Annotated in this window: 44 protein-coding genes and 1 riboswitch (1 of these 45 only partly in view); of the genes, 20 read left to right on the top strand and 24 right to left on the bottom strand. The window is 73.8% G+C overall.

The genetic code is table 11. From position 1 onward, the window contains the following. The 3 genes from ACZ619_RS08170 to ACZ619_RS08160 all read right to left on the bottom strand — a co-directional run. Positions 1-638: the 5' portion of an SAM-dependent methyltransferase gene (locus ACZ619_RS08170; RefSeq protein WP_469595662.1), read on the bottom strand. The gene continues 178 nt to the left of window position 1, outside the view; the window shows 638 of its 816 coding nt (coding positions 1-638); it begins with the start codon at positions 636-638; its stop codon lies beyond the left edge, outside the window. Positions 639-762: 124 nt separating this feature from the next. Then, a complete protein-coding gene (locus ACZ619_RS08165) occupies positions 763-999 on the bottom strand; it encodes a DUF397 domain-containing protein (RefSeq protein WP_469595659.1) in 237 nt (78 codons plus the stop codon). A gap of 1 nt (position 1,000) precedes the next feature. Continuing rightward, on the bottom strand, positions 1,001-1,876 hold the full coding sequence (locus ACZ619_RS08160) for a helix-turn-helix domain-containing protein (RefSeq protein ID WP_469595657.1): 876 nt from the start codon (positions 1,874-1,876) through the stop codon (positions 1,001-1,003). A gap of 385 nt (positions 1,877-2,261) precedes the next feature. Here ACZ619_RS08160 and ACZ619_RS08155 point away from each other — a divergent pair, with 385 nt between their 5' ends. Then, positions 2,262-2,822 (top strand): ATP-binding protein, encoded by a 561-nt coding sequence (locus ACZ619_RS08155; RefSeq protein ID WP_469595654.1) that lies wholly within the window; start codon positions 2,262-2,264, stop codon positions 2,820-2,822. Positions 2,823-3,093: 271 nt separating this feature from the next. On the opposite strand, the gene ACZ619_RS08150 is transcribed toward ACZ619_RS08155, so the two are convergent. The 3 genes from ACZ619_RS08150 to ACZ619_RS08140 all read right to left on the bottom strand — a co-directional run bounded on the left by ACZ619_RS08150 (position 3,094) and on the right by ACZ619_RS08140 (position 6,260). Then, a complete protein-coding gene (locus tag ACZ619_RS08150) occupies positions 3,094-4,020 on the bottom strand; it encodes an acyl-CoA desaturase (RefSeq protein WP_469595652.1) in 927 nt (308 codons plus the stop codon). 34 nt (positions 4,021-4,054) lie between these two features. Further along, a complete protein-coding gene (locus tag ACZ619_RS08145; protein ID WP_469595650.1) occupies positions 4,055-5,317 on the bottom strand; it encodes a beta-ketoacyl-[acyl-carrier-protein] synthase family protein in 1,263 nt (420 codons plus the stop codon). A gap of 283 nt (positions 5,318-5,600) precedes the next feature. After that, positions 5,601-6,260: a lysophospholipid acyltransferase family protein gene (locus ACZ619_RS08140; RefSeq protein WP_469595648.1), complete on the bottom strand. Its 660-nt coding sequence runs from the start codon at positions 6,258-6,260 to the stop codon at positions 5,601-5,603. A 98-nt stretch (positions 6,261-6,358) separates the two neighbouring features. Here ACZ619_RS08140 and ACZ619_RS08135 point away from each other — a divergent pair, with 98 nt between their 5' ends. Both ACZ619_RS08135 and ACZ619_RS08130 read left to right on the top strand, forming a co-directional pair. Further along, on the top strand, positions 6,359-7,645 hold the full coding sequence (locus ACZ619_RS08135; protein WP_469595646.1) for a cytochrome P450: 1,287 nt from the start codon (positions 6,359-6,361) through the stop codon (positions 7,643-7,645). Then, the gene (locus ACZ619_RS08130) at positions 7,642-9,225 is read left to right on the top strand and encodes a peroxidase family protein (RefSeq protein WP_469595644.1); all 1,584 of its coding nucleotides are present in this window, start codon (positions 7,642-7,644) and stop codon (positions 9,223-9,225) included. Before ACZ619_RS08135 ends, ACZ619_RS08130 begins: the two co-directional genes overlap by 4 nt. 22 nt (positions 9,226-9,247) lie before the next feature. On the opposite strand, the gene ACZ619_RS08125 is transcribed toward ACZ619_RS08130, so the two are convergent. Together ACZ619_RS08125 and ACZ619_RS08120 are read right to left on the bottom strand one after the other, a co-directional pair. Beyond that, positions 9,248-9,499, bottom strand: a complete 252-nt coding sequence (locus ACZ619_RS08125) for a hypothetical protein (protein ID WP_469595642.1) — start codon at positions 9,497-9,499, stop codon at positions 9,248-9,250. Between the two features lie 37 nt (positions 9,500-9,536). Beyond that, on the bottom strand, positions 9,537-11,684 hold the full coding sequence (locus ACZ619_RS08120) for a hypothetical protein (RefSeq protein ID WP_469595640.1): 2,148 nt from the start codon (positions 11,682-11,684) through the stop codon (positions 9,537-9,539). Between the two features lie 194 nt (positions 11,685-11,878). Between ACZ619_RS08120 and ACZ619_RS08115 the strand changes: the two genes are divergently transcribed. Continuing rightward, positions 11,879-12,856, top strand: a complete 978-nt coding sequence (locus tag ACZ619_RS08115; protein WP_469595639.1) for an acyl-CoA desaturase — start codon at positions 11,879-11,881, stop codon at positions 12,854-12,856. On the opposite strand, the gene ACZ619_RS08110 is transcribed toward ACZ619_RS08115, so the two are convergent. From ACZ619_RS08110 to ACZ619_RS08095, 4 genes are all read right to left on the bottom strand, one after another. Further along, positions 12,831-13,583 carry a bestrophin-like domain gene (locus tag ACZ619_RS08110; RefSeq protein ID WP_469595637.1) on the bottom strand — a complete coding sequence of 251 codons (753 nt, stop codon included), beginning with the start codon at positions 13,581-13,583 and terminating at the stop codon, positions 12,831-12,833. The genes ACZ619_RS08115 and ACZ619_RS08110 overlap by 26 nt on opposite strands. Positions 13,584-13,601: 18 nt before the next feature. Further along, entirely contained in the window at positions 13,602-15,131 is a 1,530-nt protein-coding gene (locus ACZ619_RS08105) for a hypothetical protein (protein WP_469595634.1), read from the bottom strand. A gap of 453 nt (positions 15,132-15,584) precedes the next feature. Beyond that, on the bottom strand, positions 15,585-16,043 hold the full coding sequence (locus ACZ619_RS08100; RefSeq protein ID WP_469595631.1) for a flavodoxin family protein: 459 nt from the start codon (positions 16,041-16,043) through the stop codon (positions 15,585-15,587). A 278-nt stretch (positions 16,044-16,321) separates the two neighbouring features. After that, positions 16,322-18,301: a DUF1996 domain-containing protein gene (locus ACZ619_RS08095; protein WP_469596042.1), complete on the bottom strand. Its 1,980-nt coding sequence runs from the start codon at positions 18,299-18,301 to the stop codon at positions 16,322-16,324. A gap of 298 nt (positions 18,302-18,599) precedes the next feature. Here ACZ619_RS08095 and ACZ619_RS08090 point away from each other — a divergent pair, with 298 nt between their 5' ends. Next, a complete protein-coding gene (locus ACZ619_RS08090; RefSeq protein ID WP_469595630.1) occupies positions 18,600-19,829 on the top strand; it encodes a PP2C family protein-serine/threonine phosphatase in 1,230 nt (409 codons plus the stop codon). 167 nt (positions 19,830-19,996) lie between these two features. Further along, positions 19,997-20,171, top strand: a riboswitch (cyclic di-AMP (ydaO/yuaA leader). A gap of 8 nt (positions 20,172-20,179) precedes the next feature. Further along, positions 20,180-22,474, top strand: coding sequence for a C40 family peptidase (locus tag ACZ619_RS08085; protein ID WP_469595628.1), 2,295 nt, complete (start codon positions 20,180-20,182; stop codon positions 22,472-22,474). Between the two features lie 198 nt (positions 22,475-22,672). Here ACZ619_RS08085 and ACZ619_RS08080 read toward each other — a convergent pair whose 3' ends face one another. Continuing rightward, positions 22,673-23,734 carry an NAD-dependent epimerase/dehydratase family protein gene (locus ACZ619_RS08080; RefSeq protein WP_469596041.1) on the bottom strand — a complete coding sequence of 354 codons (1,062 nt, stop codon included), beginning with the start codon at positions 23,732-23,734 and terminating at the stop codon, positions 22,673-22,675. 321 nt (positions 23,735-24,055) lie between these two features. On the opposite strand from ACZ619_RS08080, the gene ACZ619_RS08075 reads away from it, so the two are divergent. The 4 genes from ACZ619_RS08075 to ACZ619_RS08060 all read left to right on the top strand — a co-directional run bounded on the left by ACZ619_RS08075 (position 24,056) and on the right by ACZ619_RS08060 (position 28,998). After that, positions 24,056-25,420 carry an FAD-dependent oxidoreductase gene (locus ACZ619_RS08075; RefSeq protein ID WP_469595626.1) on the top strand — a complete coding sequence of 455 codons (1,365 nt, stop codon included), beginning with the start codon at positions 24,056-24,058 and terminating at the stop codon, positions 25,418-25,420. A 291-nt stretch (positions 25,421-25,711) separates the two neighbouring features. Further along, positions 25,712-27,286 carry a serine hydrolase gene (locus tag ACZ619_RS08070; RefSeq protein WP_469595624.1) on the top strand — a complete coding sequence of 525 codons (1,575 nt, stop codon included), beginning with the start codon at positions 25,712-25,714 and terminating at the stop codon, positions 27,284-27,286. 226 nt (positions 27,287-27,512) lie between these two features. Continuing rightward, the gene (locus ACZ619_RS08065) at positions 27,513-28,670 is read left to right on the top strand and encodes a hypothetical protein (protein WP_469595622.1); all 1,158 of its coding nucleotides are present in this window, start codon (positions 27,513-27,515) and stop codon (positions 28,668-28,670) included. A 40-nt stretch (positions 28,671-28,710) separates the two neighbouring features. Then, positions 28,711-28,998 carry a DUF1232 domain-containing protein gene (locus ACZ619_RS08060; RefSeq protein ID WP_469595620.1) on the top strand — a complete coding sequence of 96 codons (288 nt, stop codon included), beginning with the start codon at positions 28,711-28,713 and terminating at the stop codon, positions 28,996-28,998. Positions 28,999-29,098: 100 nt separating this feature from the next. Here ACZ619_RS08060 and ACZ619_RS08055 read toward each other — a convergent pair whose 3' ends face one another. After that, positions 29,099-30,118, bottom strand: a complete 1,020-nt coding sequence (locus ACZ619_RS08055) for a hypothetical protein (protein ID WP_469595617.1) — start codon at positions 30,116-30,118, stop codon at positions 29,099-29,101. A gap of 232 nt (positions 30,119-30,350) precedes the next feature. On the opposite strand from ACZ619_RS08055, the gene ACZ619_RS08050 reads away from it, so the two are divergent. Further along, positions 30,351-32,864 carry a SpoIIE family protein phosphatase gene (locus ACZ619_RS08050; protein WP_469595615.1) on the top strand — a complete coding sequence of 838 codons (2,514 nt, stop codon included), beginning with the start codon at positions 30,351-30,353 and terminating at the stop codon, positions 32,862-32,864. An 81-nt stretch (positions 32,865-32,945) separates the two neighbouring features. Further along, complete coding sequence (locus ACZ619_RS08045) at positions 32,946-35,687, top strand: SpoIIE family protein phosphatase (RefSeq protein ID WP_469595612.1); 2,742 nt, start codon at positions 32,946-32,948, stop codon at positions 35,685-35,687. A 39-nt stretch (positions 35,688-35,726) separates the two neighbouring features. Here the strand turns inward: ACZ619_RS08045 and ACZ619_RS08040 are convergent, their stop codons facing one another. Then, positions 35,727-37,562, bottom strand: coding sequence for a glycoside hydrolase family 15 protein (locus ACZ619_RS08040; protein WP_469595610.1), 1,836 nt, complete (start codon positions 37,560-37,562; stop codon positions 35,727-35,729). Between the two features lie 122 nt (positions 37,563-37,684). Between ACZ619_RS08040 and ACZ619_RS08035 the strand changes: the two genes are divergently transcribed. The 4 genes from ACZ619_RS08035 (at position 37,685) to ACZ619_RS08020 (ending at position 42,077) form a co-directional block, all read left to right on the top strand. Then, a complete protein-coding gene (locus ACZ619_RS08035) occupies positions 37,685-37,891 on the top strand; it encodes a hypothetical protein (RefSeq protein WP_469595608.1) in 207 nt (68 codons plus the stop codon). 124 nt (positions 37,892-38,015) lie between these two features. Next, positions 38,016-39,419: a Si-specific NAD(P)(+) transhydrogenase gene (gene sthA / locus ACZ619_RS08030; RefSeq protein ID WP_469595605.1), complete on the top strand. Its 1,404-nt coding sequence runs from the start codon at positions 38,016-38,018 to the stop codon at positions 39,417-39,419. 213 nt (positions 39,420-39,632) lie between these two features. Continuing rightward, positions 39,633-41,105, top strand: coding sequence for an APC family permease (locus tag ACZ619_RS08025; RefSeq protein WP_469595602.1), 1,473 nt, complete (start codon positions 39,633-39,635; stop codon positions 41,103-41,105). 12 nt (positions 41,106-41,117) lie between these two features. Further along, entirely contained in the window at positions 41,118-42,077 is a 960-nt protein-coding gene (locus tag ACZ619_RS08020) for a hypothetical protein (protein WP_469595600.1), read from the top strand. A 48-nt stretch (positions 42,078-42,125) separates the two neighbouring features. Here ACZ619_RS08020 and nicT read toward each other — a convergent pair whose 3' ends face one another. From nicT to efeU, 3 genes are all read right to left on the bottom strand, one after another. Beyond that, the gene (gene nicT, locus ACZ619_RS08015; protein ID WP_469595598.1) at positions 42,126-43,289 is read right to left on the bottom strand and encodes a Nickel transporter NicT; all 1,164 of its coding nucleotides are present in this window, start codon (positions 43,287-43,289) and stop codon (positions 42,126-42,128) included. 147 nt (positions 43,290-43,436) lie between these two features. After that, positions 43,437-44,699, bottom strand: a complete 1,263-nt coding sequence (gene efeB / locus ACZ619_RS08010; protein ID WP_469595595.1) for an iron uptake transporter deferrochelatase/peroxidase subunit — start codon at positions 44,697-44,699, stop codon at positions 43,437-43,439. Between the two features lie 47 nt (positions 44,700-44,746). Beyond that, positions 44,747-47,005, bottom strand: a complete 2,259-nt coding sequence (gene efeU, locus ACZ619_RS08005; RefSeq protein WP_469595593.1) for an iron uptake transporter permease EfeU — start codon at positions 47,003-47,005, stop codon at positions 44,747-44,749. Positions 47,006-47,271: 266 nt separating this feature from the next. On the opposite strand from efeU, the gene ACZ619_RS08000 reads away from it, so the two are divergent. Further along, positions 47,272-47,955, top strand: a complete 684-nt coding sequence (locus ACZ619_RS08000) for a phosphatase PAP2 family protein (protein ID WP_469595591.1) — start codon at positions 47,272-47,274, stop codon at positions 47,953-47,955. A gap of 1 nt (position 47,956) precedes the next feature. Here the strand turns inward: ACZ619_RS08000 and prcB are convergent, their stop codons facing one another. Both prcB and ACZ619_RS07990 read right to left on the bottom strand, forming a co-directional pair. Further along, positions 47,957-48,817: a proteasome subunit beta gene (gene prcB / locus ACZ619_RS07995; protein WP_469595589.1), complete on the bottom strand. Its 861-nt coding sequence runs from the start codon at positions 48,815-48,817 to the stop codon at positions 47,957-47,959. A gap of 88 nt (positions 48,818-48,905) precedes the next feature. Next, positions 48,906-49,853, bottom strand: coding sequence for a lysylphosphatidylglycerol synthase domain-containing protein (locus ACZ619_RS07990; protein ID WP_469595587.1), 948 nt, complete (start codon positions 49,851-49,853; stop codon positions 48,906-48,908). Between the two features lie 240 nt (positions 49,854-50,093). Here ACZ619_RS07990 and ACZ619_RS07985 point away from each other — a divergent pair, with 240 nt between their 5' ends. Genes ACZ619_RS07985 through ACZ619_RS07975 form a run of 3 tightly spaced genes read left to right on the top strand, consistent with a single transcriptional unit; the run spans position 50,094 to position 52,061 of the window. Next, on the top strand, positions 50,094-50,477 hold the full coding sequence (locus ACZ619_RS07985; RefSeq protein ID WP_469595585.1) for a BlaI/MecI/CopY family transcriptional regulator: 384 nt from the start codon (positions 50,094-50,096) through the stop codon (positions 50,475-50,477). Next, complete coding sequence (locus ACZ619_RS07980) at positions 50,474-51,367, top strand: M56 family metallopeptidase (RefSeq protein ID WP_469595582.1); 894 nt, start codon at positions 50,474-50,476, stop codon at positions 51,365-51,367. Before ACZ619_RS07985 ends, ACZ619_RS07980 begins: the two co-directional genes overlap by 4 nt. Before the next feature lie 28 nt (positions 51,368-51,395). After that, entirely contained in the window at positions 51,396-52,061 is a 666-nt protein-coding gene (locus ACZ619_RS07975) for a nucleoside/nucleotide kinase family protein (protein ID WP_469595579.1), read from the top strand. A gap of 12 nt (positions 52,062-52,073) precedes the next feature. Here ACZ619_RS07975 and ACZ619_RS07970 read toward each other — a convergent pair whose 3' ends face one another. The 4 genes from ACZ619_RS07970 to ACZ619_RS07955 are packed head-to-tail and all read right to left on the bottom strand — an operon-like array spanning position 52,074 to position 57,473. Then, entirely contained in the window at positions 52,074-53,891 is a 1,818-nt protein-coding gene (locus ACZ619_RS07970; protein WP_469595577.1) for a hypothetical protein, read from the bottom strand. 53 nt (positions 53,892-53,944) lie between these two features. Next, positions 53,945-55,663 carry a hypothetical protein gene (locus ACZ619_RS07965; protein WP_469595575.1) on the bottom strand — a complete coding sequence of 573 codons (1,719 nt, stop codon included), beginning with the start codon at positions 55,661-55,663 and terminating at the stop codon, positions 53,945-53,947. Between the two features lie 2 nt (positions 55,664-55,665). Further along, the gene (locus tag ACZ619_RS07960; protein ID WP_469595574.1) at positions 55,666-56,565 is read right to left on the bottom strand and encodes a carbohydrate ABC transporter permease; all 900 of its coding nucleotides are present in this window, start codon (positions 56,563-56,565) and stop codon (positions 55,666-55,668) included. Beyond that, the gene (locus ACZ619_RS07955) at positions 56,562-57,473 is read right to left on the bottom strand and encodes a carbohydrate ABC transporter permease (protein WP_469595572.1); all 912 of its coding nucleotides are present in this window, start codon (positions 57,471-57,473) and stop codon (positions 56,562-56,564) included. The genes ACZ619_RS07960 and ACZ619_RS07955 overlap by 4 nt, the downstream gene beginning before the upstream one ends. Between the last annotated feature and the right edge of the window lie 198 nt (positions 57,474-57,671).

The raw sequence follows: 57,671 nt of genomic DNA, 5'->3' as shown, positions 1-57,671 counted from the left end.
GCCGCGTACTCGCGGGCGACCCGGCCCACCTCCTCGGGCGCGAACTCGGCGGTGCCGATGGACATCGCCAGGTAGCTGCCCGACGGCAGCGGCTCCAGCAGCCGCCGTACGACGCCCACCGCGTCGTCCGCGTCGAGCATGAAGTGGACGATGGCGATCACCGTGAGCGCGACCGGCTGGTCCAGGTCGATGGTCTCGCGCAGTTCGGGGGCCTCGAAGAGGTCCGTCAGATCGCGGAAGTCCGCCTCGATGTAGGCCGTGCGGCCCTCGGGCGTGCTGGAGAGCAGGCCCTGGGAGAGGGTGAGGACGATCGGGTCGTTGTCCACGTAGACGACCCGGGACTCCGGGGACACCGCCTGGGCTATCTCGTGGAGGTTCGGGGAGGTGGGGATGCCCGTCCCGACGTCCAGGAACTGGCGCATGCCCGCCTCCTCGGCGAGCCAGCGCACCGCGCGGTTCATCCAGTCGCGGTTGGCACGCATGTGGATCGGGAGCGCGGGCCACTCCCGGGACATGGCGTCACCCGCCTCCTGGTCGGCGGGGTAGTAGTCCTTGCCGCCCAGGATGTAGTCGTAGATCCGCGCGGAGTGCGCGTTCTCGGTGTCGATGCGGTCGGCCGGCCATCCGTTGTCGGGCAACGCCGTGTCTCCCATTCAGGTGAGGGGGGATGCGGGGGTGTTCGGAGGGACTGCGGGGTGCTGCGTCGGGTGTGGGGGGTTGGTTGAACGATCAGCTATAGCAAGGAAGTTCCAGAAACAGGGGTCACATCAGGAAGTCGGCGTCACCCGCCTTCACACCGGACAGGAAAGTCGTCATCTCCCGGGGCGTGAAGACCAGCGCCGGACCGTCGGGGTCGGTCGACTGGCGTACCGCGACCCGGCCGTCGGCCAGCTTCTTCACTTCCACGCAGGCGCCGCCGGCGTCGTCGCTCCACGGCTTGGACCAGCCGCGCGCGCCGAGTTGCCGGGACGGAATGCCGTTGTGTACGGGGTGGTGCACGTCAGAGCTCCTTGCGAATCGCACCGAGGAAGGCCTCGGTCTTTCTGGCGGGCGCCGCTTGTGCGCCCAACCGGTCCAGGGCCTCGCGGTAGACCACGACGTCGTCGCCCTTGTCCAGGTAGACAGCGCCCACCAGGCCGTTGAGATAGACGATGTCGGGCAGTTCGGGGGCCTTGAACCGGAAGAGGTGGTACGCACCCGCGCGCATCGCGGGGTGCGGGCCGTTGGCGAAGGGCATGATCTGCAAGGTGACGTTGGGGAGCCGGTTGATCTCGATCAGGTGGTCGACCTGGGCGCGCATGACCTCGGAACCGCCGACCGGCCAGCGCAGCACCGTCTCGTCCATCACCACCCACAGCCGCGGCGGCGACTCCTTGGTGATCAGTTCCTGGCGGCGCATGCGCAGCGCCACCATGCGCTCGGTGGACTCACCGGACGCGTGCGGGTTGCCGGCGCCGAGCAGGGCGGCGGCGTACGCGCGGGTCTGCAGCAGACCGTGCACGAACTCGTTCTCGTAGGCGCGGATCTGCAACGCGGCCTGTTCCAGGCTGAGATACGCGGCGAACCAGTCCGGCATCACGTCCCGGTAGGTGTGCCACCAGCCCCGCTTGTTGGCCTCGCGGACCGACTGCAGGAAGGTGTCGACCTCCTGGCGCTCGGTCACCCCGTACACCTGGAGGAGCTTCTCGGCGTCGGCCAGCCGGAGCCGGGCGACCTTGGCCGCCTCCATCCGGCGGATCGTGGAGTGGCTGACGCCGATCGCGGCGCCCGCCTGTTCGTACGTCAGGCCGGCCCGGGTCCGCATCTCCTCCAGCTGCCTGCCGAGGATCATGCGCAGGACGGAAGGGGCACCGCCCCAGTCGGTCTCCGAGGTCACGCCCTACCCCCTCGTACCAGGTTTCAGGGTCACCGTGATCACGCCATCATGATCGGTTCACGGACTCATTCGATCACTTCTTGTCGGGAGCAGCATGCACTTCGCTTCTTGCAATTTTCAACTTGCTGGTTGCGAGGCGATGTTGGTCGATGTCACAGTGGACTCACTGCTCCGGCCGACCAAGGAGCAGGCGAGGCAGTCCGGTTGGGGGAGACCTGGGCTGCGATCCGGCGCCGGCCAGGCACGGGTCGTCGTCTGCCCCCTCCAGCGGCCGAGGCGGACGCGACACCGCTCACCCCCCCCCGCTGCGAAGCCGGACGAAAGGCGCACGGCGATGGCCCCGCCCTCTCTCCCACAGCCGCTCGACCGACTACCCGACGACCGGATGCCCGGTCGGCCCGCACCGGCCCTGACGGCCGACGCCCAGGGCCCCTACCGCCCGTCGGAGCCGACAGGCACCCACAGACCACCCGGAGGCGAGCGCCTCGGTCGACTCCCTGGGCCGCAAGGCCTCGACCGGTTCGCCTCCGGGGCCCATCCGATCCCTCCGAAGAGCCACACGTTCGACCTGGCGGCGGCGCCGCACGCGGTCGGCAGCGCCCGCCGGGAGGTACGCGAGCTGCTCGCCTCCTGGGGCGTGTGCGAGGACGCCCGCGAGAACGCGGTACTGGTCACCTCCGAGCTGGTCACCAACGCGGTCGTGCACTCGGCCGGCCGGCGCATCATGTGCCGGGTGATCGCCCTCGACGACCGCGTCCGGATCGAGGTCGAGGACCAGAACGGCGGCTTCACACTCCCCAGACCCCGGCAGGCCGGACCCACCGAGCAGAACGGACGCGGACTCTTCCTGGTCGACGCGCTCAGCCAGGACTGGGGCGTCGCGCTCACACCCGAGGGGCCCGCCCCACGCGTCGTCTGGGCCGAGCTGTCGACGGCCCCGGACTAGCCCACCACCCCCACACCTCAGGAGGCCCACGCACCATGGACCGACCCCCCACTCCTGACCCCGCCGCCGACCCGTCCTGGACCCGCACCCGCCCCAGGCCCGGCCCGCAACAACCCCACACGGCCACCACGGCCTGACCCCCGAACCACCTGTCCCGCCCCGCTCCCGCGGCCCGGTCCCTCACGAGACCGGGCCGCGGGAGTGCTTTCGGGGCAGGCCGAGGAAATCCATCCCGGGATCGCCGGCGGCGGGCGGCAGCGGGAGCCGCCGGTCAGTCGGTGTCGGTCCGCCTGGAGTCCAGCCTGCGGCCGTCCGGCCAGCGGACCTCGTACGCCCAGCCGAGCCGCTCGAACCAGCGGATCAGCCGGGCGCTGGCGTCCAGTTGGCCGGTGAGCACACCGTGCCGGGCACTGGTGGGATCCGCGTGGTGGAGGTTGTGCCAGGACTCACCGAAGGACAGCGGGGCCAGCCACCACACGTTCCCCGACCTGTCCCGGCTGCGGAAGGGACGCGAACCGGCCGCGTGACAGATGGAGTTGATCGACCAGGTGACATGGTGCACCAGACAGATCCGCACCAGCCCCGCCCAGAACAACGCGGTCAGCCCGCCCTGCCAGGACCGGGTCAGCGCCGCGCCGAGCAGCGCGGGCAGAGCGAGCGAGACCAGGACCAGGAGCCCGAAACGGCGCGAGATCAGCATCAGCGTCCGGTCCTTGACGAGGTCCGGCGCATACCGCCGGGGCGAGGCGTGCTCCGTCTCGAAGAGCCAGCCGAGATGGGCGTGGAGCATGCCCCTGGCCAGCGCGGCCGGCGAACGGCCGTACCGCCAGGGCGAGTGCGGGTCACCGTCCTTGTCCGAGAACCGGTGGTGCTTGCGGTGGTCGGCGACCCAGGTGACCACCGGCCCCTGCACCGCGAGACTGCCCGCCAGCGCGAGCGCGATGCGCAACGGCCGCCGCGCCTTGAACGAACCATGCGTGAAGTGCCGGTGGAAGCCGACGGTGACACCGAGCCCGCTGACGAGGTAGAAGACGACGGCGAGGACCACGTCGACCGGGCTCAGCCCGTGCCGCCAGGCCAGCGGCGCCGCGGCGAGCAGCGCCAGGAACGGTACGGCGACGAAGACACCGATCATGAACTGTTCGGCGGTCGGCAGGACGGGCCTGCGGACCGGGGCGGTGCTGAGCTCCTGGGACATGGCAGATCCTTCGGCCGGGAACGGGGGCGGCGCGTCAGCCGGCTTGGCCGGCGGCGGTGAAGGCGAGCACGGCGTTCTGCCCGCCGAACCCGAAGGAGTTGCTGACCGCGGCACGCATCCGGTGCGGCCGCGGCACCTTCGTGACCACGTCCAGGTCCAGCGCCGGATCGAGGACGTCCAGGTTGGCGGTCGGCGGCACGAGCTGATGACGCAGGCTCAGCACCGTGCAGACGGCCTCGATGGCACCGGCACCCCCGATCGCGTGCCCGATCGTGCCCTTCACCGCGGTCACCGGCGGCGGCCTGCGGAAGACCTGGTGCAGCGCGTTGTGCTCGGCCGCGTCCCCCTGCGGCGTGGCCGTGCCGTGGGCGTTCACGTGGTCCACGTCCTCGGGGCCGAGCCCGGCGTCGGCGAGCGCCGCGCGCAGGGCACGGGCGGCGCCGTCGCCGTCGGGATGCGGAGCCGTGAAGTGGTGGGCGTCGCAGGAGGCACCGAAACCGGCGACGTACGCCTCGGGCCGCACGCCCCGGGCACGGGCGTCCTCGGCCCGCTCCAGGACGACCACGCCCGCACCCTCACCGAGGACGAAACCGTCCCGGTCCCGGTCGAACGGCCGGGAGGCGCTGTGCGGTTCGCCGCCCCGCCGGGACAGCGCCCGCATCTGCGCGAAACAGGCGGCGGTCATCGGCAGCCGCGCCGACTCGCTGCCGCCGGCCAGCACCAGATCGCAGCGCCCGGCCAGCAGCAGGTCACGGGCCAGACCGATCGCGCTGGTACCGGAGGCACAGGCGGTGCTGACCACCATGTTGGGGCCCGTGGCACCCAGATCCAGGGCGATCTCGGCGGCGGCCATGTTGGGCACACTGCGCGGCAGCGCCAGCGGGGAGACCCGGTCGGGGGTACCGTTCGCCAGCCGGTCGAACTCGGGCTGCCAGCGCTGCATCGACCCGGTGCCGACCCCCATCACCACCCCGACCCGCGCGCCGTCCCAGGCGTCCGGGGCGAGCCGGGCGCCGGCGACCGCCTCACGGGCGGCCAGCAGCGCGAACGCCGTGAACCGGTCCAGCCGACGACTGAGCCGGCGCCCCAGCAAAGCCTCCGTGTCCAGATCCGGCACCCGGCAGGAGAAGGCCACCGGCAGGCCCGCCAGTTCCGGGTCGGGTGCCGCCGTCGAGTTGCCCGCGCACAGTCCCTCCCAGGCCGCGTCCCTGCCGATACCGGCCGGTGTCACCAGTCCCAGGCCGGTCACGGCCACCGGGGCGCGCCGCGCGGCGGCGGCCGTGTTCACGAGCTGCATGGGCGGTGATTATCCGGGGACCGGACACCACCGCCCGGCCGCCACACCTCCACCACCCCAGGCAACCCACCGCTACCACCCGGACGCGCGAACGCGGGGAAGGGAATGAGGAGGGGGGAGGAGGGGGGAGGAGGAGGCGGAGCGGGGTGGGGCGGGGTGGGGCGGAGGGCGGGAGCGGCGTCGCGTCACGTGTCGTATGTCGTATGTCACACATCACGCGCCACGTGCCATGCGTCACGCGTCACATGTCACATGTCACATGTCACGCGCCGCATGTCACACATCACGCCGGCCTCGGGTCCAGTGCTCGGACCGCGTGTGCCCAGGTCTCGGAGAGTGCGGTCTCCAGGTCGGCCGGGGCCTGGGCGGAGTCGGCGAGGTGCAGGGTGGTGCCGATGTGGACGTGGACGCGGGGCCGGCGTACGGGGGCGGTGGCCCAGCCGGCGAGCTGTTTGGCGCCGCTGCCGGAGGAGACCCGGCGGGCGCCCGCGTGGGCGAGCGGGATCACGGGGGCGCCGGTGGCGAGGGCGAGCCGGACCACTCCGGACTTGAGCCGGGCGGGCGGCCGGTCCTGGGAGGTCCGGTAGCGGGGCAGTCCGCCCTCGGGGTAGATGAGCACGCTGCGTCCCTCGGCCAGCGCGTCGGCGGCGGGGCCGAGGGCGTCGGCCGCGTGGCCGGTGCCGCGGTGCACCGGGACGTAGCCCTCGCGGGTGAGGGCGCGGCCGAGCAGCGGGACCTTCCACAGTCCGGCGGTGGCCAGCACGGCCGGACTGCGGCCGAGGCGGTGCAGGACGCCGATGAGCAGCACCGGGTCGAAGAACGAGCTGTGGTTGGCGGCGAGGATGCGGCCGGTGCCGTCGGCGGGCGGGCCCAGCCGGTCGGCCCCGCTCACGGTCACGTCGCTGAAGACGGGCAGCAGGCCTCCGGCCATCGCGGACAGCATCGCGGTTCCTCTCCGATCCCCGGGGCGGCGCCGGCGTACCGGTGCCCCGAATGCCCGCTCGACGTGCGTCCTGTGCGCGCGGATGACTCAATGCCTTCATGGGCTTTCTCGCAGCGTACGACGCGATTCCCGAGAACGACGTGCCGCGGCGGGTGTCCCTGCTGCGGGAGACGATGGCGGCCGACCGGGCCGGGCTGTTCGCCCAGCTGCGGGCGGAGCGGCCGGTGTTCAGCACGCCCGTCGGGGTGTTCGTCACCCGGCACCCGGATGTTCTGGAGGTGCTGTCCGCGCCCGATTCGTTCACCGTGGGCGTGTTCGGGCCGGTGCTGGAGGAGGTGCTGGGCGCGCCGTTCATCCTGGCGCGGGACGGCGCCGACGTGCACTGGCGTGAGCGCGGGTACGGGCAGCTGATGCTGGCCGCGGAGGACGCGCCGCGGGTGCGGCGGCTGACCGCGACGATCGCGGACGCCGTCCTGGACGAGGCCCTGGAGGCGGCCGTTCGGCGGGGCGAGGGGACCTTCGACCTGGTGCAGCAGTACGCCCGGCTCGCCGCCGCCCGGGTGGCGATCGCCTATCTGGGTTTCACCGGCATCGACGAGGAGACCCTGCACGACTGCACCCGGCGGATGCAGTGGGCGTTCGCGGTCAACCCGGGCCGGGATCCGGAGATCCACGCGGCCGGGACGGCGGCGGGGCGTGAACTGCACGACCGGGTGGCGGAGTTGATCGCCCGGCGGCGGGCGGCGCCGGAGACGGCCCATGACGACGTGCTGCAGCGGATGCTGCGTTCGCGGCTGCCCGCGGAGTTCGGGCTCGACGACGAGCGGATCAACGCCAACCTGGTCGGTTATCTGACGGGCTACCAGCAGAACGCCACCCAGTGCGTGGCCACCGCTCTGAAGGAACTGGCCGTCCGTCCTGAGGTGTTGGCGGAGGCGGAGCGTGTCGCGGCGAACGGGGATCCGGACCGGTTCGACGCGCATGTGTGGGAGGCGTTGCGCTTCCATCCCTTCGTGCCGGTCACCCCGCGGCTGTGCGTGCGCGAGCATGTGCTGGCCGCGGGCACGCCCCGGCAGACCGTGATCCCGGCCAAGACCGTGGTGCTGGCCTGTTTCGCGTCGGCGATGTTCGACGAGGAGGTCGTGGAGGCACCGGGCGAGTTCCGGCCCGGCCGCCCGCCGGCCCACAACCTGGTCCTCGGGTACGGTGCGCACGACTGTGCCGGGAAGTACGCGGCGTCGGTGATCGTGCCCGAGCTGGTGCGGCGGGTGCTGCTGCGGCCCGGGGTGCGGCCGCTGCCCGGTGCCGAGCGCGCGCTGGACTACGCCGACACGCCCTTCCCGCAGCACTACCCGGTGAGCGCGGGGCCGGTGGCGGCCGGGTGAGCGCGCCCGGGGTGCGGGACCGCAGCCAGGACGGCTGGCGCAACCGGCTGGAGACCCATCTGCTCACCCACTACGGGACGGCGTGGGACATCGCCCAGGGCAACCGGTGGCTGCACCGCAGGCTGAACGCCGCGCTGACCGACAAGGCCGTCCTCAAGGCGCCGGTGCGGCCCAACCCGCTCAGCACCAAGAGTGCGTACACCTCCTGGGACTCCCTCACCGACCGCAGTTACGTCGGCCGTCATCTTCCGCCGGTGTCCGGGCGGCGCCCCGGGCTGCCGGAGCCGGCCGCGGTCGCCGAGCTGTTCCGGCGGGACGGGGGGACCCGGTTCTGCGCCCGTTCCACGGCGCTGCTGCCGGCCTTCGCCCAGTGGTTCACCGACGGCTTCCTGCGCGGCCATGCGGCCACCGGAGACCCGAGCCGCACCGACTCCCCGCACACGCTCGACATGTCCCAGCTGTACGGCGACGGCGAGGCGGTGACGGCGTGTCTGCGGACCTTCGAGGGGGGCCGGCTGAAGAGCCGGGTGATCGGCGGGGGCGAGTTCCCGCCGGCGCTGTGCGAGGGCGGGCGGATCACCGACGAGTTCCGGGCGCTGTACCCGGTGCGGTTCGAGCAGGTGCCCGAGGAGCTGCGGGACACGCTGTTCGCCTGCGGCGGGGACCGGGTGCACGCGCACATCGGGCCGATGGCGATGACGGTGCTGTTCCTGCGTGAGCACAACCGCGTCGCGGGGATCCTCGCGGCGGCGCATCCGGACTGGGACGACGAGCGGGTCTTCCAGACCACGCGGAGCACGCTGATCGTGATGATGATCCGGGTGATGCTGGAGGAGTACATCAACCACATCACGCCGTACCACTTCGGTTTCGTGCTGGATCCGGTGCGTACCGACCGGGGGGCGTGGCACCGGGAGAACTGGGCGACGATCGAGTTCAGTCTGGTGTACCGGTGGCACAGTCTGATCCCGTCGGTGTACCGGATCGCCGGACGCGAGGTGCCGCTGGCGGGCACGATCGCCAACGGCCGGATCCTCGTCGACCGCGGCCTGGGTCCGTTGTTCGAGGACCTCTCCCGGCAGCCCGCGGGCCTGTCGGGGCTGTTCAACACGGACGAGGTGCTGCTGCCGATCGAGGAGTCCAGTGTGGCCGTGGGCCGCGAGCTGGGGCTGGCCTCGTACAACGACTACCGGGTCCACTACGGTTTCCCGCGGGTCACCGACTGGCGGCAGATCTCCGGGGACCCGCGGGTCCGTGAGGCGCTGCGGGACGTGTACGGCGACGTGGACGCGATCGACCTGTACGTCGGGGTGTTCGCCGAGGAGCCGGAGCCCGGGGCGATCTTCGGTCGGCTGCTGGAGCGGGTCATCTCCGTGGACGCGTTCTCGGAGGCGCTCAACAACCCTTTGCTGGCACCGCACTTGTTCACGCCCTCGACGTTCTCGCAGGAGGGCATGCGGATCGTCCGGGAGACCCGTTCCTTCTCCGACGTCCTGCACCGCAACGTGCCGGAGGCGGAGGGGAGCTACACCGTCTCGCTGGGCCGGAGTGCGGCCCGGGGCAGGTCGGGCGTGAGCTGACCGCCGGGCCCGGGGCGGGCGCTCACTCCGCCGCGTGGGTCAGCAACGTGACTGCCGCCGAGCGCAGTTGTGCGGCCGCGGCCACGCAGGCCGCCGCCTGCTGCTCCAGGGTGGCCCCGCTCCAGTCCGGTGTCCCGGCGCGGCCGCACAGGGTCGCGGCGGCGCCGCGCAGCCGCTGCGCGTAGCCCTCCATCCGGTCGGCGTCGGCTCTCAGGTCCTCGACGTAGGCGAGGAGTTCGGGGGACGCGGTGGCGGGGCGGGACTCGGTCACCATGGGGGCTCACCTGTACTCGGAGGGCTGGTGCGGGGGTTCAGCGGGGCAGTACCGCGCCGGCGCTTCTGTGGGCCGTGAAGTGGCGGCTGGTGAGGACCAACCGGGTCCGGGCGGTGTCGAGTTCGAGGATCTGGAGGTGGCGGGCGAGCGGTCCGTGGCCGCCGTCGACCCGCAGCCGGACCCGGGGGCGGGCGTGGACCCGGAGTCTGCCGTGGGTGCGTACGAGGGTGCGTACGGTGTTCTCGTCCCGGCGGCCGTAGAGCACCCAGTCCGCCTCGGGGCAGCGCACTCCGGGGCCTGTGCGGCCCTCGACGGCGAGTCCCAGTTCCGGTGCGCGGACGCGGAGTACGGGCCCGTTCAGGTCGGCCTCGGCGGGTCCGCGGACGGCGGGCTGGGCCCATACGTCCGCGGCCACGGCCCGCGCCTCCTCGGTGCCGACGGCGAGCGAGACGACGTACCGTCCGGTGCGGCGCAGGTCGGCTCGGCGCAGGAGGTCCGCGGCGATGTCGTAGGGGCGGGGCCGCCACAGGTCGTCGACGAGGACGGACAGGCCGATCTCGGTGTAGGGGCCGATGGTGGTGCAGCGGTGCTCGTAGAGGGAGAGCACGGCGAGGGCGCGCCGGCCGAGCCGGGTGGGGACCATCCAGGTGACGTCGGGCAGCAGGCCGCGGGCCACGTCCGCGTCGACCGGGTAGCACAGGTGGGCGGCGGAGGAGTCGTAGTAGCGGACCGGCAGGTCGACCGGGCCCGCCGAGGTGGGCACGCTCGTGGTGGGGACGGTCAGGAAGGGGTAGCCCTCGGGCGGGTGGGCGCGGTCCTTGAGCTGGTAGACGCGGGTGCGTTCGACCGGGCCCCGGTAGGGCGCGAGGGCCCGGTCGACGTCCCGGACGGCCTGGGGGATCACCGTCTCCAGGTGGTCGATGTAGACGCGGAGCATGTGGCAGAGGGGGAACTCGTGGGTGGGGCCGGTGTAGTCGACCTCGTACCAGTTGGGGTGCGGGTCGAAGGCGGAGCCGGCGCCGCGGCCGTCGAGGACCGGGACGATGTCGTGCTGGTTGGTGATGCTGGCGACCCAGGTGCGCGGGTCGGCGGGCTTCTTGTTGTCGACCGGCGAGCCGACGGCGACCACGTGGGTGACCCGGTGGGCGCGGCAGAACTCGTCGTCCTGGGCGAGGTTCATCAGCGCGATCCCGCCCTCGCTGTGTCCGACGAGCGCGAGGTCGGCGCCGCGCGGGATGCCGTGGTCCTGGATCGCCAGCAGGATCGAGCGGGTGTACGGCGAGTCGGTCATGAACAGGTTGCGCCAGGCGCCGACGAAGTCCTGCGGGGAGTCGTTGCGGGGGCGGCCGGGGGCCATGCCGGGGGCCTGGACGACGTACCGGAGCACGCCGTCGGGGCCGCGCACCTCCTGGATCAGGATGCGGCCGTCGGTGGCGAGCAGGTCGATGTTGCGCAGGAAGCCGAGGAAGGAGCCCTCGGTGGCGAGGTGCCGGCGCTCCTGCGCGGTCGGTTCGACGGGGTCGGCGGCGCCCTCTCCCTGGTCCATGGCGGACAGGTGGGCGGCGCTGATGCCCTTGACGGGGTCGGCGGTCAGGGCCCGGCCGGCGGCGAGCGCCCAGGCGGTCTCGTCGTTCATCGGGTCCTCGTCCAGCAGGCCCCGGATGGCGAGGAGTTCGGCGAGGATCGGGGCGAGTCCGGAGAGCGCGCGCTGGGCGCCCTGGTCCCTGAAGAGGGCCCGCAGCGCGCGGACGGCCTCCAGGTCGCGGTCGGCGGTGACGGCGTCCGTCAGCCGGCGCATGCCCGGGTCGCGTTCGAACTCCGGGTGGTCGAGGAGCACGGCGGCGATACGGAGCCGCAGCGAGGTGACCGCCACCAGTGCGGCCAGGCTCTCCCGGCCGAGCACCTCCCCCGCCGCGCCGAGCAGGTGGCCCATCCCGTCCGGGGCCACGATGGCCGAGCCGCCGAGGCCCTGTTTGTTGGTCAGGGCCCGCAGCAGCGCCCAGCGGGCGGCGAGCCCGGTGCGCGGGCGGCGGCGGGCGGAGCCCGCCAGTGCCGGGGCGAACAGCACGGAGCTGGTGCGTGCGCAGACCTCGCGGATGCCCTCGGCGACGTCCACCACCTCACGGGCGCACTCCCGGAGCAGTTCCTTCGTGGGCGGCCCGGAGGCATGGCGGTCCGCTGCCATCCGCGCTCCCTCGGATCGACGTCATGGCCTCGTCCCATCGTGTGCCCTGGGCCGGGCGCCCGCACCTTCATCCATCCAGGTAGAGGATGTCGGCCGGTACGGTGCCCGCGGGCCGAGCCTGGTCCTGCCGGCCGCCGTACCGCCGCATAATCCCCGCACATGACCCCCTGCTCCCCCGCCCCCGTGGCGGCGCCGTGACGGCGCCCGCCGGACGGCGCGCGCCGCTCCCCGACACGGTCCCCGTCGGTCTGCCGCTACGCACCGGATATCTGCTCATGCTCGTCGTCGGCCCCCTGGCGGTGCTGGCCCTGGCCGTGCCGGCCGCCCTGCTGTGGGGCTGGGGGCCGCGCTGGTACGACGTGGTCCTCGGTGCCGTGATGTACGCGCTCTCGATCGGGGGCATCTCCTGCGGCTACCACCGCCACTTCACGCATCTGTCCTTCAAGGCGCGGCGGCCGCTGCGGATCGCTCTCGGTGTCGCGGGCGCGCTGGCCCTGGAGGGGCCGGTCACCATGTGGGTGGCCGAGCACCGGCGCCACCACCAGTACGCCGACCGCGACGGCGACCCGCACTCGCCGTGGAAGTACGGCACCTCCCGCCGCGCCCTGCTCAGGGGGCTGTGGCACGCCCAGGTGGGCTGGTTCTCCTCCTCCCCGGTGCGCTCCAGCTACCCGCGCTACGCGCCCGATCTGCTCGCCGATCCCGACGTACGCCGGCTCGACCGCCTCTACCCGGCCGCCGTCGCCGTCTCGCTGGGCCTGCCCCCGCTGCTGGTGCTCGCCTGCACCCGGGACTGGCGGTCGGCGGCGGTGACGCTGCTCTGGGCGAGCCTGGTCCGGTACGCGGTGGTCCATCACGTCACCTGGTCCGTGAACTCCGTGGGCCACGCCTTCGGCGCACGCAACTACCGCACCCGCGACCAGTCCCGGGACGTGCGCTGGGTCGCCCTGCTGACCTTCGGCGAGGGTTGGCACAACCTCCACCACGCCGATCCCAACAGTGCCCGGCACGGCGCCCTGAAGGGCCAGCCCGACCTCGCCGCCTGGCTCATCTCCCGCTTCGAGCGGCGGGGTTGGGCCTACGACGTGCGCTGGCCGGACGGGCGGCGGATCGCCGGCCGGCTGCTGCCGGAGGCCGCCGACGTGGTCAGAGCGGAGGGAAGTAGCGTGTGAACGCGGTGGAGTTGACGGCGAACATGCCGCTGAAGGGCTGGTTGAGCTGGTAGACCAGCAGCACGGTGAAGGTGATGAGCGCGCTCAGGCCCATCACCATCACCACGTGGGTGACGCTGCGCCTGACCCCGAACATGAACATGAAGGCGACGGTGAGGACCCCGCCGACGATCAGCCCGAACCACAGGACGGGTGACAGACTGTTGCCCAGGTCGGACTCCCGGCCGCGCCGGGCGTCGTCGAGGACGCCGAGCTGGGCCAGGGTCTCCTGGAGCGTGGCCTGCTGGGCGGGCGAGGCGTCCGCCGGGAGGCGGCTGCCGGCGGCGCGCAGGGTGCTCAGCATCTCCCAGCCCTGCCGGCCGACGGGCAGTCCCTCCTGCATCGCGGACCACTCCGTGGTCACCACGTGGCGCACATAGGTGTCGACGGCGTCGCGGGTCAGTGCCGCCTGCCCGGCGGGCAGGCCCGCCGCGAGCAGCCGGATCTGGTGCGCGGCGCTCGCCTCCGCCTGTACATGGCTCTCGGCGCCGGACCGGGTCTCCCACACCGACACCATCGACAGTCCCAGCACCAGGGCGTAGAGCACCCCGACCATCATCGAGATGTACTCGGCGACGTCCTCGCGCGGCTCGTCGTCCGGGGCCGGCGGCCAGTACCTGTGCTTCACCACCACGAAGGCCCCGGCGAGCATGGCGACGCCCACCACGACCGCGAAGGTCTCGATCATCGACTGCGGCTCCTTTCGTCAGCGGCCGACTGCCCGCGAGCCGAGCAGCGCGGCGGCCAGGGCGGCGGGGATGAGGATCAGGAACAACACGGTGAGCAGCCCGAGGCCGGTGGGCGAGCCGCCGGGCCGGAAGAACCGCGCCGCGATGGTGGTGCCCGACCGCTGCCGGGGGGTCGCGCTGGGCTGCGCGGCACTGGCGGCGGGACTGGCCTCACCGACCTGCCCCTGCCCCTGCCCGCCGGGACCGGTATCGGTATCGGTACCGCTGTCCTGGCCCTGCCCCTGCCCCTGGCCCTGGCCCTGCCCCTGGCCTTCGGTGGTGCCGTCCGCGCCGGTGCCGGACCCCGTGCCCTGGGCGTCGGTGCCGCCGCTGCCGCCACCGGCGGCGGAGCCGTCGCCTCCGGTGGCCGCGCCCCCTCCGGCCGCGGCTCCCTGGCCTCCGGCTGCCGCGCCCTGGCCGGTGGTACCGGCGGCTTGGCCTGCGGCCGCCTGCCCGGCGGCGACTCCGGGTACGGCGGGCCCGGCCGGTGCGGCGGGTACGGCAGGTGCTGCGGGTACGGCAGGTGCTGCGACTGGAGGGACTGGAGGGACTGGCGCGGCGATGCCCGGTGGGAGGGGCGGGGGGATCGCGGCGCCGGGGAGGACCGGGGCGGGTGGGGGCGGGGCCGCGGCTGCCGGGGGTGTCGGGGTGGCGGACGCAGCCGCGCCCCTCGGCGGAGTCGGAGGCTGCTGCGGTGGGGGTGGTGGCGGTGGGGGTGGCGCGAGGATCGTGAAGGCTCCTCGTGCCCGTGCCGTCGCCGGGGGCGCGGGTTCCAGGGAGCCGTCCGGCCGGAGGGTGGCGATGCGGTCGCTGCCCGCCACCCGCCCCTCGCTGGCATACGTCCCCGGCGCGCGGCGTACGACGGCCCGGCACCGCGCGGAGCGGCCGGGGTCGAGCCGCGGGATCTCGCCGTCGGCGCCCGCGCAGTCGATGCGGGGCGGACCGAGCACGGGGTCGGTGAGGTGGAGGCCGTACAGCGTGTGGGAGCCGGTGTTGGTCACCTCGTAGTCGACGGTGGCGGCGCCGGGGTCGGGGCGCAGGGCACGTTGTCCGCCGGACCGGCGCTGCGGCCGGACCGTCTCCGACAGGGCGACCCCGCTCTCGATCCCGGCGTATCCGGAACGGGCGGTGGCGATCGAGTGGGCGCGCAGGGAGGGGATGGTGCCGACGGCCGTGACCCGGGCGATCCGGACGCCGGGGTGTGCCGGGGTACGGGCGGTGCAGGTCGTGGCGGTCAGGCCGCGGAGCATCGGCACGCGGTCGCGGCCGCCCGGGCAGCGGATCGGGGTGCCGGGCGGCAGTCCGGGGTCGGTGACCCGGACGTCGTAGAGGTCGGCGCCCGCGCGGTTGGTGAGCAGGTAGGTCTTCAGGACCGGGCGGCCGGCCCGGATGCCGGGCTCCGTGGCACCGGTGTCCGGCCGGGTGTTCACCGTGACCCGGAGCGCGAGCCCGTGCGCACCCGCGCCGTCGGCGACCGCCGGCCCGGCCGACCCGACGGCCACGCCCACGGCCAACGCCAGCAGCAGGGCGACGGACCGCCACCGGCGGACGCGGGGACCTCGCCGCCACCGGCCGAACCGGTCCCGTCCGCCGCCGGACCACCACGGCCCGGAAGCGGGCGTCCGTGTCAGGGCCGGGGCGGCGGACCGGCACCAGCGGCGACGCGGCCCGCCCCGCGCCTCGCCGCACCCCCGCCGACCGCGGCCGGGCCGCGACACGGGCGCCGGCAGGACGGCGGGACGCAAGCGGGCCCCGAACCCTGGGCGGCCCCCGCCGGACCACGACCACCCGGCGCCCGGCAGCCCCCAGCCGTCGCCGGGTCGCCGCCGGTGGTGGTGCGTGGGTAAGTGGCGACCGCCGCCTCCGGAATGTCCTATGAACACATGATCATGAGTAACAGAGCCGCTCATGGGTGGCGGTCAGGCTCACGTCGGGGGTGCGGGGACCCCGGGCAAGATCACTCAGTCGGCGGTGGAGAGGCCGGCGGCGACGGTCGCGCCCAGCTCCCAGCACGCCTCGATGTCGGCCTTGCCGGGCTCGCCGGTCACCGTGACCGGGTCGGCCGCCGGGCGCCAGCCGAGGCCGGTGGTGAGGGAGTCGAGCGCGCGCAGGGCGCCGGTGACGTCGTTGCCGCCGTGGACGTAGGCGCCGAAGGGACGGCCCCGGGTCTCGTCCAGGCAGGGGTAGTAGATCTGGTCGAAGAAGTGCTTGAGGGCACCGGAGACGTAGCCGAGGTTGGCCGGGGTGCCGAGCAGGTAGCCGTCGGCCGCCAGGACGTCGGAGGCGGTGGCGGCGAGGGCCGCCCGGCGCACCACCCGCACCCCCTCGATCTCCGGGGTGGTCGCCCCGGAGACCACGGCCTCGAACATGGCCTGACAGTGCGGCGAGGGGGTGTGGTGGACGATCAGCAAGGTAGGCACACCGGCACCCTGCCGTGCGCCGCCCGCCGACGGCAAACGCCGACCGCAAACGCCGACGGCAAACGTCGACGGCAAACGTCGACGGCGAAGGCCGACCGCGACCGTCGACGGCGAACGCGGCGGGTGACAGCGCCGGCCCGCCCGACGCCCGGCGCGCGGCACGCGCCGGGCGCACTTGGGCGAGGCGGGCCCGGGGGCAGGCGCACGCCGTGGCCCCGCGGACAGGGGTCAGAGCGGGTTCCGGGGGCAGGGGTCAGAGCGGGTTCCGGGGGCAGGGGTCAGAGCGGGTTCCGCCGGGTGCGCCAGAGCAGTACGCCTCCGGAGGCCAGCAGCAGGGCGCCGAGGGCGGCGGGCCACAGGCGCGCGCCGGTCTCGGCGAGGGAGCCCTGGACGGCCTGGGGCTCCGTCTGCGGTGCGGTCGACGGGGTCGCCGCACCGGCCGGGGCGGCGACGGCGGTGCCGGTGGGCGACTCGGTGGCGGGCCGCCGGGTCGGCCTGCTGATGTCGCCGTCCGCCGCCGGGGCGTCCGAGGACTTCTTGGGCGACACGGAGGCGCGCACCCCGGGCAGGTCGTCGGCGGTGGTGGTGGCGCCGGGAGCGGCCCGGGTCGGGGACTGGTCGGCCGGAGACTCGGACGCGGGCGGCGCGGTCGCGGCCGGGGGCTCGGCGGGAGCCTCCGACGGCTCGGCGCTCTGCGTCTGGGCCGGCGGGTTGCTCTGGTGCGCGGTCCCGGTCGGGGTGGGCTCGGCGCTCTCCGACGGCGGCTGTCCGCCGGTCCCGGCCCCGGTCCCGGCCCCGCAGGTCCGGCCCGAGTTGATGCAGTCGACCATCGTCCGCATCAGGCTCTCGTCGAAGACGTTGATGAAGTCGCCGTGGTCGGTGGCGGGCTTGTGCAGCTGCTCGGGGAACGAGTCCACCGCGAACAGCGGGACCGTGCGGCCGCCGTCCTGGAGGCTCGGCGCGTCGACGTCGTAGACGATGCGCTGCACCAGCTGCGGGATGGCCTCGAAACCGGCCGGGCAGCTCCCGTCGGAGGACTCGAACGCCACGTGGGTGCGGTGGTTGGCGCTGTCGGTGTTGCGGCCGTCCCAGCAGCTCTGGAACCTGAACGTGCGCACGACGTCGCTGCCCGAGGGGCAGAGCGGGTACCTGTCCTTGAGCTGTCGGTCCTCGAAACCGGTGCAGCTCCAGGAGGCGTTGGCGTTGGCCGGGCCGTTGACGAAGGCCTTGGCGTCGCCGGTGATGATGCGCAGCAGCCGCGGCATCGCGGTGACCTTGGAGCGCGGGTTGCCCTCGAAGGTCAGCGTGACCTCCTTCGGGGTGACGATCTGCCCGGCGTTGCCCTCGACACCGCCGCCCGGCGAGCCGGCGTCCCGCTCCTGCGTGCCGTTCTGGAGCCGCAGCACGGGCCAGTAGTACGTGGACCGGTCGCCCTTGTCGACGCAGCTGGTGTCGGCGTTCGCGAGGTCCTGCTCGCCGGCGAAGGCGTTGTTCGACTGGTTGCCGATGTAGTCGTGGAAGTGGTGGGCGCCGTTGGAGACACCGGGCGCGACGATCACGTTGTCCGAGTTGAACAGGCCGCCCGCGTTGACACCGCAGCTGGAGGCGAAGGTGCCGGTGGAGCCGCCGGACCGCTCGGCCGGGGTCCTCGTGTCCGGCTGGACGGCGGTGATGTCGGCGTAGTCAGCGGCGACGGGACCGTTCCCGCCCTGGCCGCCGGCGCCGGTCCCCGCGCTCTGGCCCGGTGCGGCGCCGTCCTGCGGCGGCTGCGATCCCTGCGAGTCCTGCGACCCCTGCGAGTCCTGTGATCCCGTGGACTCCTGCGCACCCGGCGTCTGCTGGGAGCCCTCGTCCGAGGAGCGCAGGGTGCAGGCCGCGAGGTCGTCGAGGTCCTGCGGGCGCTCGCCGTCCCGGCCGATGGCGTCGGCGATGCGCCGGAGGGTGGCGGACCGCTTCCGCTCCAGTGGTTCCACGATGGTCAGGTCGGCGAGGCCGGGGTCCTGCCCGAGGGTGTCGGCCGACTCCTTGAGCTGCTGGTAGGCGGCCGCGATCTGCCGGTCCAGCTCGGCGAGTTCACGGTCGACGTCGTCCCGCGCCCCGTCGGGCACCGCCGTCAACCGGCTGCCGACGTCGGGGCAGTAGACCGTGGGCGCGGACAGCACCCGGGCGGTCGCCGCCGTACCGGAGGGGTCGCCCCAGCCGCCCTCGCTCGCCGAGGCGTAGACGTTCGCCGCGACCAGTCCCCCGCCGCCGAGCATCAGGGCGACCGCTGCGAAGGTCGCGCGCCGTGCGCCTGTCGGACGTCTGCGCCTGTTGCGTCTCAAGATCGTTCCCCTGCGTCTTGTGGGCGGCCCGGACATGGAAGCCCCCGGCCCTATACGTCAATCACCGCCGCCGTGTTCAACAGACCCGCGAATTCACGGCGACCTCATAGAAAACGACCACCCCGGGTGACCGTCCGGACACGGAGCGCACCCGCCGAACACACACTCCCACCTGGCCTTTTGGGCTTTACGTGGGAAACTGTTGTGAAAACGGCGGGGAGGCGCCCCTGTCATGAGCGATGCGGAGATCGACTACACGGCGGTGTTCCAGACCCTGCCCGGGATGGTGGCCCTGCCGACTCCCGGGCTGGTGTACGCGGACGCCAACGAGGAGTTCCTCCGCATGGCCGGGCGCAGGCGCCAGGACGTGGTCGGCCGGTACCTGTTCGACGTCTTCCCGGACAACCCCGACGACGACACCGCGACCGGCATGCGCAACCTGGAGGCCTCCCTGCTGCGGGTACTGGCCACCGGCGAACGCGACACCATGGCCGTCCAGCGGTACGACGTCCAGGTCCCGGGCCGCCCCGGGTGCTGGGAGGAGCGGTACTGGAGCCCGGTGAACGTGCCGGTGCTCGGCCCGGACGGCAGGGTGGCCCTGCTGGTGCACCGGGTCGAGGAGGTCACCGAGCTGATCCGGGCGCGCCGGGCCGCCGGGGACAGCCGGAGCCAGGTCCTGGAGGCCGAGCTGTACCGGCGCGCGGGCGAACTCCAGGAGATCAACGAACGGCTGCGGCAGGCGCACGCCCGGGAGCGGGAGGTCGCGGTCGCCCTCCAGGAGGCGATGCTGCCCGCCGCCCGGCAGCCGGCGCACCACAGGGCGGCCGTGCGCTACCGGCCCGCGACGGGTTCGCTGAACGTGTGCGGCGACTGGTACGACCTGATCGACCTGGTCGACGGCGACCGCGTCGGTGTCTCGGTCGGCGACGTGGTGGGGCACGGGCTCGAAGCGGCCTGCGTCATGGGGCAGTTGCGCAGCGCGCTCAGCGCGGCTTCCCGGGTCGCCGAGGGGCCCGCCCAGGCGCTCGGCGTACTGGGGCGGTACGCGCACGTGGTGGAGGGCGCCGAGTCGGCCACGGCGGTGACGACGTTCGTCGACTTCGACCGCCATACCGTCACCTACAGCAGTGCCGGTCATCCACCGCCCGTCCTGCTGCACGCGGACGGCCGCGTCGAGTTCCTCGACCGGGCCACCGATCCCCCGCTCGACGCCCACCCCGATCCGCCGCCGCGCCCGCAGGCCGTCACCGCGTTCGACGACGGCGCGACCCTCGTCCTCTACACCGACGGACTGATCGAACGGCGCGGCGAGGACATCGACACCGGCCTCGCCCGGCTCGCCGAATCCCTCACCGGACACCGGGAGTTGGACCCCGAGGCGCTCGCCGACGCGGTGCTGCGCGAGCTGCTTCCGGAGGAGGGCGCGACCGACGACACCGCCCTGGTGGTCGTCCGGCTGTGATCTCCGGGTGGGCGAATTACCGTTCCCCGCACACCCGTACCGAACAGTACGACGAACATCACAAATACGTATCGGACATTACGCACTTCAACCTTCACACCAGTGACACAAGTTGGCTAAGTTGACGGCCAAGCCGTTCGGCTCCCCCCGGCGAATCCCGTCGGGCCGCGCGGCTTCCGCCGAGTCCGGTGCCCCACGGGGCGTACCCGGAGCCGGGGACCCAACCGATCAACTGGGGTGAATCGGCCAACTGCCGTTCAGGGCAAAGGCCGTAGGGCATACCTTCCGGATTCGACGCCCGAACCCGACAGCTAACCCGGTAGGCGGAGCACGGAAGGAGCACGACCCCCATGGCGCCCGAGAGCCGTGACGAGGTTCGACAGCGGATCGACAGCCTCTACGACCAGGCCGAGAACGCCACCGGGAACTACAACGCGACGCGTGCGGCGAACGGGGGTTCACGCTCCCGTGGGGTGCCGCTGTTCAAGCGGCCCGACCGCGGAGACCCGGGTCTGGACAGCATCGCCCGTGAGTGGTTCGAGGGCGCGCGCTCGAAGCTGGGGCCGAGCGTCCCGGCCGCGCTGCCCGCCGACCGGCAGCCGGCCAACCCTGGACCGCGGCGGCCCGTCAGCGCGATGGCGGCCGATCTGATCAGCCAGCTGGAGGGCAGCGGGCCCTCCCGCCCCGAGCTGCCCGCCGGGTCGTCCGGCAGGGCCGACGCGCAGACCCCCGAACTGACGGCACGGCCCAGGCTGGAGCTGACCGCCGGGTCCACCCCGGCCCTGCCCGCCGGGCCGGGCGGCGCCGCCAAGGCGCTGCCCGTGGCCGCGCCGCAGCGGTCGGCGCCGGGCACCTCCAAGACGAAGAACCAGCTCAAGGTCGCCAAGGCCCGCGAGATCCTGTCCCAGCGCACCGGCCGGCGCGCGATCGCCGCGCTCGACCCGGCACCGGCGCCGATGGCGGCACCGGCCCCTCCCGCGCCGCCGGTGCAGAGCGCGCCGCCCACGCAGGCCTTCTGGCCGAGGCCCGAGGCCGAAGCGCCCCGGCCGCCCCAGGCTTCCCAGGCACCACGAGCTCCTCAAGCCCCCCAGGCACCCCAGGCCCCGGCCCAGCAGCCGTGGACGCCGACGCCGCCCGCCGTCAGCATCCCCAGCCAGCGCACCGACAGCGGCCCCTTCCGCACGGGCGCGTTCCCGACGGCGGACGCGGCCGACTCCGGTTCGTTCCGGGTGATGACCCCGGGCGGCGGGGGCGCCACGGGCAGCTTCCCGGCCGTGTCCCCCAGGGACGCGGGCACCGCCGCCCCGGCCCCGAACCCGGCGGACTCCGGCTCCTTCCGCGTGATGACCCCGGGCGGCGGGGGCGCCACGGGCAGCTTCCCGGCCGCGGCGCCGGGCGACAGGGGCGCCAACCCGCCCGCGAACCCGGCGGACAGCGGTTCCTTCCGGGTCATGACCCCGGGCAACGCGGCCCCCGCCCCGGCTCCCGCTCCGGCCGCCGACACCGGCTCCTTCCGGATCATGACCCCGGGCGGCGGGGGCGCCACGGGCAGCTTCCCGACCGTGTCCCCCAGGGACGCGGGCACCGCCGCCCCGGCCCCGAACCCGGCGGACACCGGCTCCTTCCGCGTGATGACCCCGGGCGCGTCGGCCGCGTACACCCCGATACCGGACACGAACACCGGTTCCTTCCCCGGCGCGGGCGCGCTGCCGCCCGAGGCGCCGGTCGCCGCCACCGCCGTGCTCCCCGTCCAGAACCCGATGGACACCGGCTCCTTCCGGGTCATGACCCCGGGCGCACCGGCCTCGTACACGGCCATCCCGGCACCCGCTGCGGACCCGGTCCAGTCGGCCGGCACGTACGCCGCGGCGGCCCCCGCGGCGGCGCCCATGCCGCAGCCGACCGCCTACGCGGCACCCCAGCCCCCGGCCGCCCCGAACCCCTACCCCGTCGCGGCTCCCGCTCCCGCTCCCGCTCCCGCCATGAGCATGCCCATGCCCATGGCCATGGCCACGGGACCCATGCCGATGCAGGCACCGGCCCCGGCCATGGCGCCCCCCGCACCGATGGCGGCCCCCGCGCCCATGCCGGCCGCGGCTCCGGCGATGCCCGCTCCGGCGCCGATGCCGGCACAGGCTCCGATGCCCGCCGCCGCACCCCCGGTCGCCGCGGCCCCGACGCCCGCCGCGGCTCCGACGCCCGCCGCGGCTCCGGCCACCGCCACCTTCGCCCCCGGCGCCCTCACCGACACCGGCACCTTCCTCCAGCCGGGCGGCACGGCCGAACCGGGCAAGGCGATGAAGGCGCTGTCGTTCGCACGGGCGCAGATCGGGCGGCCGTGCGTCTGGGGGGCGACCGGGCCGGAGTCGTACGACTGCTCCAGCCTGATCCAGGCCGCCTGGCGAGCCGCCGGGGTGAGCCTGCCGCGCTCCGCGGCGGAGCAGACGCTGGCCGGCACGGCGTTGACGCTGACCGCGATGGAACCGGGTGACCTGGTCTTCTTCTTCGACAACGACAGCCACGTCGGTATCTACGCGGGTGGCGGCATGATGATCCACGCCCCCAGTCCGGGCGCCCTCATCCGCGAGGAGTCCATCTACAACGCCGGAGAGTCGGCCATCCACCGGGTGATCCGCCCGGCCTGACCCCTCGGCCTGCCCCGACCCGACCAGGCCCGACCCCCCGTGACGGGCCGCCGCGAACCGCACCGCCGGCATCGCAGCGTCCCGTCCGGCACCGAAACCGCCTGGTGAACGTCTTGCGTCACTCGGCCGCCGGCATGACGACGGCCCCCGTGAGGGCGGGCATCCGCACGGCAGCCCGCCCCGTCCCGCCCCCTCCTGTCACGCTCGGGCGCTTCTTCGGCGTGTGCGCCAGCTGGTGTGGTGGTCGAGGAGGGTCTCCTCGACGGGGCGGTAGGTGAGGCCCAGTTCCCCGGTGCTCCGGGCGTTGTCGACGCGGAAGCGGATGCCGAGGTGTTTGCGTATGTAGTCCTGGGTGAGACCGAAGAGCGGTCCGAGGATGCGTACCGGCCAGTGCGGGAGCGCCGTGCGGGGCAGGCGCGGGTCCCACGGGTGGCGGGTGCGGACGATTCTCGACATCTCGTGGAAGGACGTCATCGTCTCGTTGGCCACGATGTAACGGCCCTTCGCCGCCGGGTTCTCCGCCGCCGCGATGTGCGCGTCGGCGACGTCGCGGACGTCGGCGGTGGTGAAGCTGAAGTCCGGGGCGCCGTAGCAGAAGTACCCCTTGAACAGCTCGTCCAGCAGGAACAGGCTGCCCGACTCGGAGGCGGGCGTGAGCGAAGGGCCCAGGATCAGGCCGGGGTTGATCGAGACCATGCGCCAGCGGTCCTGCGCGGCCTCCGCGTCCCACGCGGCGCGCTCGGCGACCGTCTTGGCGTAGTGGTAGGGGTTGTTCTCCACCGTGCTGCTGGTGTTGAAGTACTCCTCCGTCAGCACCTGGCCGGTCATCTCCCGGACGTCCGCGTAGTCGCCGAAGATCGCGCCCACGGTGGAGGTGAACACCAGGGTCTCCACCTCGGGTGTGCGCTCCACGCTCCCGAGCACGTTGCGGGTGCCGAGCAACGCCGGGTCCACCATGTCCCGTTGCCCGTCCTCGATGCGCTCGGGCATCAGGAACGGCGAGGCCACGTGGAAGACGGTCGCGCAGCCGCGGAACGCCTCGTCGAAGGAGCCCTCCTTCAGCAGGTCCGCCTCGAAGAGCGTGAGCCGGTCGGGGAAGGCCTCCTGGAGGTCCCACAGGGGCCGCACCTTGGCCGGGTCGCCGGTCCGGCGCACGGTGGCCCGCACCCGGTACCCCCGCTCCAGCAGACGCCGTACCAGATGGCTGCCCACGAACCCGCTGCCACCGGTCACCGCGACGGTCGCCCCCGCGCCGGTCACCTCCGCACCGGTCGCCTCCGCGCCGGTCGTCTCCCCGCGTGCCTCCACGCCCTCACCCCTCCCTCCGGCCACCGCGCCTCGGTGCGCCGCAGGGGAAAGGTTGGTGCATGTCCGGGGCGGTCGCCAAGCACGGGGAGGACGCGATCACGACCCGGTAGGGTGCGGGAGTCATAAGGCTGACCCGCTAAAGGTCATAAGGTCGGCTTATGGGGTCATAGACCGGACCCGCGTACTAACTTAGGACTGCCTTAGTTTAGGCTTCCCGTTCGAGATCGATTGTCTTCACTCGGTCGATTGTCTTCGCTCGAAGGGAACCTGATCATGCCGCGCCCCCTGCGGGTAGCCATCGTCGGTGCCGGCCCGGCCGGGATCTACGCCGCCGACGCCCTGCTCAAGTCCGAGGTGGCCGCCGAGCCCGGCGTGTCCATCGACCTCTTCGAGCGGATGCCCGCCCCGTTCGGCCTGATCCGCTACGGCGTCGCCCCCGACCACCCCCGCATCAAGGGCATCATCACCGCCCTGCACCAGGTTCTCGACAAGCCCCAGATCCGCCTCTTCGGCAACGTCGACTACCCCACCGACATCAGCCTCGACGACCTGCGGTCCTTCTACGACGCGGTGGTCTTCTCCACCGGCGCGACCGCCGACCGCGAGCTGCGGATACCCGGCATCGAGCTGGACGGCTCCTACGGCGCGGCCGACTTCGTCTCCTGGTACGACGGCCACCCCGACGTGCCGCGCACCTGGCCGCTGGAGGCCGAGAAGGTCGCGGTCCTCGGCGTCGGCAACGTGGCCCTGGACGTGGCCCGCATCCTCGCGAAGACCGCCGACGAGCTGCTCCCGACGGAGATCCCGCCGAACGTCCACGCCGGCCTCAAGGCCAACAAGGCGCTGGAGGTGCACGTCTTCGGCCGCCGTGGCCCCGCCCAGGCGAAGTTCTCCCCGATGGAGCTGCGGGAGCTGGACCACTCCCCGAACATCGAGGTCGTCGTCGACCCCGAGGACATCGACTACGACAAGGGCTCGATCGAGACCCGGCGCGGCAACAAGCAGGCCGACATGGTCGCCAAGACCCTGGAGAACTGGGCGATCCGCGACACCGGCGACCGCCCGCACAAGCTCTTCCTGCACTTCTTCGAGTCGCCCACCGAGATCCTCGGCGAGGACGGCAAGGTCACCGGCCTGCGCACCGAGCGCACCGCCCTGGACGGCACCGGCAACGTGAAGGGCACCGGCGAGTTCAAGGACTGGGACGTCACCGCGGTCTACCGCGCGGTCGGCTACCTCTCCGACAAGCTGCCCAAGCTGCCCTGGGACATCGACTCGGGCACGGTCCCGGACGAGGGCGGCCGGGTCATCGAGGAGAGCGGCAACCACCTCCGGTCGACGTACGTCACCGGCTGGATCCGCCGCGGCCCGGTCGGCCTGATCGGCCACACCAAGGGCGACGCCAACGAGACCGTCTCCAACCTCCTGGACGACTACGCGGGCGGCCGCCTCCACACCCCCGAGGCGCCCGCGCCGGAGGCCGTGGACGCCTTCCTCGCCGAGCGCGCCGTCCGCTACACCACCTGGGAGGGCTGGTACAAGCTGGACGCCGCCGAGAAGGCCCTGGGCGAACCGCAGGGCCGCGAGCGCGTCAAGCTCGTCGAGCGCGAGGACATGCTCCGGGAGAGCGGCGCGTGACACCCTGAAACAACCGTGAGAGGGGGCCGACGGACTGCCGTCGGCCCCCTTCCGCGTGCTCCGGCGGACGGCGACGGCGGCGAGGCCGCGCCGTCCCACGACCGCGAGGGCGGCCGTCGGCGGGTCCGGTGAGGCCGTCCGGGTGGTCGCCGCCACCGGGAGGACGCGGCGGCGGCGACCACATCGATCCGCACGATCCACCGGGCCGGGAGGCCGCGCGGGGGCCAGAAGCCGCGCCCACGGGACGCCTTCGGCAGGACAGGCCGTGCGGTGCCGGTTTCAATGAGAGCCATGGGTGCACGGCGTACGACGGCACACCGCGGGACGAGCGTCGTGGCCGCCCTCGCCCCGCTCCTCCTCGTCGCCCTCGCGTTCCCGGCGGCCGCTCCCCCGCCCCAGCCCCCGCCCCGGATCACCGCGTCCCAGGTGGAGGCCGCGGTCGGCCGGCTGGACGGCGTCGTCCGCGCGGGCATGCGCGAGACGGGCGTGCCCGGGGTCGCCGTCGCCGTCGTCCACGAGGACAAGGTGGTCTACCTCAAGGGCTTCGGGAGGCGGCAGGCCGGGAAGGCCGCCGGCGTCGACCCGGACACGGTGTTCCAGCTGGCGTCCCTGTCCAAGCCGCTGGCCGCCACGGTCGTCGCGGGAGCCGTCGGGCCGGGGACCGTCGGCTGGGACGATCCCGTCGCCCCGCACCTGCCGGGCTTCGCTCTCAAGGACCCGTGGGTGACCTCGCACGTCACCGTCGCCGACCTGTTCGCCCACCGCAGCGGGCTGCCCGACCACGCCGGGGACCTGCTGGAGGACCTGGGCTACGACCGGTCGTACATCCTGGAACACCTCCGGCTGGAGCCGCTGGCGCCGTTCCGGGCGAGCTACGCCTACACGAACTTCGGCCTGACCGCGGCCGCCGAGGCCGTGGCGAACGCCAAGGGGACGTCCTGGGAGAAGCTCTCCCGGGACGTGCTGTACGGCCCGGCGGGGATGAACTCCACCGGTTCCTCCTTCGCCGACTACGAGAAGGCGAAGGACCGGGCAGTCACGCACGTGCGGGCGGCCGACGGGAGCTGGCGGGCGAAGTACGTGCGGGACGCCGACGCCCAGGCCCCGGCGGGCGGCGCGAGTTCCAGCGCGCGGGACATGGCACGCTGGCTGCGGCTCCAGCTGGCGGACGGCGAACTCGACGGGAAGCGGGTGATCCCGGCCGGGCCGCTGGAGCGCACCCACGTCCCGCAGATCGTCGCGCAGCCACCGCCCGCGCCCGCCGGCCGGGCCGGGTTCTACGGCCTCGGCTGGAACGTGGCCTACGACGACCTCGGCCGGCTGCGGCTGAGCCACTCCGGCGCCTTCGCGCTGGGCGCGAACACCAACGTGACCATGCTGCCCGGCGAGCGGCTCGGGATCGTGGTGCTCACCAACGGCGAACCGGTCGGGCTCGCCGACTCCATCGCCTTCGACTTCCTCGACACCGCGCAGCACGGGAAGCCGACGGCGGACTGGCTGCCGCTGTTCGGGCAGCTCTACCGGGCGCAGGAGCAGGAGGACCGGTCCCCGGTCGACTACGCGAAGCCGCCCGCGCACCCGGCCGCGGCCCGCGCCGCCGACGCCTGCACGGGCACGTACGCCAACGACTACTACGGGCCGCTCACCGTCACCGCGTCCGGCGGCGCGCTCACCATGCGGCTCGGGCCGGAGCACACCGCGTTCCCGCTGACCCACTACGACGGCGACACCTACTCCTTCCGCACGGCCGGCGAGAACGCCGTCGGCCTGTCCGGGGTCACCTTCCACCCCGGCGCGGACGGCAGGGCGGCCCGGGTCACGGTCGAGGCCTTCGACCGGGAGGGGCTGGGCACCTTCGCGCGGTGAGCGGGGCCCGCCCCGGAGCGGATGGGTGGGCGGGCCCCGCTCGCGGCTCCATTGTGCGGGGCGCGCCGGAGCACGGGGACGGGTGAGGCGGCGCCGCCGGGGGCGCGCGGTGCGCACCCCGGATGCGGGGCGCGCGCCCCGTGTGCGGACCGGCCCGCGCTGTATGGCACGCTCCGGGGCAAGTGATACTGAAAGCAGCACTCCGCTCCCACCAGCTGATTGGCCCATGTCGAACTCCGCCACCGACCGTGCCGCCCTCCCGCCGACCGTCTGGCCCGCTCGCGGCCGTCACACGGGCCCGGACTCCGAGGAGGTCATCCGCCGGATCCTGCGCCGCCGCAAGGAGACCGGCGTCCTCGACGACTTCGCCGAGCCCCCTGTCCCCGAGGATTCCGGCCGGCGGGTCTTCGAGGCCCGCTGGACCGTCGACGAGGGCGTGGTCACGGTCCGCGCCCGGCTGACCCTCGTCTCGTCCCTGGGCCGCCAGGCCGCGGGACGGGAGTGGCAGCTGGTCGCCGAGGCCGAACGGCCCTGGGACGAGACCTGGCCCTCCCCCGCGACGATGTTCTGGCCCGAGGGCGACGAGGCGGGCGACGGCGGCGAGGCCGCGTGGGACTACCTCCCGGCCGTCGCGGGCCTGCGGCTGCGCACGGTGAACCCGCTGCCCGCCGACGACAAGGACATGCGCCGGGTACTGCGCGACGCGGCGAAGGACGCCTGGTGCGTCAACCTGGTCGTGCACGAGGCGATGACGCCGGACGCGCTGGGCCGGCTGCCGCTGGTCCGGCAGCTGCCGCCGGGCCTCGCCCACCGCGTCGTGGAACACCGGGCCTCGCCCCAGCAGTTCCGCGCCGTCAACTGGGCGCTGCGCGACCTCGGCGTCGAACTCCCGCGCGGCGGCGCCGTACTGCTGCCGCCGGACCCGGCGCCGTCCGGCTACCCGGCGCAGGAGTTCGCGGTGCGCAGCGTCTTCCTGGACGGCTCGGCGCCCACCGAACTGATCGCGGCCGTGCGCCGGTTCGCGGCCCTGCCCGGGCCCGCGCCGCAGGGTGCCGAGGAGGCGCTGGCCGACCTGCGCGACAACTGGACGCTGATGACGCTGGAGGAGCAGCTCGACCGGGCGCGCGGGCTGGTCGCGCAGTACGCCGAGGCGCTGAAGGCCATGACCAGGTCGCGGGACCTGTACCGGGAGTCCGCCGAGCGGGCCCACGAGGCGCTCGCGGCGCTGCGGGACACCCCCGGCCCGGCGGTGCCGTCGGCCGCCGAACCGGCCTCGCCCCTCCAGCAGTTGACACGTGCTTTCATGGGGCTGCGGGTTCCGAGGGCGAGGAACGAGGCGCCGTCGGCCATGCCGGAGGACGAATCCGGGAAGACGGAGCAGTGAGGGGCCCCGGGACGGACCGGGGCCGGACGACAGGACAGCCATGGACACCACCACGACCGTGCTCGTGATCTGCGCGATCGTCGCAGCGGCCCTGCTCGCCGGGGCCGTCGTCGTGCTGGTACGGCTGGTCCGGACCCGGCGCACGCTGCGCCGGGCCGGGCTGCCGACCGGTCCGCGCTGGGTCTTCTGGGGTGCCGTCCTGTATCTGGTGCTGCCGACCGACCTGCTGCCCGATCCGATCTACCTGGACGACATAGGTGTGCTGCTGCTGGCGCTGCGCTCGATGCGCGCGGCCCGGGTGCTGCCGACGGAGGAGCCCGAGCTCTGACCCGTCCACGAGGACGGCCGGCCGGTGCCGCGCCCACCGGGCCCCGGGCTCAGCCGGGGCCCGCGCTCAGCCGGGGCCCGGTGGGCGGAGGTCCGGCGCGTCAGCGGCGGTCGGCGCGGACGGCGTACGCGGTCAGCAGGACGGACAGGGACGCGAGGGCGGCGCAGACCGCGGCCGGGACGGCCAGCCAGGGCGGGGCCAGCGTGGTCTCCAGGAGGGTGGAGAGCCGTGGCTGCCCGAGGTGCGTGCGCAGGGCCCGCGCGGCCGCGAGGGCGGTGCCGGCCGGCGCCCCGGCGCAGGCGGCCACGAGCCGTGCGGCGGGCAGCGCCAGCGCGACGGCGAGCGCGACGCACAGGAGCGGCGCGAGCAGCCCGAGGGGCGGTGGTCCGGCCCACTGGCGCGGGAGGTACGCCACCGCGCAGAACAGGAACACCACGGCGGCGCCCCGGCCGGTGCGGGCGCCCGGCGAGGACCGGGCGGCCGGCTCGGCGGGTGCGGCCGGTGCTCGGGTTCCGGCGGGTGCGGCCGGTGCTTCGGGCGCCGGGGATTCCGGGACGGCGGGCGCGTCCCGGGCCGCGCGGGCGCCCGCCAGGCCGCCGATGGGGCGGGCGACGTCCTCCACCGGACGGCCGACCGCGGCCGCGCGGACGGCGGCCCGGCCGCAGTGGGGTTCCAGGGGCGTGCGGTGCAGCAGCTCCATCAGCCGGGTCACCTCCTCCACGGGACGGCCCTCGGCGGCGGCCCGGATCGTCTCGTCGGCGCTGTCCGGCTCCCGGAGCGCCCGGGTGAGGAGCGTGACGAGCAGGGCGACCTCCTCGACCGTGCGGTCGAGGCCTGCCGCGCGCAGCGCGTCGAGGGCGGCCCGGGCGTGCGCGGGGTCACGTTCCAGGAGGGCGATCAGACGGACCACGTCCTCCGGCGGGCGGTCGGCGACGGCCGTGCGGACCAGGCCGTCGAGCGGGTCGCCGTAGGCAAGCGCGGCCTCGTGGGCGGCCGCGGGGATCTTCTCCGGAGGCTGTGCGGGCCGGTCCGCGGGGTCGGGGGGTGGGGTGTCGACGCCGGTCGCGGCGAGGGGTACGGCGGAGTCGTGGGGACTGGGGGACGAAGAGCGGGTGATCATGCTCGGCTCCAGGAGAAGGATGCGCCCGTACCTGGCCCCCCACGTACGGCACGCGGCGTTGCGCAGGCCATTACGAGGGTCCCGTACGGGCTCCCGCCACCCGGGTGAGGCAGCGGTGTGAGAACACCGGTGGCGGCCTGCCGTTTCCCGCCGCGGAGGTGCGATCGCGGGCCGTCGTGGCGCATTCTTGCTGTGTCACCCACCCGGCGGTGCGCGGACGAGGCAGGATCGGATGACTGGGAGCGGGGAGCACGTGGGCCGGGCGCGTGAGCGGCTGACCGCGCTGCTGGTCGACGCCTCGACCGGCGCCCTGAGCGCGGCGGCGGGCCACGTCGCCGGGGTGTACCTGCGTTCGTCCACGCCCGGGCTGCTGCGGCTCTCGACCCTGGTGGGGCTCCCCGGTCAGCTGTTCCGGCCCTGGTGGCGGCTGCACGTGGACCGGCCGTTCCCGGTCGCGGACGCCTACCGGCTCGGGGTGCGGGTGGTGCTCCCGGACGCGACCGAGATGGTGCGCCGCTACCCCCAGTTCGCGGCCGGGCTGCCGTTCCAGTTCGGCTCGGTGTACACACCGGTGCCCGGGGCGGCGCCGGCCTTCGGGGTGCTGACGGTGCTGCGTCCGGCGGTCCCGGACACCGTGGACGAGCTGCCGGATGTGGACCGGCTGGCCCGGCTGGCCGAGAACCTGGGGGCCGGGCTGCGCGAGCTGGTCGCGGAGGCGGGTGAGGCGGCGGTCGTCTGGGAGGGCGAGCCGGTGTGCGTACGGCCGCCCGCGGCACGCCCGGGAGCGGCCCGGATCGGCCGTTTCACCTGGGACCCGGCCACCTCCGCGGTCCGCGCGGACGACCGGCTGCACGCCCTGCTGGGGGTGGGGCCGGAGAACTGCCCCGGGACCGGGCCCGAGCTGGCGGACGCGGTGGCGCCGGCGGACGCCCACCGTGTGCTGGCCGCGCTCAGGGAGACCGCGGCCGGGAAGCCGCCCGCCGCGCCGCTGCCGGTGCGGGCCGGCGACGGGACCCCGCGGCTGCTGGAGCTGTGGCCGCCGCCCGGCGCCGCCGATCCGCCCCTGGTCTCCGGGATCGTCGTCGACCCGGGCCCGGCCGCGTCCGCCGACGGGGCGGCCGACCTGCTGCCGCAGGGCGTGTTCTGCCTGGACCGCACGGGGCTGGTCGTCTACGCCAACCCGGCCACCGCCCGGCTGGCGGGGCGGCCGCACGCCGAACTGCTCGGCCGGCCGGTGTGGGAGGTCATGCCGTGGCTCAGCGGGCCGCCGTACGACGACCACTGGCGCGGTGCGCTGCTCGCCCCCGACCCGGTGCACTTCCAGGTCCGGCACGGCGAGGCCGCCGGGGGCGACTGGCTCGCGCTGTCCCTGCATCCGGGGCCCGACCTGGTGACCTGCACGGTCGTGCGCGCCAACCGCTTGGACCCGTCCGTGCACCTGGCCCGCCCGGAGCAGCCCGGCGAGCCGGACGCGGCGGGCCGGTCCGGCCGGGCCCGCGATGCCTCGCTGGCCCCGCTGTACCGGCCGATCGCGCTGGCCATCGCGCTGACCGACGCGGTGACGGCGCAGCAGGTGTCGGCGGTGGTGATGCGGGAGCTGCTCCCGGCGTTCGGCGGCGGCCGGCTGGCCATCTACCTGCTCCAGGACCGGCACCTCTACCTGGCCTGGGAGAACGGCTTCCCGAAGGGGTTCCTCGCCCCGTTCGACGGCGTCGGCCTGGACGCCCACCTGCCCGGCGTGGAGACGCTGACCACCGGGAAGCCGCTGTTCTTCGAGTCGATGGAACAGCTGGCGGCCGCCTATCCGGGCCTCGCCCTGGACGCCCACGTCGGTGCCCGCGCGTTCCTGCCGCTGATCGCCTCCGGCCGCCCGGTCGGTTCCTGCATCCTCGGCTTCGACGTGCCGCGCTCCTTCAGCACCGAGGAGCGCACGGTCCTCACGGCGCTCGCGGGTCTGATCGCGCACGCGCTGGAGAAGGCCCGGCGCTACGAGAGCGAGGCCGCCCTCGCCCGCGGACTCCAGCAGGCGCTGCTGCCCCGCCGGCTCTCGGCGCACCCCGGGGTGGAGACCGCGGGACGCTATCTGCCGGGCACCCAGGGCATGGACGTGGGCGGCGACTGGTACGACGTCGTCGAGGCGGGCGACGGACTCGCCCTGGTCATCGGCGACGTCCAGGGGCACGGGGTGCAGGCGGCCGCCACCATGGGCCAGCTGCGCAGCGCCGTGCGGGCGTTCGCGCTCGGCGACCGGCCGCCGGACGAGGTGATGAGCGGTACGAACCATCTGCTGATCGACCTCGACCCGGGCCAGTTCGCCAGCTGCTGCTACCTGCGCCTGGACCCCGCCACCGGGCACGCCCGGATCGCCCGGGCCGGTCATCCGCCGCCGCTGCTGCGCGCCCCGGACGGCCGCACCCGGGTCCTGGACATACCCGGCGGGGTCGTGCTGGGCGTGGATCCGCGGGCCCGGTACCCGGTGGCCGAACTGGAGCTGGTCCCGGACGCGATCCTCGCGCTGTACACGGACGGTCTGGTGGAGCGGCCCGGCGCCGACATCGACGACGGCATCACGGCCCTGCGGCTGGCCCTGGCGCGGGCCGGGGCGGCGCCGGGGCGGCGCGGCGGCCGGTCGCTCGCCGGGGTGGCCGACCGGCTCACCGCGACGGCCCGGCACGCCACCGACCGGCCCGACGACGTGGCACTGCTGCTCGCCACCCGCCGTACCGCGGCCCCGCGCCGCCGGTGACCGCGGCGCCACAAAGTGACCGGCCGGTCACCTCACGAGGCGCTCTCGCCTCGCGCGGCCGGGCAGTGTAGACATGGGCTCATGGTCCGTCTGCCCGGCCGGTCCGACACTCGGCCGCCCCGAGGTTCCGTGAGCCCCCGCGCGCCGCTCGCCGGTCCGCGGCCGACGGCGGCCCCGGGGGGACGTGCCCGGTCCGGGTGGCTGTGGTCGGCGGTGAGCGGGCGCAGCCTGGCCGGGCAGGTGTTCGTGCTCCAGGTGGTGATCGTGCTGCTGCTGGTCGTGGCGGCCGCGGTGGCCCAGGTGCTCCAGGTGCGGCGCGACAGCAGTCTGGAGGCCCGCAACCGGTCGATGGCGGTCGCCCAGACCTTCGCCAACGCGCCCGGTACGGCGGCGGCGCTGCGGCTGCCGGACCCCACGACCGTGCTCCAGCCGAAGGCCGAGGCGGCCCGCAAGGCGACCGGGGTCGACTTCATCGTCGTCATGAACACCGAGGGGGTGCGCTACACGCACCCCAAGCCGGACCGGATCGGCAAGAAGTTCGTCGGGACCATCGCGCCCGCGCTGGCCGGCGGGACGGTCACCGAGGAGGTCAACGGCACCATCGGGCATCTGACGCAGGTGGTGGTCCCGGTCAGGGACGCCGGCGGCAAGGTGGTCGGGCTGGTGTCGGCCGGCATCACGACCGCGCACGCGGGCGGCACGGCCGACCAGCAGCTGCCGCTGCTGCTGGTCGCGGCCGCGGCCGCGCTGACCCTGGCGACGGCGGGCACGGCGCTGGTCAGCCGGCGGCTGATGCGCCAGACGCACGGGCTGGGCCCGCACGAGATGACCCGCATGTACGAGCACCACGACGCGGTGCTGCACTCGGTGCGCGAGGGCGTGCTGATCCTCGGCGGGGAGGGCCGGCTGCTGCTCGCCAACGACGAGGCCCAGCGCCTGCTCGGCCTGCCCGCGGACGCCGAGGGCCGCCATGTCCGGGACCTCGGGCTGGACGGTGAGACCGCGGGGCTGCTGGCCTCCGGGCGGGTCGCCACCGACGAGGTGCACCTGGTCAAGGACCGGCTGCTGGCCATCAACCAGCGGCCCACGGACGCCCGCGGCGGCCCGCCGGGCAGCGTGGCCACGCTGCGCGACTCCACCGAGCTGCGCGCCCTGTCCGGCCGCGCCGAGGTGGCCCGCGAGCGGCTGAACATGCTGTACGACGCCGGGGTGGGCATCGGCACCACTCTGGACGTCACCCGCACCGCCGAGGAGCTGGCGGAGCTGGCCGTGCCCCGGTTCGCGGACTACGCCGGCATCGACCTGTACGACGCGGTGCTCAAGGGCGAGGAGCCGAGGCCCGGGGACACGCTGCGCCGGGTGGCGTTCGCCGGGATCCGCAAGGACGCCCCGCTGTACCCGGTCGGCGAGCGGATCCGGTTCGTGCCGACCTCGCCGCAGTTCCGCGGCCTGCAGACCGGTGAGTCCGTGGTCGAGCCGCGGCTGCGCGAGGCGCCCGGCTGGCGGGCCCAGGACCCGGAGCTGACCGGGCGGATCCTGGAGTTCGGCATCCACTCGCTGATCACCGTGCCGTTGCGGGCCGGGAACCTGGTGCTGGGCCTGGCCAACTTCTGCCGGTCCGAGAAGCCGACGCCGTTCGACACCGAGGAACTGGCCCTCGCGGAGGAGCTGGTGGCCCGTGCCGCCGTCTCCATCGACAACGCCCGCCGCTACACGCGCGAGCACAGCATGGCGGTGACCCTCCAGCGCAGTCTGCTGCCGCGCAGCCTGCCCGAGCAGGGCGCGCTGGAGATCGCCTACCGGTATCTGCCGGCGCAGTCGGGCGTGGGCGGCGACTGGTTCGACGTGCTGCCGCTGTCCGGGGCGCGGGTGGCGCTGGTGGTCGGCGACGTGGTGGGGCACGGGCTGCACGCGGCGGCCACCATGGGGCGGCTGCGCACGGCGGTGCACAACTTCTCGGCCCTGGACCTTCAGCCCGACGAACTGCTGGGCCTGCTGGACGAGTTGGTGGGCCGTATCGACCTGGACGAGACGCCCGCGGACAGCACGGCCACCATCACCGGCGCGACCTGTCTGTACGCGATCTACGACCCGGTCTCCCGGCGCTGCACGCTGGCCCGTGCCGGACATCCGCCGCCGGCCCTGCTCAGGCCCGACGGCAGCGTGGAGTTCCCGGACGTACCGGCCGGGCCGCCCCTCGGGCTGGGCGGACTGCCGTTCGAGACGGCCGAGTTGGAGCTGCCCGAGGGCAGCAGTCTGGTGCTGTACACGGACGGACTGGTCGAGGACCGGCAGCGGGACATCGACGAGGGCCTCGAACTGCTCGCCGGCGCACTGGAGTCGGCGGCCGGGGCCACCCCCGACGAGACCTGCGCCGCGGTCCTGGAGCGGCTGCCGGCCCGGCCCAGCGACGACGTGGCGCTGATCGTCGCGCGTACCCGGGCGCTCGCCGCGGACCAGGTCGCCCAGTGGCAGGTGCCGTCCGACCCGGCGGCGGTCTCGGAGATCCGCGCCGAGGTGACCGGGCGGCTCGCCCGGTGGGAGCTGGACGAGCTGTCCTTCACCACCGAGCTGATCCTGAGCGAGCTGGTCACCAACGCCATCCGCTACGGCCGCGAGCCCATCGGCGTACGGCTGCTGCGCGACCGCACGCTGATCTGCGAGGTCTCCGACGCCAGCACGACCTCGCCGCATCTGCGGTACGCGGCGAGCACCGACGAGGGCGGCCGGGGCCTGTTCCTGGTCGCGCAGATCGCCGAGCGCTGGGGCACCCGCTACACCCCGTCCGGCAAGGTCATCTGGGCGGAGCAGCCGCTGCCCTGACCCGGGCGGTCCGCGGCGTGGTCCCGCTGCGCCCGGCGCTCAGCCCAGGGCCCGGTCGAGGTTGAACGCGGCGCTGATCAGGGCGAGATGGGTGAACGCCTGCGGGAAGTTGCCCTGTTGCTCGCCGGTCCGGCCGATCTCCTCGGCGTACAGGCCGAGGTGGTTGGCGTAGGTGAGCATCTTCTCGAAGGCGAGCCGGGCCTCGTCCACCCGTCCGGCGCGCACCAGTGCCTCGACGTACCAGAAGGAGCAGATGGAGAAGGTGCCCTCGTCGCCGCGGAGTCCGTCGGGGCTGGCCTGCGGGTCGTAGCGGTAGACGAGGGAGTCGGAGACCAGGTCCTCGGTGAGGGCGTCGAGGGTGGACAGCCACTTGGGGTCGGTCGGGGCGATGAACTTGGCCAGCGGCATCATGAGCAGCGAGGCGTCCAGGACGTCGCCGTCCTCGTGCTGGACGAAGGCGCGGCGCCGCTGCGACCAGCCGCGGTCCATGATCCGCCGGTAGACGGCGTCGCGGGCCTCCTGCCAGCGGGGCAGGTCGGCGGGCAGGCCGCGCCGGTTGGCGAGGCGGATCGCCCGCTCGATGGCGACCCAGCACATCAGCCGTGAGTAGAGGAAGTTCTTGCGGCCGCCGCGGGTCTCCCAGACCCCCTCGTCGGGCTGGTCCCAATGGTCGCAGACCCATTCGACGAGGCGGGTGACGTCGTCCCACTGGGCGCTGGAGATGGGCTGGGCCCACTTGTCGTAGAGGTAGATCGAGTCGATGAGGGCGCCGTAGATGTCGAGCTGGAGCTGGCCGGCCGCGTCGTTGCCGACGCGCACCGGGGCGGAGCCGCGGTGGCCCTCCAGGTGCGGGAGCTCGCGCTCGGGCAGCTCGGTGCGGCCGTCGATGCCGTACATGATCTGCAGCGGGCCGGAGGCGAAGCCGTCGCCGGGGCTGATGTAGGTGGTCACGAAGCTCATGAAGGCCTCGGCCTCGCTGGTGAAGCCGAGCCGCAGCAGGGCGTAGACGGCGAAGGCGGCGTCGCGGATCCAGACGTAGCGGTAGTCCCAGTTGCGCTCGCCGCCCAGCTGCTCGGGGAGGCTGGTGGTGGGTGCGGCGACGATGGCGCCGGTGGGACCGTAGGTGAGCAGCTTCAGGGTGAGGGCGGAGCGGTGGACCATCTCGCGCCAGCGGCCCCGGTAGCGGGAGCGGTGCAGCCAGCGCCGCCAGTAGCAGACCGTCGCCTCGAACTGGCGTTCTGCTTCGATGCGGGCGCAGCCGCGCGGGGCGATGTCCTGGCCGGCCTGGTCGAGGGCGAAGACGGCGGACTCGCCCTCGGCGAGCTTGAAGTCGGCGCAGGCGTCCGGGCCGTCGCTCTCCAGGGCGACGGTGGAGGTGAGCGCCAGGGACATGGCCGGGGACTCGAACAGGACGGTGTCGCCGAGCATGCTCAGGGTGTGCGGGTCGGCGCCGTAGTTGAAGCGGGGCGCCACCCGGACCCGGAACGGCACGGTGCCGCGCACGCACAGCACCCGGCGGATCAGCCGGTGCCGCTCGGGCTCGCCGGACTCGGCGGCCACCGGCATGAAGTCCTGGACCTCGCCGACGCCGTCGTCGGTGAAGAACCGGGTGATCAGCACGTTGGTGTCGGGGAAGTAGAACTGCTTGGTCCGGGCCGGCACGGCCGCGGACAGGGCGAAGAAGCCGCCGCGCTCGGCGTCCAGGACCGCGGCGAAGACGCTGGGGGCGTCGAAGGACGGACAGCAGTACCAGTCGATGGTGCCGTTGCTGCCCACCAGGGCCACGCTGCGCAGGTCGCCGATCAGCCCGTGTTCGGCGATCGGCAGGTACCGGGGGCTCCCGGGCGCATTCTCATAGAACGGCTGTTCGGCCATGGTGGTGGCCTCCCCGGCTGGACGTACGGGCACCTTCCAGCTTAGGAGCGCCGCTCGGGATGCGCGGCGCGCCCGGGCGGGCAATCGTGAGAGTGTGCACCCCGCTCCGTGAAGGAGGGACCATGTCGACCCCAGAACCCGAAGCGTCCCGGCCGTCCGACGACCGCGCCACCCCGGACTCACTGCTGCACAGCGCCCCCGGCACCGGGGTGGCGCCCGAGGACCTGGTGATGGCGTCCGGCCGCGACGTCACCCCGGCCACCCTGGAATGGGCCCGCAAGAAGATGGAGCGCGAGGGGCCGAACTGCGTCGAGCGCCTCCTTCCCTGACCGCGCCTCCTTCCCCGACCACCTCTCCTTCCCTGGCCAACGGTTCGGGTCCGTAACGGATTTCACGAGACGGACGCCGGTTCGCCCTTCCGGAGCGAGGCTGCCTGCTGACAGACTCCGCAAGGTGCCAGACTTCGACATGCTCGTCATCGGATCCGGACCCGGCGGCCAGAAGGCAGCCATCGCAGCGGCCAAGCTGGGCCGCCGGGTCGCCGTCGTCGACAGCCCCGAGATGGTCGGCGGCGTGTCCATCCACACCGGGACCATCCCCTCCAAGACCCTGCGCGAGGCCGTCCTCTATCTGACCGGCCTCACCCAGCGGGACCTGTACGGCCAGAGCTACCGGCTGAAGGAGGACATCACCGTCGCCGACCTGACCGCGCGCACCCAGCACGTGGTCAGCCGCGAGGTGGACGTCATCCGCAACCAGCTCTCCCGCAACCAGGTGACCCTCTGCTCCGGCACCGGCCGGTTCGTCGACCCGCACACCGTCGCCCTGCGCGAACCGAACGGCGACGAACGGCAGCTGACCGCCGACCACATCGTGATCGCCACCGGCACCCGGCCGGCCCGCCCCGACAGCGTCGCCTTCGACGGCCGGACCGTCATGGACTCGGACAACGTGCTGTCGCTGGAGCGGGTGCCGCGCTCCATGGTCATCGTGGGCGCCGGTGTGATCGGCATGGAGTACGCCTCGATGTTCGCGGCGCTGGGCAGCAAGGTCACGGTGGTCGAGAAGCGCGCGGCCATGCTCGACATGTGCGACGTCGAGGTCGTCGAGTCGCTCAAGTACCACCTCAGGGACCTGGCCGTGACCTTCCGGTTCGGGGAGACCGTCGCCGCGGTGGAGCGGCACGCGCGGGGCACCCTGACCGTGCTGGAGAGCGGCAAGAAGATACCGGCGGACACGGTGATGTACTCGGCCGGCCGGCAGGGCCTGACCGACGGGCTCGACCTGGAGAAGGCGGGCCTCACGGCCGACCGGCGCGGCCGGATCACGGTGGACGCGCACTTCCGCACCGAGGTGGCGCACATCTACGCCGTCGGTGACGTCATCGGCTTCCCGGCGCTCGCCGCGACCTCGATGGAACAGGGCAGGATGGCCGCGTACCACGCCTTCGGGGAGCCGGTCGGGCAGCTGGACAACCTCCAGCCCATCGGCATCTACACGATCCCGGAGATCAGCTTCGTCGGCCGGACCGAGGACCAGCTCACCGAGGACTGCGTGCCGTTCGAGGTCGGGGTGGCGCGGTACCGGGAGCTGGCCCGCGGCCAGATCATCGGCGACTCGCACGGGATGCTCAAGCTGCTGGTGTCCCCCGAGGACCGGCGGCTGCTCGGCGTGCACTGCTTCGGCACCGGAGCGACAGAACTGATCCACATCGGTCAGTCGGTGATGGGCTGCGGCGGCACCGTCGACTATCTGGTGGACGCGGTGTTCAACTACCCGACGCTGGCGGAGTCCTACAAGGTCGCGGCGCTGGACGCCACCAACAAGCTTCGGCAGCTCGACCGGCTGGAGGACTGAAGAGGTCGGGAACGGGCGTGGCCGGTGCGGAAGTTGGCATCTTTAGGTGGCATATGAGACTACCTGTCGGTCGACTTGAAAGGTCAAAGCGGGCCGCTATCATCACACCCACACACGCGGTGTGACCGTCCGCCGACTCTCGGCATGCGGCCTTCGCCATGCCTTCCTCCTTCCGGCCGGCCGCCGCCGTGCACGACCGAAAGCAGCACAACCATGAGCAACAGCAGGGGCAGAGGACTGCAGGCGAACGCCCTCGGCACGTTCGACACCGTGGTGATGGCCGTCGCGGGCAGCGCACCGGCCTACTCACTGGCCGCGACCACCGCGGTGCTGGTCGGGACGGTCGGCCTGGCCGGTCCGGCGGCGCTGCTGTGGTGCGCGATACCGATGCTGGGCATCGCGCTGGCCTTCAGCTACCTGGGCCGGATCGACGTGAACGCGGGTGCGAGCTACTCGTGGGTGGGCCGCACCCTGCACCCCTTCCTCGGCTTCGTCAGCGGCTGGGCGCTGGTGGTCTCGGCGACCATCTTCATGGTGGCCGGGTCACTGCCGGCCGGCTCGATGACGCTGTCCCTGGTCGACCCGGGACTCGCCGACGACACCGCCCTGTCGACGGCGGTCGGCGCCGCCTGGTTCGTGGTCATGCTGGCGGTGGTGCTCGGCGGCGCCCGGCTCACGGTCCGCGCCCAGCTGCTGATGTCCGGCGTCGAGCTGGCGATCCTGCTGCTGTTCGCGGTGCTCGCCCTCTTCCACACCGGCAACGCCCGCGCCTTCGACTGGTCCTGGCTGGGCTTCTCGCACTTCCACGGCGTCTCCGGCTTCGCCTCGGGCGCCCTCGTCGCCGCCTTCTCCTACTGGGGCTGGGACGTGACCGGCAACCTCAGCGAGGAGACCCGCGACTCCCGCCGTACGCCCGGGATCGCGGGGCTGATCGGGGTCGGTGTCGTCTTCGCGCTGTTCGAGGTGTTCACCGTCACCGTGAACATGGTCCTGTCCTCGGACCGGATCGCGGCGAACGGCGCCAACGTACCGGCCGTCCTCGGCGAGGAGGTCTGGCCGGGCTGGGGCGGCAAGCTGCTCGTCGCCGCCGTGATGCTGTCCACCATCGCCACCCTGGAGACGACCCTCATCCAGGTCAGCCGCTCGCTCTTCGCGATGGGCCGCGACCGGACGATGCCGGCCGCGCTGGGCCGGGTGCACCGCACCTGGAACACACCGCACGTGGCGATCGCGGTGGTCGGCGGGGTGGCGCTGGTGATGTTCATCGCCTCCAACGCGCTGGGCTCGGTGGGCGACATCCTCTCCGACGCCATCTCGGCCATCGGTCTGCAGATCGCCGTCTACTACGGTCTCGCCGGACTCGCGGTGGTCGTCGCCTACCGCAGGATGCTGCTGAGGTCCGCGGCCGACTTCCTGCTCGGCGGGGTGTGGCCGCTGTGCGGCGCCCTGTTCATGTTCTGGGTCTTCGTCGAGTCGCTGGGCGAGCTGACCCCCGCGGCGGTCGCGATCGGTCTCGGCGGTCTCGCCGTCGGCCTGGTCCCGATGCTCTGGTACTGGAAACGGGGCAGCGACTACTACCGGCCCGCCCGGCTGGACGCCGCCCGCACCGTCGCGGCCGACTTCGTCCCGGACGGCCGGCCCACCGCACATGCCCGGGCTTACGAAGGCCTCCCCACCGACTTCTGAGGGACGGGTCAGATGGCGCGAGACCGCTTCGCCCCCGACTTCGACCCGGACTGCGGGGACACCGGCCTGACCTCCGCCCGCCAGGACGTCGTCATCGGCCGCTGGCAGGGACTGCGGGAACTGCTGCGGGCCACCGGCTCCGACTGGCGGGCCCGGGGACACCGGGTCCGCCGACTGGCGCAGGACTGCGCGGGCGGTTCGACGGTGGAGTCCTGGCTGGCCGCCGAGCCCCGCGGCGCCGACGCACTGGTGCTCCGGGCGGCGACCGAGACGGCCCGGGCCTTCACCCTGGCCGTCTCCGCGGGCCGGGGCACCCCGATCGACCCGGCGAGGATCGACGCCGCCGTGCTGGCCTGCCTGGCGGCCGCGGAGGCCTACCCGCAGGACCCCACCCCGTGGGTCTCCCTGATCTCGGTGGCCCGGCTCTGCCCGGCCGGGGTGCGCCGCCAGGAACTCGCCCGCTGGTGGGACGAGCTGCACCGGCGCGACCCGTACCACGTGGAGGGCCACCTCCAGGTGCTCCACTACTACTCGGCACGCTGGCACGGCTCGCACGGACTGATGTACGACTTCGCCCGCGACGCGGCCGGGGTCGCCCCGCCGGGCTGCGCGCTGCCGGTCCTGGTGCAGTACGCCCGCGTCGAGGAGTTCCGCCACACCCTGGAGGGGGCGCGCGGGCGGCGGACCCCGGTCGGTCACGGCCAGCACTGGAGGCACGACGGCGCGGTCAGCGACGTACGGCGCACCTGGCACCGCTGGATCGTCCGGCGCGACGACGTCCCGGTCGCCCCCGGTGAGGTCCGGGACCTGAACCACCTCACGCACGCGGCCTGCCAGGCGGGCGCCACCGACATCGCCGCCGACCTGCTGCGGCTCCAGGGGCGCCGGGCCACCCGCACCCCGTGGTCGTACACCGGCGACCCGGAGAAGCAGATCCTCAAGTGGCGGGCGGACCTGAAGATCAGGGGCTGAGGCTCAGGGACTCAGGCTCAGGGACTCAGGCTCAGGGGCTGAGGCCCGTCAGCCCTCGGTCTGCTCCGCGGGGCGGGGGGCGAGGCCCGTCGTCCACTTCTCCTCGATGCGGCCCGCCTTCCAGATCAGCAGGGCGACCGCCCAGGTGGCGAAGAAGAGGCCGACGATGACGAAGCCGACGGTGTTGAGGTCGAGGCCGGCCACCCAGTCCCAGAAGACGCCGTGCAGGTCCAGCTTGTCGGCGAGGAGGCCGAGGAGTTCCACGGTGCCGATGACGAGCGCGACGGCCACGGACAGGCCGGTGACGGTGAGGTTGTAGTAGACCTTGCGGACCGGCTTGGAGAACGCCCACTCGTAGGCGAAGTTCATGAACGAGCCGTCGATGGTGTCGAGGAGCGACATGCCCGCGGCGAACAGGATCGGCAGGGTCATGATCGCGTACCAGGGCAGTCCGGAGGCCGCGCCGGAACCGGCCAGGACCAGCAGGGCGATCTCGGTGGCGGTGTCGAAGCCGAGGCCGAACAGCAGGCCGAGCGGGTACATCTGCCAGGGCTTGCTGACCGAGCCGGTGACCCGGCCGAGGAAGCGGTTCATGAAGCCGCGGTTGTTCAGCTGCGTCTCCAGGGCCGCCTCGTCGTAGGCGCCGGAGCGCATCTGCCGGAACACCTTCCAGATGCCGGCCAGGATGACGAGGTTGATGCCGGCGATGAGGTAGAGGAAGGTCCCGGAGACCGTCGTGCCGATCAGGCCGGTGACCTCGTGCAGGTGGGAGCCGTCGTCCCGGACCGGTCCGGCCAGCGTCTTCATGCCGAACGAGAGCAGCAGCGACAGGCCGAAGACGATGCTGGAGTGGCCGAGCGAGAACCAGAAGCCGACCGAGAGCGGGCGCTGCCCCTCCCCCATCAGCTTGCGGGTGGTGTTGTCGATCGCCGCGATGTGGTCGGCGTCGAAGGCGTGCCGCATGCCGAGGGTGTAGGCGGTGACGCCGATGCCGATGCCGAACGACTCCGTGCCGACGGTGAAGTGCTGCGGCGCGATGATCCCGACGAGTGTCCCCCACCCGATGACGTGCAGGGCGAGCACGAAGGCCGCCATCCCGCCGACCCTGATCCACTCCTGCCGTGTCATGGAGCCTCTGACACGGTGCCAGGCCGATCGCTTGGCGTCGGCCTGGGCGGGGAGGGACGGAGCGGAACCAGGGGCGGCCGTCATCGGGAGGTGGGATCCTTCGGTCGTGCATGGGCAGCTGCGGTCGGCAGCCTTGTGCCATCTTCCCGCACTTGCAAATCATTCGCACTAAAGCCGGTGACAGGCCTTTCCCAAGAGAGTTCCAGGAACGGGTAAAGACGCGCGTGGCGCTCAGGCGCCCAGGAGGCCGCTGCCCAGCCAGTCCTTCGCGTTCCGCACGCCGGGCAGGGCGAAGAAGTAGCCGCCGCCGGTCGGTGAGATGTAGTCGACGAGGGGCTCGTCGATCAGCCGCGTCTGGGTGGCCTCGAACTGGCGCTTGACGTCCTGCTGATAGCAGCAGAAGACCAGCCCCATGTCGAGGTCGCCGACCCCGTCGACGCCCCGGTCGTAGTTGTAGCCGCGGCGCAGGATGCGGGAGCCGTCGGTCCGCGGGGTGCGCGGGTTGGCGAGCCGGATGTGGGCGTCCAGCGGGATCGCGTCGCCCTTCGGGTCCTTGGCGTAGTTCGGGACGTCGGTCTCCCCGGTGCCGTCCAGCGGGGCGCCGGTGTCCTTGCGGCGGCCGAACATCAGCTCCTGCTCGCTGAGCGAGACCCGGTCCCAGAACTCGACGAGCATCCGGATGATCCGGATCACCTGGTAGCTGCCGCCCGCCGTCCAGGCCGGCTCGCCCTGTCCGGCGCCGACCCAGACCAGCCGGTCGGTCTCCCGGGCCGAGTGCACGTCCGGGTTGGCGATGCCGTCCTTGAAACCGAGCAGGTTGCGCTGGGCGCCGGTCGGGCGCGGGGCGTTCTGGAAGCCGTCGACGCGCCATCTGATCTGCATGGCCCCGCGCGTGTGCTTGGCGATGTCCCGCAGGGCGTGCAGCACGGTGTCGGTGCTGTCGGCGCAGATCTGGAGCGAGAGGTCGCCGTGGCACTCGGCGGCGGCGAGGTTGTCGTTCGGGAAGGTCCGCATCGGCGTCAGCCGGACCGGCCTGGACCGGGCGAGGCCGTAGCGGTCGTCGAAGAGGGAGGCGCCGACGCCGACGGTGACGGTCAGCGCGTCGGAGGGGACCGTGGGGCCGAGGATGCCGTTGTCGGAGGGCGGCGCGCCGACGCCGAGGTCCTCGGGGGTGCCGCCAAAGGTGAGGAGGCGGGCCCGCGCGGTGATCGTCCTCAGCAGGTCGGCGAGTTCCCGCCGGGTGTCGGCGACGACGTCGAGGGAGACGAAGGTGGCGGCGGCCGGGGCCGGGGTGAGGATGCCGGCCTGGTGGGTGCCGTGGAACGGGACCCTGCCGGTGCCGTCGGCGGCGGCTTCGGCGGTGCCGCCGGACCGGCCCAGCGCGAACCCGCCGCCGGCCAGGACCGCGCCCGCGGCACCGGCGCCGAGCGCGGTCCGCACGAAGGAGCGGCGGCCCGCGCCCATGGGGCAGGACGGGGTGTCGGCAGCGGACATCGGAGGGTTCCCTTCGTCGTACGGGTGCTGGTGGTCGGCGGTGTGCATCAGGCGGACTTCCTGATCTCCAGGAGGTCGGGCACCGGGGAGAGGTCCTCCAGCAGTTGGCCGGTGGCGCCGTCGATCCGCTGCCGGGTGGCCGCGTCGAGCTTCCGGACCGGGGTCCAGGTGCCGTCCCGGTGCTCGGTGTCGAGCAGCTTTTGCAGGCGGGCGATGTCGGCGTCGACGGCCGGCAGCAGCTCGGGCGCGCGGGTGGTCAGCAGCGGCTTCAGTACGGTGAGCAGCTCGCGGGTGCCGTCGAGGTTGGCGTTCGCGGTGGCGAGGTTGGTGCCGCTGCCCTCGTCGGTGTCGGCGGTCAGCTCGAACTGGAGGGTGTTCTCCAGGATCTCGTGGGCCCGCAGCGGCAGGTCGCCGGGGTCGAAGTCCTGGGTCGGGAACGCCCTGCGCAGTCCGGCGGCCGCGTCGGCGAGCGCCCGTGCCGGGGCCTTCAGCACGGCCGCCGGCTGCCCGTGCCACAGCCCGTACTCCAGCCGGTGGAACCCGGCGAAGTCCTTGTCGTGCACACCGCCCGCGAGGCCGTCGGCGCGGCCGTTGATCTTCTGGTCGAAGTCCTCGAAGGTGCCGTAGGCGGCGCCGAGGGAGGAGTAGGTGAGGTGGGCGGTCAGCCAGTCGGTGCGGGCCTTGGCGAGGTGGCCGCGCTCGATGTCGGTGTCGAGGGCGCGGGTCTGGGCGACGAGGGTGGCCAGCCCCCGGTCGACGTACGCGCGGTAGGTCTTCAGCGGCGCGGCGAGGTCTTTCTCCGAGACCGGTACGACCGCCTTGGCGCCGCTTCCGCCGCCGCTGACGGTGACCGGGCCGGAGGTGACGGCCTTGCCGCTGGACGGCACGCAGCGCCAGGCGTAGGTGCCGCCGGCGACGGTGGCGACGAGGTCGCGGGTGGTGCCGGGGGCGAGGCCCTCGACCTCGCCGTAGACCGCGTCGGTGCCAGGGTCGATCAGATACACCTCGGCGGTCCTGCTGCCGGTGTTGCGCATCCTGAAGGTCTGCCGGCCCGTCTTCGGCGCGGTGAACCCCTTGCCGCACTCGGTCTGCGACACGGCCACGGTCTGACCGCCGCCGGGCTTCGGCCGCGCGAACGCGACGACGCCGCCCGCGGCCACCACGGGCACCACGACCACGGCCACCGGCACGACCCATCCCGGCCGCCGCCCCCACAGCCCCTTCCGGGACCTGCCGTCGGCGCCCTCCGGCCCGGCCTGCCCGCGGGACGGCTCCGGCGCGGGCCGCGCCCCGGGGGTCCCGCCGGTCGTCGCGGGCTCGGCCTCGGCGCCGGCCCCCGATCCGCGATCCCCGTCGGGTGACCGGCGAGCGGACTGCGATCCGGGCCGCCCGTCGCGCGGCTCGGCGTCGGCCTCCGGCGCGGGCTCCCGGACGCCCGTCTCCGGTGCGGCCCGCGTCGCAGGGGCGGTTGCGGTGGTGGTCCCGGCGGGGGTCGGCGTGCGTACTCCGCGGACGAAGAGGGTCATGACGATCGTCAGGTAGGTGACGTAGGCGGTCGTCTGGAGCCAGGTCATCGTGGGGGTGATGTTGAGGACGCCCTGGAGGAGGGTGCTGTACCAGGAGCCCGCGTCGACGCTGCCGCCGAGGTCGAGGGCGTACGCGGTGCCGCCGGGGAGGACGCCGCCCTCCTGGAGGTCGCGCAGGCCGTAGCCGAGGACGCCGGCCGCGATCACGACGAGGACGGCGCCGGTGCGGGTGAAGAACCGCGTGAGGTTGATCCTCAGGACCCGGCGGTACAGCCCCCAGCACAGGCCCGCCGCCAGGACCAGCCCGATGCCGGCGCCGGCCAGCGGCCCCGCCGACTCGCCGGCCGCACGCGCCGTCGTCCACAGGAACAGCGCGGTCTCCAGCCCTTCCCGGCCGACCGCGAGGAAGGACGTCAGGACCAGCACGCCCGAGCCCATGGCCAGCGCCCCGGTCACCTTCTCCCTGATCTCGCCGGACAGACCGCGGGCCGAGCGGCGCATCCAGAAGACCATCGCGGTGACGAAGGCGACCGCGATCACGCTGAGGGTGCCGCCGAAGGCCTCCTGGGCCGTGGCGGAGAGCGAGGCCGCGGTGAAGGTGAGCACCGCGCCGAAGCTCATCGCCAGCGCGATCGCCGCCAGCACTCCGGTCCACACCTGCGGCAGCCGTTGCCGGGCCCCGGCCCGGACCAGGGTGGCGACCAGGATCGAGACGATGAGGCCGGCCTCAAGGCCTTCCCTCAGCCCGATCAGGAAACTCGGAAACGCGTCGTCCCACATCCGTCGCTGCCCTCCCCGGCAGGCCCGTCCCCGCCCTGCGGCTCGAACTTAGTGAAGGCATGCCTTACTTCCGTCGACCATGATGACTACACACGTGTAGTCGGTCGGTCATGAACAGGCAATGGTGCGGCAAAAGCCGTGAACGGACACGGACCCGCGCGCCCGACCGGGCCGGCGGGGCCTCGATCGTCTACAGTCGAGTAGACCGTCTGGGTACGGACCGACGGCGTTCCGCGCACCGCACCGAAAGGGCCGGCTCCGACGTCATGGACCGCAGGAAGACCGCGGAGGCGGCGGGGAGCGCGGCGCTGGGCGCGTGGGCGGCGTTCACGGTGCTGGCCCTGGCCGTGGCCGGCCGCCACGGCGCCCCGCTCGCCGTGGACCGCACGCTGCTGGCCTGGTCCCTGGCCCACCGCCCCGACATGGCGGTGGCCGTCGCCCGGGGCCTCACCGCGACCGGCACCGGGGCCGTCCCGTACGCCCTGGTCGTGCTCGCCGGGCTGCTCACCGGCCGTACCCGGCGGCAGCGGGCGGTCGCCGCACTGCTCGGCACGGCCTGCCTCGCGCTGGGCCAGGCGGCGCGGTACGCCGTGATGGAACTGGTCGCCCGCGCCCGGCCGCCGCAGGCCGACTGGCAGGCGCAGGCGTCCGGCTGGTCGTTCCCCTCCGGCCACAGCACCACGGCCGCGCTGACCGCGGGCCTGCTGCTCGTCGCCCTGTGCCTGCGGGCGCCGCACAACCGCCGGTCGCTCGCGGCGGCCGCCGTCTGCTGGGGGCTCGCCGTCGGGCTCACCCGGGTGTTCCTCGGCGTGCACTGGGCCAGTGACGTGCTCGGCGGCTGGCTGTTCGCGGCCGGCTGGCTCCTGGCCTGGGTGAGCGTGGCGGCCAGGTGGGGTCCGGACCCCGGCGCCCGGGACGGCGTACCGGAGGGCGGGCGGCGCGCGCGGTGACTCAGGGCGCGGCGGCCGGTCCGTCCGGGCGGGCGCGGCGCTGGTCGACCGTCTCCCGGGCCAGCTCCTCCGTCTCGGACTCCGGCAGCCGTTCGAAGCCGGCCTCCGTGACGACCGAGACCTGCGGGAAGATACGGCGGTTGAGGTCGGGGCCGCCGGTGGCCGAGTCGTCGTCGGCCGCGTCGTGGAGCGCCTGGAGCGCGGTGCGGGCGGCGTCCCGGCGGCCGAGGCCGGGGCGGTACAGCTTCTTCAGCGCGCCGCCGGCATAGGGCGAGCCGCTTCCCTCGGCGTGGAACGCGCGCTTCTCGTAGAGCCCGCCGACCACGTCGAAGCCGAAGATGCGGCCGCGCCGGCCCTTGGGCGCCCTGGTGTCGTAGCCCGCGAGCAGCGGGACGACGGCGAGGCCCTGCATGGCCTGGCCGAGGTTCTCGCGGATCATTCCGGCGAGCCGGCGGGCCTTGCCGTCGAGGGTCATCGCGACGCCCTCGATCTTCTCGAAGTGGGTGAGTTCGACCTGGTAGAGCCTGACCATGTCGAGGGCGAGCCCGACGGTGCCGGCGAAGGCGACGGCCGTGTGGTCGTCGGCGGGGTGGACCTTCTCCAGGTCGCGCCGGGCGATCAGGTTGCCCATGGTGGCCCGCCGGTCCCCGGCGATCAGCACCCCGTCGCGGTAGGCGAGGGCGAGGACGGTGGTGCCGTGCGGGAAGGCGTCCGGCGCGGCGGCCGTGCCGTCGGGCAGCGGGCTGCGGGTGGGCAGCAGTGCGGGCCGGTGGCCGGCGAGGAACCGCGCGAAGGACGAGGTACCGGGCGTGAAGAACTCCGCCCCGAGCCGGCCGGCGGTGTCGTTGCCGTTCGCTGCCATGCCGCTCCCCTCCCGTGCGGGCCTCCGGTGGCCGGCCCGCGCCGTCCGACTCCTACCTGATGCGGGCCGCCGGGAAACGCCCCGCGGGTCACAGCGCCCGGCGCCGCACCAGCAGCCCGAGCACCAGCAGGCCCGGGAGCAGCGGCAGCCACACGGTCAGCAGCCGGTAGCCGAGCACGGCGGAGGCGGCCGCGGCGCCCGGGACGCCGGAGGCGGTGAGGGCGAGGGCGAGGGCCGCGTCGAGCGAGCCGAGGCCGCCCGGGGTGGGCAGCAGCGCGGCGGCGCCGCTGGCGGCGAGGTAGAGCAGCGCCACCCGGGCCGGAGGCAGGGGGAGTTCGACGGCACGGGTGACGGCGACGAGGACCATCGCGTGCAGCGTGGCGAAGGCCAGCGAGCCGCCCCACAGCGCGGCCGCGCGGGCCGGGCGGGCGTGCACGGCCCGGATGTCGGCCACGACGGCGGCCACCGCTCCCCGGCAGCGCGGCCACAGCCGGTTCCGGAGCAGCAGCGCGAGGAGGACGGCCGCGGCGGCGGCGCCGAGGACGGCGGCCGGGGACACCCGCGGGATGCGCAGCAGGCCGGGGCAGGCGGGCACGAGTGCGGCGATGAGGACGAGCCGGACCGCGGCGCCGGCGCCGGCCTTGACCGCGAGGGCCGACGCGCCGCGGCCGGGCGGGAGCCCGCAGCGCATCAGGAACCTGAGGTTCACCGCGCCCGCGCCGAGTCCTGCGGGCAGCAGGTGGTTGGCGGCCGAGGCGGCGAACTGCGCGGCGACCAGGCGCCGGCCGGGCAGCCGGCGGGCGACCGCGCCCTGCTGGGCGAGTGCGGAGGAGACCCAGGTCCCGACCGCGGCGGTGGCCGCCACGAGCAGCCATCCCCGGTCGGCGCCGGCGAGCCGGACCGCTCCGTGCTCCACGGTCGGCCAGTGCCGCCGGACCAGGTAGAGCGCGCACAGCAGGAGGGCGAGGCAGACGCCGGTCCGCCAGTAGACGCGGGTGCGGCCGGGGGCGGCCGGGACGCCGGGCGGGGCGGTCATGAGTGGACCGGCGGTCCGGCACCGTACAGAAGGGTGTTCGTGTGTGCGGCCGTCGAGTGCGTCCACCCTCTGCCCACCCCCTTCGCGCCCTACAGCCTGTAGGGTCAACCACCTTACAGGCCGATGCGGCCCCGGGCGGCGATCAACCACAAACATGGTCAAAATAGCCTGGTCGGGTGGGGGTTCGCAGCACCGGTACGTCCATGCGGGCGGCGGCACTACGCGCTGTAAGGTTGTGCCATGGCTGGCACAGGGTCCCGCGGCAGGGCGGAGCGGCGCAGCGCCGGAGAGCTGGAGAGCGAGGTCCTGGCGGCGCTCTGGGCCACCGAACGGCCGCTGACCCCGGCCGAGATCCAGTCCGACATCGGCGGCGGCCTGGCGTACAACACGGTGCACACCATCCTGAAGCGGCTGTACGACAAGGGGCTGGTGCTCCGGGACGCGGACGGGCGGCGCGGCGCGTACCGGCCGGCGAAGAACGCGGCCGAGCTGACCGCCGAGGCCATGCACGAGGCCCTGGACCGGGGCCCGGACCCGATCGCGGCGCTCCAGCAGTTCGTGTCCGGGCTCAGCCCGGAGGAGGAGCGGGCGCTGCGGAAGCTGTTCGCCGGGGGCGGCGCATGAGGTTCGACGTCTACACCCCGCTGCTGGTCTCCCTGTTGCTGCCGGTGGTCAGTCCGGTGATCGGGCGGCGCGTCGCACCGGCGCTGGCCGCGCGGGTGCTGACGTCCGCCGCCGTGCTGACCGCCGCCGCGACCACCTGGTCCCTCGTCCTGCTGACCACCGCCCTGCTGGGCGACGCGCCGCCGGTGGTCCGCGAGGCCCGGGAGGACGGCCGGCGGCTGGCCGACCCGGTGCCCGAGGTGATCGGCGTGGCCGCGTGTGTCGCGCTGGCCGTGGTGGTCTGGCGGGTGCAGCGGGCGGTGCGCGCCGAGCGCCGTACCCGGCGGGCGCTGCGGAAGCTGTGCGAGGGGCAGCCCCGGGACACCGAGCTGGTGGTGGCCGCCTCCGAGGTGCCGCGGGCGTTCGCGATCCCGGGGCGGCCGGGCCGGATCCTGGTCACCTCGGCGATGCTGGGCGCGCTGGCGCCGCCGGAGCGCCGGGTGCTGCTGGCGCACGAGCGGGCGCACCTGGCGCACCGGCACGGCCGGGTGGTGACGGCGGCGACGCTCGCGGCCGCCGCCAACCCGCTGCTCGGCCCGGTCCGTTCGGCGGTGGCCTTCCTGGTCGAGCGCTGGGCGGACGAGCAGGCGGCGGCCGACGTCGGGGACCGGGGCGCCACCGCACGCGCGCTGGCCCGGGCGGCGCTGTGCGCGGGCCGCGTCCGCCCTGCGTGCGGACTGAACTTCACCGACCGGGCGGTCACCCGGCGGATCGCGGCCCTGCAGACCACCCCGCCCCCGCAGCTGTGGTCCGCCGCAGCGGCCGTCCTCGCCCTGGGCGCGGTGCCGGCCCTCTTCGCGGTGGACGCGACGGGCGACCTGGTCGGGCTGCTGTGGAGCGGGCTGACCTAGCGCGGCCACGCGGTGTCAGACTTTCCCCGTGCCGCTGACTTTCGACGATCTCCTCGACCGCGCCCGCTCCCTCGCCGCCCGCGGGCCGCGCGTGCTCCTCGGTGTGGCGGGCAGCCCCGGCGCCGGCAAGACGACCCTGGCCGAGCATCTGGTGCGGGAGCTGAACGGCACCGGCGAGCCGTGGGCCGCGCAGGTGCCGATGGACGGCTTCCACCTGGCCGACGCCGAGCTGGAGCGGCTCGGCCTGAGGGACCGCAAGGGCGCGCCGGCGACCTTCGACGCGGGCGGGTACGCGGCGCTGCTGCGCAGGCTGCGCGAGGACACCGCCGAGGTGGTGTACGCGCCGGGCTTCGAGCGGGTGCTGGAGCAGCCGCTCGCGGGCGCGGTCCCGGTGCCGCCCTCGGCCCGGCTGGTGGTGACGGAGGGCAACTACCTGCTGCTCACGGACGGCCCGTGGGCGCGGGTGCGGCCGGCCCTGGACGAGGTGTGGTTCTGCGAGATCGACGAGACCGAGCGGATACGGCGGCTGGTGGCCCGGCACGAGGAGTTCGGCAAGCCGCACGCGGCGGCCGTGGCCTGGGTCGCGGGCACCGACCAGCTCAACGCCGACCTGGTCGCGGCCACCCGGGACCGGGCGGACCTGGTGGTTCCGCGGACGGCGCTGCCCGCGCCGTACGACGCGGGCAGCCGCTGAACCGGCCGGAGCCTACCCGGCGGTGAGGGTGAGGCCGGGGACGCCGGCCGGGTCGTCGGGTCCGACGACGGCCGTGAACGCCTCGGTGCGCACGGTCAGATCGCCCTCGAACGACGGGGTGAAGTCACCGCCGGGTCCGTACCGCACGGCGAACACCCGCAGGTGCCGAGGCGCGTCCGGCACCGGCCCTGCCTCGTACGCCGTCGAGGCGACCAGACGGCTCCAGCCCCGGTCCGGGTCGCCGTATCCGCGCGGGTCGTCGGCGAGGGCGAACGCGGCCTGTTCCTGGGTGAGTTCGGCGCGCGCGTCGAAGTGGTCGGCGTCCTGCCGGGCGGGGTGGGTGAGGCGCAGCGGGCCCGCCGAGACGATCTCGCCCTCGGCGACCCGGCGCACCCGGTCCCCGTCGTCGGCCGCGTAGGGCAGCCCGGCCAGCAGGTACGGCGACCCGTCGAGGTGTTCGAGGGCGACCGTCACCCACAGGCGGGTGCCGTCCGTGACGTACAGCGAGCGCACCCGGCGCAGTACCTGGTCGCGGCCCACGACGGGCTTGCCGACCAGCTTGGCCCGCAGTCCGCCGGCGCGGACGTCCCGGACCCGGACCTCGCCCATCGGCCGGCAGTGCACGAAGCCGTCCAGGACGGGCCCGAAGCCGTGCTGCCGGCCGACCGCGGCCGGGAGGTAGTAGGTGCCGCCCGCCTCGACCAGCGCCGGGGTCATCCGGCTGTCGAAGGCCACCGAGACGGTGCCGGCGCGGAGCTGGTGGCGGGCCTCGGCGGTGGACGGGGCGCGGTGCCAGGGGGTGGTGTCCTGGATCTGCCAGACCAGCATCCAGGCGAAGTGCCCGTCGACACCGCCGTCGGACCTGACGGCGTACCGGCCCCAGCGGGTGTCGCCGCGGTAGCGGCCGAGGTCGGCGCCGATCCGGGCGCCGAAGTAGCGCAGGCCGAGGACGGACTCGAAGCCGGAGTGCTGTTCGCTGTAGCGGGGGCCGCCGTTGTCGTAGCCGCCGTTCGGCAGGCGGGCGTCGATGTACCGGGCGAGCGCCTCGCCGTCCTCGGCGAACATCGCGGCGCCGCTGACCCGGTGGGCCTGGGCGAGGAAGGAGAGGGAGATCGGGCCGTAGTTGTTGTCGTAGGCGCCGCCGTGCTCCGGGGGCAGCAGGGCGCCCCGGTCGAGGACGCGGTGGGCGCGGATGCGGTCGGTGTACAGGCCGAGCGCCCGCTCGCGGACCCGCTCCGCCTCCTCGGCGGGGAGGTGGCGGGCCAGCATCAGCCCGCCGACCACGCAGCCGATCGCCTGGTTGCCGGCCTCCTGCGGGTTGAAGAAGGTGGCCTCGGTCAGCCAGCGCCAGTAGCCGCGGCCCAGCTCGGTCAGTGCCGGGCGCTGGTCGTCGGCGACGAGACCGTCGGCCAGGTCGAGGAGGTTCACCGCCTGGAGCAGCGCCCACACGGTGCTGGGCCAGTCGCCGATCGGGTGCGCGCCCGGCGCGAGCACGTAACGGGCGTGGGGGAACCCGGAGCCGCGGATCCGGAGGTTGGGATAGCCCGGGTTGTCCTCGGTGTGGACGCGCTCGCGCAGGTGGAAGGCGATGCTGCGGTGGACCGCCTCGGGCAGCCTCGGGTCCCTCCCGCGCTGCCAGGCGAGGGCGAGCAGGGAGGTGACGCCGAGCGAGGTGTCGCCGATGTCGTCGTCGGCGTCGGGGTGTTCGAGGTTTCCCTCGGGGGTGAGGCGGGCCAGGGCCTGGGCGGTGACGTCGGCGAGGACCGCGTCGTAGGCCTCGGGGGTGGACGGCAGGTCGTGCAGCGGGCCGAGCTGGCGCGGCAGGTGCATCGGAGGAGGTCAGCCCTTCGTGCCGGAGGTGGCCGTGGTGGGGGTCGTCGGGGTCAGCGGACGGGTGCGGGCCGGACGGCGCGCAGTGCGACGGTCAGTCTCTGCGGGCCCTGCCCGCCGATGTAGACACGGTTGCCCGTCGTCGCGTCGGTGCCGCCCACCACGGTGTGGTCCTGCCCCGGGTCGTAGCGCAGTACCTCGCCCCGCTCCGGTCCGGCGAGCGGTTCGCCCGCCTCGACGACGGTCTCGACCCGGATCCCGTCGTCACCGGCCCGGTAGGTCATCGGGCCGGCCGGCAGGCACCAGCGTCCGTCGCCCGTCGGCACGGCGCCCTCCGGCACGCCGCCCGGCCGGAAGGTCAGTTCGAGCGCCCAGGGCACCCGGGGTCCGCTGATGTCGATCCGCAGGTCGGCGCCGTCCTCCCGCAGGTCCACCTCGACACGGGTGGTGTGCGAGACCTCGTCCCGGGGCCGGTCCTGGAAGGCCATCGAGGCCGAGAAGCGGCCCTCGTCCGCCAGCCGGTAGGCGCCGTCCTCGCGATGGTGCTCCGGCGGGAGCGGCTGGTAGTAGGCGGCCGTGAGGGTCTCGGTGAGCAGGTACCGGTCGTCGGCGAGCCGCCGCAGGCCGGCCGCGCGGAACGGGCCGAGGTCGAAGAAGCCCCGGGAGAGGCGGACCGCGTCGAGGACGGCGTCGCCGGCGAACAGGCGCAGGAAGGTGGGGTCGCAGGCGAGGCCGGAGCGGATGCGGCGGTGCTCGGGCACGTCGGAGCCGCCGTAGACCACCGTGTGCGCGCGGGCCGAGGCGCGGGAGGCCAGGCCCGCGGTGCCGAGGTACCCGGCGCGGGGCAGTGTCTCCGGGGCCGGTGCGGGCAGTGTGCGGCACAGGTCCGGGGTGAGGAGGGTCTCGGCGAGCAGGTCGGGGTCGTCGATGCCGCCGGCGGCCGCCAGCCGTGCCGCCCGGCTGAAGTCGCCCCGGCCGGTGCGGATCGCGAGCAGCCGGTAGTGCCGCAGGTAGGGCGCCAGCGGGAACGGGTGGCCCTGGTCCTGCCGTCGCGAGTGGACGGTCTCCACCGTGCCGTCCGGCAGGATGAGCTCCAGGGTCGCGGCGAGGTTGCGTTCGACGGCGTCCGCGAGGTCGGTGCGGCCGAGGACGTCGGCGAGCAGCAGCAGCGAGGGGTTGGAGACGTGGACCGCGTAGTTGGCGCTCCGCTCCGAGTACAGGCCCTCCGCGTCGATGTCGACGCCCTCGGCGAGCCACTGGGCCACCCGGTCGAGCAGCCGGCCGTCCGGGAACGACCGGTGCAGCCGGGCCAGCGCGGCGCTGAGCTCCCAGCGGTGGTTCGGCGTGTGCACGCCACCGGTCAGCAGGCTCCCGGTGGCGGCGCCGGCGATCTCGGCGAGCGCGGCGGTGACGTCGCGCAGTTCCGGCCCCGCGCCGGCGGCGAGGACGTGGGCGTCGCACACGTCGTTCACGGTGAACGCGGAGTCCGGCGGTGACTGCACGTTGTCGCCGCCGGCGAAGAGGCCGGTGGCGGTCTGCGCGGCCCGCAGGGCGCGGAGGTGGGCCGTGGCCGCGGCGACGGCACGTTCGCTGCCGTGCAGTGCCGAGTCCGGGGACCGGTACGCCGCGACCAGAGTCTTCACCCGGTGCGCCAGGGCGCGGTGTGTGACACCGGTGGGTTCCTGGTCGGGTCCGGCCGCCAGCGGGGCGGCCGACCGGTCGGCGGCGGCCGCCGCCGCGCGGACGAACTCGTGGTCGAGCTGGGTGGGCAAGGTCAGTCCTTCAGTCCGGCGTTGATGTCGGCGTTCATGACGTAACGCTGGAACACCAGGAAGACGGCGATCAGCGGGATCATGGAGATGACCGATCCGCCGAGCAGTACCGACCAGTTGATGTTCTGCGCGCCGACGAGGCTCTGGATGCCGATCTGCACGGTGAACTTGCTGGGGTCGTTCAGCATCAGCAGCGGCCAGATGTAGTCGTTCCAGCGCCACTGGAAGGACAGGATGGCGAGCGTCAGCATGATGGGCCGGGAGATCGGCACCATGATCCGCAGGAAGATCGACAGTTCACGCGCGCCGTCGATCCGGGCGGCCTCGACGAGTTCGTCGGGGACCGTCAGGAAGAACTGGCGGAACATGAAGCATCCGGTCGCGGTGAGCACGGCCGGCAGGATGATGCCGGCGAACGAGTTGTAGAGGCCCAGGTTGCGGACCACCAGGAACTCGGGGGCGAGCATGACCTCGGACGGCAGCATCGTGGTGGCCAGGATGCAGAGGAAGAAGGCCTTGAGCCACTTGTTGTCGTACTTGGCCAGCGCGTAGCCGGTGCAGCAGCTGACTCCCACCGTGAGGATCGTCGTGATCACGCACACGAGGGCCGTGTTGATGAAGTACTGGGAGAAGTTGGCGCTGCGCCACGCCTCCGAGTAGCCCGACAGGGTGGGGTGGTGCGGGAACACGGTCAGCGGAAGGGAGAACAGGTCCCCGGCCGGCTTGAAGGAGCTGAGGACGAACCAGAGGACCGGCAGTCCGTAGAGGACCGCCAGGACCCACAGCAGTGTCGTCGCGGGCACCGCGCGCCGAAGCTCCCCGCTCCCGCGGCGGGACGGCTTCTTGGAGACGGCCGGTGCGGAGCCGGCGTCGGCCGGACGCGGCGTGTCTGTGGTTGTCATCGGTTCTCCATCCGCCGGTTGACGATCAGCTGGATGATCGCGACGGCCATCAGGATGATCATGAGCACGAACGACGCGGCGCTCGCGTAGCCGATCTGGCCCCGGTTGAAGCCGGTCTGGTAGATGTACTGGACGAGCAGGTTGTTCGACGTTCCCGGTCCACCGCTGTTGAGCGAGAGGAAGAGCGGGTACTCCTTCATCGCGTTGATCGTGTTGAGGAGGATGACGATGAACGAGGTGGGCGCGATGCTCGGCAGCGTGATGCTGACGAACTGGCGCCAGGGGCCCGCGCCGTCGAGCGAGGCGGCCTCGTAGTACGAGGTGGGCACGTTCTTGATCGCGGCTATGAACAGCAGCATCGAGAAGGCCGTGCCCCACCAGGCGCCGGCCATGACCACGACGCCCAGCGAGAGGTCCGCGTTCGACTGCCACGCGATCTCGTGGCCGCCGAGCTTCTCGATGACGTAGTTGATCAGGCCGAAGTTCTCGCCGAACAGCCACCGCCACAGCACACCCACGACGATGGGCGAGATGAGCCACGGCACGAAGAAGATGACCCGGGCGACCGACTTGCCCTTGGCCTGGTTGCTCACCAACAGGTTGGCGATGAGCAGCGAGAGCACGAAGTTCAGCGGCACGACGAGCACGGTGTAGAGCAGCGTCCGGGCCAGCGCGTCGTAGAAGGTGGAGTCGCCGAACAGGTTCTGGTAGTTGTCCAGTCCGACGAACTGGAACGCCCCCACTCCCGTGTAGTTCGTGAAGGAGTAGACGAGCCCGATCACCGCCGGCCACACGAAGAACAGTGCGAAGAGCACGACATTGGCCGCGATGAGCACCAACGGCGCGAGGGTGTAGGTGCCGTGTCGCCTGGGCGGGCTCCCGGACACGTCCGAGGCGCGTTTTGTCATCTTCCTGACTCCGTGCTGTGGGGATGGATTGCTGTGGGCCCACACCGTGGGCCCTGCGTCACATGGGCGTCCGGGGGCCGGGGGGGGGGGGGGGGCCCCCCCCCCCCCCCCGGGGGGCCCCCCCCCCCCCCCGCCCAGCGGGGTGTTTGCGGACACGAAGTTATTTTGGGGCCTGTCAACCCGAATGTGGGCGGTTAT

It is taken from the genome of Streptomyces sp. NPDC104367 (genome assembly GCF_055583825.1).
This window is presented reverse-complemented; position numbering and strand designations above follow the sequence as displayed.

Bases quoted from the DNA above. Each gene is read 5' to 3' on its own strand.
- ACZ619_RS08095 (WP_469596042.1), bottom strand. From the start codon at position 18,301: ATGCTCGGCGGCGGGGGACTGGTCGCGGCGAACGTCTACGCCTCGGCG.
- ACZ619_RS08145 (WP_469595650.1), bottom strand. From the start codon at position 5,317: ATGCAGCTCGTGAACACGGCCGCCGCCGCGCGGCGCGCCCCGGTGGCC.
- ACZ619_RS08055 (WP_469595617.1), bottom strand. From the start codon at position 30,118: ATGATCACCCGCTCTTCGTCCCCCAGTCCCCACGACTCCGCCGTACCC.
- ACZ619_RS08000 (WP_469595591.1), top strand. From the start codon at position 47,272: ATGGACCGCAGGAAGACCGCGGAGGCGGCGGGGAGCGCGGCGCTGGGC.
- ACZ619_RS07955 (WP_469595572.1), bottom strand. From the start codon at position 57,473: ATGACAAAACGCGCCTCGGACGTGTCCGGGAGCCCGCCCAGGCGACAC.
- ACZ619_RS08110 (WP_469595637.1), bottom strand. From the start codon at position 13,583: ATGATCGAGACCTTCGCGGTCGTGGTGGGCGTCGCCATGCTCGCCGGG.
- ACZ619_RS07985 (WP_469595585.1), top strand. From the start codon at position 50,094: ATGGCTGGCACAGGGTCCCGCGGCAGGGCGGAGCGGCGCAGCGCCGGA.
- ACZ619_RS08140 (WP_469595648.1), bottom strand. From the start codon at position 6,260: ATGCTGTCCGCGATGGCCGGAGGCCTGCTGCCCGTCTTCAGCGACGTG.
- ACZ619_RS07980 (WP_469595582.1), top strand. From the start codon at position 50,474: ATGAGGTTCGACGTCTACACCCCGCTGCTGGTCTCCCTGTTGCTGCCG.
- efeB (WP_469595595.1), bottom strand. From the start codon at position 44,699: ATGTCCGCTGCCGACACCCCGTCCTGCCCCATGGGCGCGGGCCGCCGC.
- ACZ619_RS07970 (WP_469595577.1), bottom strand. From the start codon at position 53,891: ATGCACCTGCCGCGCCAGCTCGGCCCGCTGCACGACCTGCCGTCCACC.
- ACZ619_RS08150 (WP_469595652.1), bottom strand. From the start codon at position 4,020: ATGTCCCAGGAGCTCAGCACCGCCCCGGTCCGCAGGCCCGTCCTGCCG.
- ACZ619_RS08070 (WP_469595624.1), top strand. From the start codon at position 25,712: ATGGGTGCACGGCGTACGACGGCACACCGCGGGACGAGCGTCGTGGCC.
- ACZ619_RS08050 (WP_469595615.1), top strand. From the start codon at position 30,351: ATGACTGGGAGCGGGGAGCACGTGGGCCGGGCGCGTGAGCGGCTGACC.
- ACZ619_RS08040 (WP_469595610.1), bottom strand. From the start codon at position 37,562: ATGGCCGAACAGCCGTTCTATGAGAATGCGCCCGGGAGCCCCCGGTAC.
- ACZ619_RS08065 (WP_469595622.1), top strand. From the start codon at position 27,513: ATGTCGAACTCCGCCACCGACCGTGCCGCCCTCCCGCCGACCGTCTGG.
- ACZ619_RS07990 (WP_469595587.1), bottom strand. From the start codon at position 49,853: ATGACCGCCCCGCCCGGCGTCCCGGCCGCCCCCGGCCGCACCCGCGTC.
- ACZ619_RS08075 (WP_469595626.1), top strand. From the start codon at position 24,056: ATGCCGCGCCCCCTGCGGGTAGCCATCGTCGGTGCCGGCCCGGCCGGG.
- ACZ619_RS08025 (WP_469595602.1), top strand. From the start codon at position 39,633: ATGAGCAACAGCAGGGGCAGAGGACTGCAGGCGAACGCCCTCGGCACG.
- ACZ619_RS08155 (WP_469595654.1), top strand. From the start codon at position 2,262: ATGCCCGGTCGGCCCGCACCGGCCCTGACGGCCGACGCCCAGGGCCCC.
- efeU (WP_469595593.1), bottom strand. From the start codon at position 47,005: ATGTGGGACGACGCGTTTCCGAGTTTCCTGATCGGGCTGAGGGAAGGC.
- ACZ619_RS08090 (WP_469595630.1), top strand. From the start codon at position 18,600: ATGAGCGATGCGGAGATCGACTACACGGCGGTGTTCCAGACCCTGCCC.
- prcB (WP_469595589.1), bottom strand. From the start codon at position 48,817: ATGGCAGCGAACGGCAACGACACCGCCGGCCGGCTCGGGGCGGAGTTC.
- ACZ619_RS08020 (WP_469595600.1), top strand. From the start codon at position 41,118: ATGGCGCGAGACCGCTTCGCCCCCGACTTCGACCCGGACTGCGGGGAC.
- ACZ619_RS08045 (WP_469595612.1), top strand. From the start codon at position 32,946: ATGGTCCGTCTGCCCGGCCGGTCCGACACTCGGCCGCCCCGAGGTTCC.
- nicT (WP_469595598.1), bottom strand. From the start codon at position 43,289: ATGACGGCCGCCCCTGGTTCCGCTCCGTCCCTCCCCGCCCAGGCCGAC.
- ACZ619_RS08120 (WP_469595640.1), bottom strand. From the start codon at position 11,684: ATGGCAGCGGACCGCCATGCCTCCGGGCCGCCCACGAAGGAACTGCTC.
- ACZ619_RS07960 (WP_469595574.1), bottom strand. From the start codon at position 56,565: ATGACAACCACAGACACGCCGCGTCCGGCCGACGCCGGCTCCGCACCG.
- ACZ619_RS08035 (WP_469595608.1), top strand. From the start codon at position 37,685: ATGTCGACCCCAGAACCCGAAGCGTCCCGGCCGTCCGACGACCGCGCC.
- ACZ619_RS08085 (WP_469595628.1), top strand. From the start codon at position 20,180: ATGGCGCCCGAGAGCCGTGACGAGGTTCGACAGCGGATCGACAGCCTC.
- ACZ619_RS08060 (WP_469595620.1), top strand. From the start codon at position 28,711: ATGGACACCACCACGACCGTGCTCGTGATCTGCGCGATCGTCGCAGCG.
- ACZ619_RS08135 (WP_469595646.1), top strand. From the start codon at position 6,359: ATGGGCTTTCTCGCAGCGTACGACGCGATTCCCGAGAACGACGTGCCG.
- ACZ619_RS08125 (WP_469595642.1), bottom strand. From the start codon at position 9,499: ATGGTGACCGAGTCCCGCCCCGCCACCGCGTCCCCCGAACTCCTCGCC.